At 47.2% G+C, this 57,671-nt stretch carries 49 protein-coding genes (2 of these 49 running past the window's edge); 31 read left to right on the forward strand and 18 right to left on the reverse strand.

Annotation, left to right across the window (positions count from 1 at the left end):
* Positions 1-397: the 5' portion of a hypothetical protein gene (locus AC5JBY_RS02270; RefSeq protein WP_495902919.1), read on the reverse strand. The gene continues 332 nt to the left of window position 1, outside the view; 397 of the gene's 729 nt are visible here — the first part of the coding sequence; the start codon lies at positions 395-397; the stop codon falls past the left edge of the window.
* A 185-nt stretch (positions 398-582) separates the two neighbouring features.
* On the opposite strand from AC5JBY_RS02270, the gene AC5JBY_RS02275 reads away from it, so the two are divergent.
* A complete protein-coding gene (locus AC5JBY_RS02275; protein WP_495902920.1) occupies positions 583-3,060 on the forward strand; it encodes a glycoside hydrolase family 31 protein in 2,478 nt (825 codons plus the stop codon).
* A gap of 21 nt (positions 3,061-3,081) precedes the next feature.
* Here AC5JBY_RS02275 and AC5JBY_RS02280 read toward each other — a convergent pair whose 3' ends face one another.
* Both AC5JBY_RS02280 and AC5JBY_RS02285 read right to left on the reverse strand, forming a co-directional pair.
* Positions 3,082-3,396 carry a hypothetical protein gene (locus tag AC5JBY_RS02280; protein WP_495902921.1) on the reverse strand — a complete coding sequence of 105 codons (315 nt, stop codon included), beginning with the start codon at positions 3,394-3,396 and terminating at the stop codon, positions 3,082-3,084.
* 28 nt (positions 3,397-3,424) lie between these two features.
* Positions 3,425-3,832, reverse strand: coding sequence for a sigma-70 family RNA polymerase sigma factor (locus tag AC5JBY_RS02285; RefSeq protein WP_495902922.1), 408 nt, complete (start codon positions 3,830-3,832; stop codon positions 3,425-3,427).
* A gap of 419 nt (positions 3,833-4,251) precedes the next feature.
* Here AC5JBY_RS02285 and AC5JBY_RS02290 point away from each other — a divergent pair, with 419 nt between their 5' ends.
* Positions 4,252-4,497 (forward strand): helix-turn-helix domain-containing protein, encoded by a 246-nt coding sequence (locus tag AC5JBY_RS02290; RefSeq protein WP_495902923.1) that lies wholly within the window; start codon positions 4,252-4,254, stop codon positions 4,495-4,497.
* A gap of 11 nt (positions 4,498-4,508) precedes the next feature.
* Here AC5JBY_RS02290 and AC5JBY_RS02295 read toward each other — a convergent pair whose 3' ends face one another.
* Both AC5JBY_RS02295 and rpiA read right to left on the reverse strand, forming a co-directional pair.
* Positions 4,509-5,948: an aminotransferase-like domain-containing protein gene (locus tag AC5JBY_RS02295; RefSeq protein ID WP_495902924.1), complete on the reverse strand. Its 1,440-nt coding sequence runs from the start codon at positions 5,946-5,948 to the stop codon at positions 4,509-4,511.
* A gap of 35 nt (positions 5,949-5,983) precedes the next feature.
* Positions 5,984-6,667, reverse strand: a complete 684-nt coding sequence (gene rpiA, locus AC5JBY_RS02300; protein WP_495902925.1) for a ribose-5-phosphate isomerase RpiA — start codon at positions 6,665-6,667, stop codon at positions 5,984-5,986.
* A gap of 189 nt (positions 6,668-6,856) precedes the next feature.
* On the opposite strand from rpiA, the gene AC5JBY_RS02305 reads away from it, so the two are divergent.
* From AC5JBY_RS02305 to AC5JBY_RS02315, 3 genes are all read left to right on the forward strand, one after another.
* Entirely contained in the window at positions 6,857-7,138 is a 282-nt protein-coding gene (locus tag AC5JBY_RS02305; protein WP_495902926.1) for a zinc ribbon domain-containing protein, read from the forward strand.
* Positions 7,139-7,343: 205 nt separating this feature from the next.
* The gene (locus AC5JBY_RS02310) at positions 7,344-7,514 is read left to right on the forward strand and encodes a DUF6728 family protein (RefSeq protein ID WP_495902927.1); all 171 of its coding nucleotides are present in this window, start codon (positions 7,344-7,346) and stop codon (positions 7,512-7,514) included.
* Between the two features lie 255 nt (positions 7,515-7,769).
* Complete coding sequence (locus AC5JBY_RS02315; RefSeq protein ID WP_495902928.1) at positions 7,770-10,730, forward strand: PQQ-dependent sugar dehydrogenase; 2,961 nt, start codon at positions 7,770-7,772, stop codon at positions 10,728-10,730.
* A gap of 106 nt (positions 10,731-10,836) precedes the next feature.
* On the opposite strand, the gene lpxB is transcribed toward AC5JBY_RS02315, so the two are convergent.
* The 4 genes from lpxB to AC5JBY_RS02335 all read right to left on the reverse strand — a co-directional run bounded on the left by lpxB (position 10,837) and on the right by AC5JBY_RS02335 (position 13,605).
* Positions 10,837-11,967 carry a lipid-A-disaccharide synthase gene (gene lpxB, locus AC5JBY_RS02320; RefSeq protein ID WP_495902929.1) on the reverse strand — a complete coding sequence of 377 codons (1,131 nt, stop codon included), beginning with the start codon at positions 11,965-11,967 and terminating at the stop codon, positions 10,837-10,839.
* Positions 11,968-12,246: 279 nt separating this feature from the next.
* Positions 12,247-12,543: a hypothetical protein gene (locus tag AC5JBY_RS02325; protein ID WP_495902930.1), complete on the reverse strand. Its 297-nt coding sequence runs from the start codon at positions 12,541-12,543 to the stop codon at positions 12,247-12,249.
* Complete coding sequence (surE, locus tag AC5JBY_RS02330) at positions 12,543-13,331, reverse strand: 5'/3'-nucleotidase SurE (protein WP_495902931.1); 789 nt, start codon at positions 13,329-13,331, stop codon at positions 12,543-12,545. Before surE ends, AC5JBY_RS02325 begins: the two co-directional genes overlap by 1 nt.
* A gap of 142 nt (positions 13,332-13,473) precedes the next feature.
* Positions 13,474-13,605, reverse strand: coding sequence for a hypothetical protein (locus AC5JBY_RS02335; protein ID WP_495902932.1), 132 nt, complete (start codon positions 13,603-13,605; stop codon positions 13,474-13,476).
* Between the two features lie 59 nt (positions 13,606-13,664).
* Between AC5JBY_RS02335 and AC5JBY_RS02340 the strand changes: the two genes are divergently transcribed.
* The 4 genes from AC5JBY_RS02340 to lysA all read left to right on the forward strand — a co-directional run bounded on the left by AC5JBY_RS02340 (position 13,665) and on the right by lysA (position 17,167).
* The gene (locus AC5JBY_RS02340) at positions 13,665-13,814 is read left to right on the forward strand and encodes a hypothetical protein (RefSeq protein WP_495902933.1); all 150 of its coding nucleotides are present in this window, start codon (positions 13,665-13,667) and stop codon (positions 13,812-13,814) included.
* A gap of 76 nt (positions 13,815-13,890) precedes the next feature.
* Positions 13,891-14,772: an ATP synthase F1 subunit gamma gene (gene atpG, locus AC5JBY_RS02345; RefSeq protein ID WP_495902934.1), complete on the forward strand. Its 882-nt coding sequence runs from the start codon at positions 13,891-13,893 to the stop codon at positions 14,770-14,772.
* Between the two features lie 26 nt (positions 14,773-14,798).
* A complete protein-coding gene (scpB, locus tag AC5JBY_RS02350) occupies positions 14,799-15,866 on the forward strand; it encodes an SMC-Scp complex subunit ScpB (protein WP_495902935.1) in 1,068 nt (355 codons plus the stop codon).
* Between the two features lie 86 nt (positions 15,867-15,952).
* Entirely contained in the window at positions 15,953-17,167 is a 1,215-nt protein-coding gene (gene lysA / locus AC5JBY_RS02355; protein WP_495902936.1) for a diaminopimelate decarboxylase, read from the forward strand.
* 185 nt (positions 17,168-17,352) lie between these two features.
* Here the strand turns inward: lysA and AC5JBY_RS02360 are convergent, their stop codons facing one another.
* Positions 17,353-17,934, reverse strand: a complete 582-nt coding sequence (locus AC5JBY_RS02360; RefSeq protein WP_495902937.1) for a hypothetical protein — start codon at positions 17,932-17,934, stop codon at positions 17,353-17,355.
* A gap of 360 nt (positions 17,935-18,294) precedes the next feature.
* On the opposite strand from AC5JBY_RS02360, the gene AC5JBY_RS02365 reads away from it, so the two are divergent.
* The 4 genes from AC5JBY_RS02365 to AC5JBY_RS02380 are packed head-to-tail and all read left to right on the forward strand — an operon-like array spanning position 18,295 to position 22,336.
* Positions 18,295-19,899 (forward strand): C1 family peptidase, encoded by a 1,605-nt coding sequence (locus tag AC5JBY_RS02365; protein WP_495902938.1) that lies wholly within the window; start codon positions 18,295-18,297, stop codon positions 19,897-19,899.
* 52 nt (positions 19,900-19,951) lie between these two features.
* The gene (locus AC5JBY_RS02370; RefSeq protein ID WP_495902939.1) at positions 19,952-20,449 is read left to right on the forward strand and encodes a thioredoxin family protein; all 498 of its coding nucleotides are present in this window, start codon (positions 19,952-19,954) and stop codon (positions 20,447-20,449) included.
* A 34-nt stretch (positions 20,450-20,483) separates the two neighbouring features.
* A complete protein-coding gene (locus AC5JBY_RS02375) occupies positions 20,484-20,936 on the forward strand; it encodes a DUF4442 domain-containing protein (protein ID WP_495902940.1) in 453 nt (150 codons plus the stop codon).
* The gene (locus AC5JBY_RS02380; protein WP_495902941.1) at positions 20,933-22,336 is read left to right on the forward strand and encodes an MBL fold metallo-hydrolase RNA specificity domain-containing protein; all 1,404 of its coding nucleotides are present in this window, start codon (positions 20,933-20,935) and stop codon (positions 22,334-22,336) included. Before AC5JBY_RS02375 ends, AC5JBY_RS02380 begins: the two co-directional genes overlap by 4 nt.
* Before the next feature lie 854 nt (positions 22,337-23,190).
* Here AC5JBY_RS02380 and AC5JBY_RS02385 read toward each other — a convergent pair.
* Positions 23,191-23,883: a LytR/AlgR family response regulator transcription factor gene (locus AC5JBY_RS02385; RefSeq protein ID WP_495902942.1), complete on the reverse strand. Its 693-nt coding sequence runs from the start codon at positions 23,881-23,883 to the stop codon at positions 23,191-23,193.
* Entirely contained in the window at positions 23,880-24,284 is a 405-nt protein-coding gene (locus AC5JBY_RS02390; protein ID WP_495902943.1) for an Hpt domain-containing protein, read from the reverse strand. Before AC5JBY_RS02390 ends, AC5JBY_RS02385 begins: the two co-directional genes overlap by 4 nt.
* A gap of 81 nt (positions 24,285-24,365) precedes the next feature.
* Between AC5JBY_RS02390 and AC5JBY_RS02395 the strand changes: the two genes are divergently transcribed.
* The 6 genes from AC5JBY_RS02395 (at position 24,366) to AC5JBY_RS02420 (ending at position 33,971) form a co-directional block, all read left to right on the forward strand.
* Positions 24,366-26,501: a hybrid sensor histidine kinase/response regulator gene (locus AC5JBY_RS02395; protein WP_495902944.1), complete on the forward strand. Its 2,136-nt coding sequence runs from the start codon at positions 24,366-24,368 to the stop codon at positions 26,499-26,501.
* 427 nt (positions 26,502-26,928) lie between these two features.
* Positions 26,929-27,573, forward strand: coding sequence for a DUF4136 domain-containing protein (locus AC5JBY_RS02400; protein ID WP_495902945.1), 645 nt, complete (start codon positions 26,929-26,931; stop codon positions 27,571-27,573).
* 262 nt (positions 27,574-27,835) lie between these two features.
* Positions 27,836-29,791, forward strand: a complete 1,956-nt coding sequence (locus tag AC5JBY_RS02405; RefSeq protein WP_495902946.1) for a sialate O-acetylesterase — start codon at positions 27,836-27,838, stop codon at positions 29,789-29,791.
* Positions 29,792-29,914: 123 nt separating this feature from the next.
* A complete protein-coding gene (locus AC5JBY_RS02410; protein WP_495902947.1) occupies positions 29,915-31,483 on the forward strand; it encodes a S10 family peptidase in 1,569 nt (522 codons plus the stop codon).
* Positions 31,484-31,877: 394 nt separating this feature from the next.
* On the forward strand, positions 31,878-32,840 hold the full coding sequence (locus tag AC5JBY_RS02415) for an AraC family transcriptional regulator (RefSeq protein WP_495902948.1): 963 nt from the start codon (positions 31,878-31,880) through the stop codon (positions 32,838-32,840).
* Positions 32,841-32,987: 147 nt separating this feature from the next.
* Positions 32,988-33,971: an aldo/keto reductase gene (locus AC5JBY_RS02420; protein ID WP_495902949.1), complete on the forward strand. Its 984-nt coding sequence runs from the start codon at positions 32,988-32,990 to the stop codon at positions 33,969-33,971.
* Positions 33,972-34,024: 53 nt separating this feature from the next.
* Here the strand turns inward: AC5JBY_RS02420 and AC5JBY_RS02425 are convergent, their stop codons facing one another.
* Positions 34,025-35,215, reverse strand: coding sequence for a TIGR03435 family protein (locus tag AC5JBY_RS02425; protein WP_495902950.1), 1,191 nt, complete (start codon positions 35,213-35,215; stop codon positions 34,025-34,027).
* Positions 35,216-35,343: 128 nt separating this feature from the next.
* Here AC5JBY_RS02425 and AC5JBY_RS02430 point away from each other — a divergent pair, with 128 nt between their 5' ends.
* The 4 genes from AC5JBY_RS02430 to AC5JBY_RS02445 all read left to right on the forward strand — a co-directional run bounded on the left by AC5JBY_RS02430 (position 35,344) and on the right by AC5JBY_RS02445 (position 40,351).
* Positions 35,344-36,843, forward strand: a complete 1,500-nt coding sequence (locus AC5JBY_RS02430; RefSeq protein WP_495902951.1) for a sensor histidine kinase — start codon at positions 35,344-35,346, stop codon at positions 36,841-36,843.
* Complete coding sequence (locus AC5JBY_RS02435) at positions 36,840-37,541, forward strand: response regulator transcription factor (RefSeq protein ID WP_495902952.1); 702 nt, start codon at positions 36,840-36,842, stop codon at positions 37,539-37,541. Before AC5JBY_RS02430 ends, AC5JBY_RS02435 begins: the two co-directional genes overlap by 4 nt.
* A gap of 236 nt (positions 37,542-37,777) precedes the next feature.
* Positions 37,778-39,733 carry a tetratricopeptide repeat-containing sensor histidine kinase gene (locus AC5JBY_RS02440; protein WP_495902953.1) on the forward strand — a complete coding sequence of 652 codons (1,956 nt, stop codon included), beginning with the start codon at positions 37,778-37,780 and terminating at the stop codon, positions 39,731-39,733.
* Positions 39,734-40,351 (forward strand): response regulator, encoded by a 618-nt coding sequence (locus AC5JBY_RS02445; protein ID WP_495902954.1) that lies wholly within the window; start codon positions 39,734-39,736, stop codon positions 40,349-40,351. It abuts the gene before it with no gap.
* A gap of 862 nt (positions 40,352-41,213) precedes the next feature.
* On the opposite strand, the gene AC5JBY_RS02450 is transcribed toward AC5JBY_RS02445, so the two are convergent.
* From AC5JBY_RS02450 to AC5JBY_RS02460, 3 genes are all read right to left on the reverse strand, one after another.
* Complete coding sequence (locus AC5JBY_RS02450; RefSeq protein ID WP_495902955.1) at positions 41,214-41,867, reverse strand: fibrobacter succinogenes major paralogous domain-containing protein; 654 nt, start codon at positions 41,865-41,867, stop codon at positions 41,214-41,216.
* Between the two features lie 11 nt (positions 41,868-41,878).
* Positions 41,879-42,325 (reverse strand): hypothetical protein, encoded by a 447-nt coding sequence (locus AC5JBY_RS02455; RefSeq protein WP_495902956.1) that lies wholly within the window; start codon positions 42,323-42,325, stop codon positions 41,879-41,881.
* Positions 42,326-42,606: 281 nt separating this feature from the next.
* Positions 42,607-43,707 carry a right-handed parallel beta-helix repeat-containing protein gene (locus AC5JBY_RS02460; protein WP_495902957.1) on the reverse strand — a complete coding sequence of 367 codons (1,101 nt, stop codon included), beginning with the start codon at positions 43,705-43,707 and terminating at the stop codon, positions 42,607-42,609.
* 352 nt (positions 43,708-44,059) lie between these two features.
* Here AC5JBY_RS02460 and AC5JBY_RS02465 point away from each other — a divergent pair, with 352 nt between their 5' ends.
* Both AC5JBY_RS02465 and AC5JBY_RS02470 read left to right on the forward strand, forming a co-directional pair.
* Entirely contained in the window at positions 44,060-45,850 is a 1,791-nt protein-coding gene (locus AC5JBY_RS02465) for an ABC transporter ATP-binding protein (protein WP_495902958.1), read from the forward strand.
* Between the two features lie 114 nt (positions 45,851-45,964).
* On the forward strand, positions 45,965-47,395 hold the full coding sequence (locus AC5JBY_RS02470) for a Gfo/Idh/MocA family protein (RefSeq protein WP_495902959.1): 1,431 nt from the start codon (positions 45,965-45,967) through the stop codon (positions 47,393-47,395).
* Positions 47,396-47,535: 140 nt separating this feature from the next.
* Here the strand turns inward: AC5JBY_RS02470 and AC5JBY_RS02475 are convergent, their stop codons facing one another.
* Positions 47,536-48,816, reverse strand: a complete 1,281-nt coding sequence (locus AC5JBY_RS02475; RefSeq protein ID WP_495902960.1) for a PQQ-dependent sugar dehydrogenase — start codon at positions 48,814-48,816, stop codon at positions 47,536-47,538.
* A 212-nt stretch (positions 48,817-49,028) separates the two neighbouring features.
* Between AC5JBY_RS02475 and AC5JBY_RS02480 the strand changes: the two genes are divergently transcribed.
* Positions 49,029-49,418 (forward strand): winged helix-turn-helix transcriptional regulator, encoded by a 390-nt coding sequence (locus tag AC5JBY_RS02480; protein ID WP_495902961.1) that lies wholly within the window; start codon positions 49,029-49,031, stop codon positions 49,416-49,418.
* A 78-nt stretch (positions 49,419-49,496) separates the two neighbouring features.
* On the opposite strand, the gene AC5JBY_RS02485 is transcribed toward AC5JBY_RS02480, so the two are convergent.
* Entirely contained in the window at positions 49,497-50,006 is a 510-nt protein-coding gene (locus AC5JBY_RS02485; RefSeq protein ID WP_495902962.1) for a hypothetical protein, read from the reverse strand.
* Positions 50,007-50,303: 297 nt separating this feature from the next.
* Between AC5JBY_RS02485 and AC5JBY_RS02490 the strand changes: the two genes are divergently transcribed.
* The 5 genes from AC5JBY_RS02490 to AC5JBY_RS02510 all read left to right on the forward strand — a co-directional run.
* Positions 50,304-50,855: an RNA polymerase sigma factor gene (locus AC5JBY_RS02490; protein WP_495902963.1), complete on the forward strand. Its 552-nt coding sequence runs from the start codon at positions 50,304-50,306 to the stop codon at positions 50,853-50,855.
* A 99-nt stretch (positions 50,856-50,954) separates the two neighbouring features.
* Positions 50,955-52,079 carry a FecR family protein gene (locus tag AC5JBY_RS02495; protein ID WP_495902964.1) on the forward strand — a complete coding sequence of 375 codons (1,125 nt, stop codon included), beginning with the start codon at positions 50,955-50,957 and terminating at the stop codon, positions 52,077-52,079.
* 24 nt (positions 52,080-52,103) lie between these two features.
* A complete protein-coding gene (locus tag AC5JBY_RS02500; protein ID WP_495902965.1) occupies positions 52,104-55,544 on the forward strand; it encodes a TonB-dependent receptor in 3,441 nt (1,146 codons plus the stop codon).
* Between the two features lie 20 nt (positions 55,545-55,564).
* On the forward strand, positions 55,565-57,487 hold the full coding sequence (locus AC5JBY_RS02505; protein WP_495902966.1) for a RagB/SusD family nutrient uptake outer membrane protein: 1,923 nt from the start codon (positions 55,565-55,567) through the stop codon (positions 57,485-57,487).
* A 67-nt stretch (positions 57,488-57,554) separates the two neighbouring features.
* Positions 57,555-57,671 carry the 5' portion of a DUF5000 domain-containing lipoprotein gene (locus AC5JBY_RS02510; protein ID WP_495902967.1) on the forward strand. It continues 1,062 nt past the right edge of the window, so the window shows 117 of its 1,179 coding nt (coding positions 1-117); its start codon is at positions 57,555-57,557; the stop codon falls past the right edge of the window.

A 57,671-nucleotide genomic window follows, 5' to 3' on the forward strand; every position in this document is an offset into this window, starting at 1 on the left:
GACGCTTTATCCATCCATTACCCGAAGTAGCGCCAGGTCCCGCTATCTTAATATCTGTTATCTCATCTGAAATAAGGATGGGTTTTATGATTACATACTGATTGCTTTGCCGGTTCACCGCTTTTGTATACACTTCAATGTCGGCATTCCAGGTACCGGGCGTAAGTATGTATAAAGGAGCTCTGAGGCCTTCCGTCGTTCTTATTAAACGCTGTCTCACTTTGGTATCTGTGCCTACTTTGCGAAACACTACATCGGCAGAATCGATCTGGTTGATATTTATAGCCGAGTGTTCCAGGTCTACCACCAGTTTCGAAGCTTTATCATATACAGGCTTGCTGCATGAGATCAAACCAGTAAGCACGATCATACCAATAAATACAACTACCCGGCTCATACTATTTCTTTTGCCTGCAAATCTATTGCTGACCATACCCCCGGCAAATGTGATGGTGTATGAATTGTCGATGCCGGTACTTGAAATGCGTATTTCCGTCCTGTAGCTACAGGATGGTTGTACCCCCGGCTTCTTTTACATTGCAGTTCTTCAAATAAGCCTTACTCAATTAAAGTAACGATTGCATGCATAACAGAATTTGGCTATTACTGACGTTGCAGTGCTTTGCCCTCGCTTTGACAGCCAATACCGGCATTGGCGATATCAACGGCAGCTATACCAGGAAAGGCAATGCCTTCCTTTTCTCTGCTACCCGGGCCAGCGTCCAGCTGGAGTTTTGTACGCCCGGCATGGTGCGTGTCAGGAGCAGCTGGTCGAAGACCTTTGCCGCCGATGAACCCTGGATGGTGGTTCAATACCAATGGCCGACAGTAAACGTACAGGTAAAACCAACACCCGAATATTTCTTATTCACTACCGCCCAACTGCAGGTGAGGCTGTATAAAAAAGCAGCACGCATAGATATTTACTCTGCCGCAGGCAAGCTACTGTCCTCAGAGAAAGTGAGCAACGAGCAGGGAGGCATGTATACGCAGGGCGACACTGTCAGTTGTATCAAACAATGTCAGCCCGATGAACAGTTCTTTGGCTTTGGTGAGCGGATGGACTTCATCAACCAGCGTAGCAAAAAAGTTTCCCTCAACGTTGGGCGAGGCAAGGGCATGCCCCATGCGGTAGGCGCTTACAATGTCCTGGAAGCTAATTACTCGCCCATTCCTTTTTTCATGAGTACGCAAGGATATGCCATCTTCTTTCACAACTCCTTTGCTACCTCATGGGATATGGGTGCTACTAATCCAGACACATACCGGTTTGCTGCCAATGGTGGAGAACTGGATTACTACTTCATATACGGCCCTAAGTTTCCGGCCATGCTGGAGCAGTATACTGCACTCACGGGGCGCTCACCGTTGCTGCCGCGCTTTGCTTTGGGGCTGCATGTGGGCACTTATTCCGGCGGCACCTGGGGCTACGAGCAAAATACTTCCGACAGTTATGTGATTGCGCTGGCCAGGAAGCTGAGAGAGATGGGCATACCGGTAGACTTGCTGTGGCTGGATTCTACCTGGCGCATCTTTGGAAAAAATGGAGGCAAGGGGGCTACTTCATTCGAGTGGCGAGAAACCTTCACCAATCCCAAAGGCATGTTCGATAGCCTCTATGCCATGGGTTTTCAAATGGCGGGTTTACACCTGCGTCCTCGCTTCGACAATGGCAACCGCATACGATTGTTGGACACTGCACAACAACTCGGGTACACTTATAAAGAAGGCAACTATGCCGGTGAGTTTGTAAACTTCTTCGATTCCAATGCAGTCAATTGGTGGTGGGAGCATGGAGTTAAGCGCGTAGCTTCCCTTGGCGCCAAGTTTTTGAAAACAGATGAAGGCAGTGCCTTCGGTCACCTTGCCAATGAAAGCGATAAAGTAGGTCCTACCGGAAAAGCAGTACAGGCGTTACACAACGTATTCCCCATCGCTTATGCCAAAGCACCTTACGAAAAGTTCCAGCAGTACAATGGAGTGCGTGGCCTCAACCAGACCCGGGAAGGCTATGCAGGTATACAACGGTATCCTTACATCTTTGCGGGAGATTGGCCCAGTGAGTGGCAATACTTCCCGGCGGTGATCAAAGCAGGTATCAATATCGGCATCTCTGGTGTTGGCTATTGGGCCCATTGCATGGGAGGGTTTGAACACAATGCCGATCCTGAATTATATGTACGCTGGTGCCAGTTTGGAATGTTGAGTCCGGTAGCCACCGTGTTTGGGATGGACCATCCCGGGTACAAAGAGCCATGGAACTATGGTGCCGACGGATTGCGCAATTTCAGGAAATACGATTCACTGCGTTATAGCCTGCTGCCTTATTTGTACAGCTATGCCTGGCAGCAATACAAAACAGGGCTGCCACTCATGCGGGCGCTGGTGTTGCATTACCAGGACGACAGGAATGTACACGATATCGGCGATCAGTATTTGTTAGGAGAAAATATTATGGTATGTCCGGTGACTACCAAAGGTGCGCAAACAAGAACCGTATACCTGCCTGAAGGCAACTGGTTCGATTACTGGACGGGTAAAAGTTATACAGGCAAACAATACATACATGTAGTGACGCCGTTGGATACGATGCCGCTATTTGTAAAAGCAGGCAGTATCATTCCTTATCAGCCGGTGATGAACTATGTGGGCGAAAAGGAAGTGAAACAACTTACGCTCGAAGTATATCCTGGCAACGGTCGCTTTGACCTGTATGAAGATGATGGAAAAAGCCTCGCATACCAGCAAGGTAAAAACGCCATCACGCCCATGGCCATTGCTACCACCGGCAGTGAAATAATGCTGACTATTGAAACAACGTCAGGAGCATACACAACGACTGTAAACAATTATGCCATCGCCTGCTACCTGGATAAGCAGCCGGCAACGATAACCGTGAACGGTACAGCGCTGCAAAGCCGTGCCAGTAAAGAAGCGGTAGATGCCACTGGCTATTATTATGATGCTGCTAAAAAGAAATTATGGCTGCAGGTAGATCGTGCAACAACCGTTGCCCGCCAACCTTCTGGTAAAGGAACGGTGGTAAAAGTTGGGTTGTAATGCACCCTCAATGTGTATCGGCTATTTGCTTTTTCGGCTGGCCTGTTTCACGGGGACTGCCTTTGCCTGTTGTGCATTATCTATGGTATACACTGCTTCCAAAAGCGCTTTCATCTTCTCGTAAAAGAACAGCAGGTTACTACGTTCTCTGCCGGTGTCATAAATACTGGGGCTTTTGCTGAGCGCTGTGGCTATCCAATCCCACATGATCTCGTTGGCTTCATGCAGGCGGTAGGTGTCACAAAAATCAGATAATACCTCCTGTGGTGTTGATTGTTCTGCTGTGTCTAATCCGTCTTGGGTAGATTGAGCAATACGCTTGTTACTTTTTGGCATGGCGAAAGGTTTACGAACTGGATGCTGTTTAACAAGGTTGTATCGAATAGATAGTATCAGGCGTTGTGAAGGATATATGGGATTTCTTATGACGAATCTGTCTTAATACTTCTGCACGAATGATCTCCTGGTGTATTTGATCATTGTCAATAACCCTTTGTTCTTTTTGCAAATGCAGGCGACAGCCATCATAAGTACTGGTATATAGAAAGTTGCTGATGGCGGTAAGGCTATAGAATCGCTTGCGCATTTCCCATAATTGTAATACGGCTTCCTCTGCAATCACTGTCGCTGCTGCTGCGTTGCCGGTAAGCCGGGATGCAAAGAAGCAGAGCGCCGGGCCATACTCATCCAGTATATATTGAAATGCATCGGTATTACCTGCCCTTAACTTCAGGGCAACAGCACTCCTGTCATGAAACTTCGGATAGCTCATGAAGTTGGTGATTTAGATTTAAAAAAAGGGCCCACTCCACCCCTTAAAATGAGAGATGGGCCCCCAGAGCCTAACCATGTTAGTGATAAAAGAAAAGCACGATTGTTTGACCCCAGGGACTTATACCTTACTCCAATAAACACCCCGCTGCAGGCAATTGTCTACAGTAGAATGATACAGGAAGTAATCTGATTAGTGCGTTGGTTGGCTGAGATATATAACAGACTCAAATATACGGCAAATCTAATAGTGCGGTTTCAATCAACCGCACTATTTTATAAAAAATATCTCTTTTCAGTAGTATTACGCATCTTAACAGTGAGGCATACCGTATATATGGTAGAGGGCAACGATAGGACCCCGGTGTCCTTGTCTTTTTGAAGAAAATGTACCTTATCTTTAGTACGATAATATAATGTATGGCTACACAAGTACAGAAGAAATCAACCAGTAAAATGAATGCCCGCTTCGGTGCGCACCTGAAGTCGGTACGCGAAGGCAAGGGGCTTAGTTTACGCCGTCTGGCCGACTTGTGTGACCTTGATAATAGCAATATCTCCAAGATCGAGCACGGCAAGTTCGATATACAATTGTCAACAATTATTGAGCTGGCCAAAGGGCTCGGCGTACATCCCCGTGAGTTACTGGATTACGATTTTGAGTAACAGGCAATCCTTTACACCATCTTCCTGATCAGGTTACCCAATGTTTTCAATCCTTTCTCCACTTTATCATTCCAGGGGCTTCCGTAACCAATACGCAAGTAGTTGGAGTAATTGGAACTGTTGGAAAAAATACGCCCCGGCGCAATAGATATCTGGTGTTTCAGTGCTTCTGTGCTGAGCTTATAGGTATTTACTTTCTTATTCAGTTCTACCCACAATACAAAACCGCCTTGCGGGCGCGATATCTTGGTGTCTTCAGGAAAATATTGCACAATCCCCTGTATGTAGCGCAGACATTGCGTGTGCAGCGCCTTGCGTAAATTCTTCAGGTGATATTCATACCGGCCGATGCTGAGGAAGTGGGCAATGGCCACCTGCGTAAGCGTAGGGCTGCTGATGGTATGCATCATCTTCAAAGCACTTACCTGTTCCATGTACCTGCCCGGTATCACCCAACCTATGCGATAGCCGGGCGCCAGTGATTTGGACAGGGAAGAGCAATGCATCACGAGTCCTTTGGTATCGTAATACTTACACGTCTTGGGACGGTGCCTGCCAAAATACATCTCGCCATATATATCATCTTCGATAAGCGGGATGTTATGGCGGGTGATCAGTTCTACCAGCTTTTTCTTATGCTCATCGGGCATACAACCACCGGAAGGGTTGTTGAAATTGGGTACCAACAAGCAGGCTTTGATGGACATTTCTTTAATTGACTTTTCAAGACAGTCGAGATCGGCACCAGTAGTAGGATCAGAAGGTATTTCCATCATACGCAGGCCGAGGCTTTCAATCACCTGGTAAATGCCAAAATAGGCAGGCGATTCCACTGCGATCGAATCACCCGGTTTAGTGACGGCCCGCAGGCAAAGCAGGAGCGCTTCCATACAACCCGAGGTCACTACCACTTCTTCAGGTTTCACCTTGCCTCCCCAATTGAAAGCCAGCCGGGCGATCTGCTTGCGCAGCTCAACATTGCCCTGGATGTTTTCGTAGCCGATACAATGGTCTTTACCATTGCGTAGGGCATATACTACCGACTTGTTCAGTTTGGCAGCCGGCAACAGCTCTACAGCAGGCGCAGCCAATGCAAAATTCACGATGTCATGCGCATTGAAGTTTGTCAATAGCCCCATGATCATTTCCTGAACGGTCACCTCGCTTTTTACCGGTTCGGGAGGCAATACGTTGGGCACGGCGGGAAAGCGGCGATGATTGAAGCGCACATAATACCCGGATTTAGGTCTTGCTTCAATCAATCCCTTTCCTTCGAGGTGATAATAAGCCTGGAAAGCAGTGCCCATGCTAATGCCGTATTCTTCGCTCAGCACCCGCACGGAAGGAAGTTTATCGCCAATGCGCAACACTTCGCCGGCAATCATCTTTTCGATGCCGTCAGCCACCTGGAGGTAAATATGATCCTCTGAAGTAAATTTTGCTTTGCCCATACCTGAATGATCTGATATAGTCAAAAATAACAAAATTAAATTTGATCTACCCGCACAGTTCCGTCCGGATACCCAATGATCGTGGCGGTAGCCATCCCGATAAACAGGCCATTATCCACTACGCCGGGAATGGAATTGAGGGCAATATGAAGAGCAGGAGCGTCGGTGATCTGGTTAAAATGACAGTCGAGGATATAATGACCGTGGTCCGTTACCAGGGTTTGATTGTCCTTTGATCGCAGGCTGGTTTTTATCTGGTAAGCTTGTTCGATATGCCGTTGCACTTGTTTCCAGCCAAAGGGTATTACTTCCACAGGCAGGGGAAAAGCCCCCAGCTGCTTGACCAGTTTGGTATGATCGGCAATGATTACGAACTGTTTGGAAGCTGCAGCCACCATCTTTTCCTGTAGCAGAGCGCCGCCCCCGCCTTTGATCAGCTGCCCTTGCGGGTCTATTTCATCGGCGCCGTCGATGGTAATATCGAGCGCAGGCGCTTCATTGAGTTCGATAAGCGGAATTTTTTGTTCGGTGGCCAGCCGTGCTGTTTCACGCGAAGTAGGCACACAGCGGATGTCCAGACCTTCCTGCACGCGTTTGCCCAATGACATCAACAACCAGTAAGCAGTAGAACCTGTACCGATCCCTGCTGTCATACCTGGTTTCAACAATTCAGCTGCCTGTTCACCCACTTTTCTTTTAATATCATTGGCCGAAAGCATGTGCGTAAGATTTAAATCTTATTAAAGGTAGTCGATTGCAGTAATTATTAGGCAATGGGTTTCAATGCAGTAAGATTTTTAGCGCATACATGTACAAAAAAATAAGACTGTGTATAAAAACAAAACCCGCGTCTGGTCTGATTTAGGAGGGAATTTGGTATCTTGTAGATAGTCAAAAAATCAACTGCTATGGAACGAGTGTACAAAAACTGTCAGTCCTGCGGAATGCCGATGAAGCGGGACGAACGCGGTGGAGGCACCAACGCCGATGGTAGCACCAATGCCATGTACTGCAGCCATTGCTACGAAGCAGGTCGCTTCACCGTACGCAACATTACAGTTGAGGATATGAAAGTGCAGGTAAGAGGAAAACTCAAAGCTGTCGGGTTCCCCGGCTTTGTGGCCAGCTTCTTTACCCGTAACCTGCACAAGCTGGAACGCTGGAAGATCCGCCACATGGCCGTGGAGTAACTGTATGAAATTATCCTCTACAAGCTGAATATTCATTTTCTGCAGCCAGCTTCCGGCAGCACAAGTCCCTTTTTGCCTTTGTCGCCCTCTTTTTTTAATCTCCTCATGGAGTAGTAGTTCTATTGCCTATCCTTTCACCAGGAAGACTCATTACTTATTACTCACAACTAATGTCGTAACTTTGTACCTTTAACAATTTTTCAATATGGGAGTTTGGCGACAATTGGCCGAATATTTTTATATAAAGAAGCGAGACCCCAAAGCTCCGCATACACGTTGGATGCAATACATGCATGGCATCAACCGCATTTCCCTCTTCATGTTCCTCTTGGCCCTCATTATTATTATCCTGAAGCTATTTGTATTAAAGAAATAGTAGAATTTACGGTTATAGTATGGCGTTTTAATTGAATTTTAATGCTGGAGCCTTCCAGTTTTAATCTAACATTTCTATATATCCGAAAGTATAACATTAGCTTTGCCTCCCCTCTATATCCTCACCGCGTTTCCACATATCCGTTGTATTACGTTTTCTAACAATCTAAGTCCTACTGATAACCTCACACAGGGAATCACATTTTCCTATCCATCCATCTATGCGCCATTAAGCGCTTAATTAAAAGTATTCTACATGAAAACTTTGTACAAATTGCTATTTGTTGCCTCTGTATTATTATGTATCTCCAGCCAACTAATTGCTCAATCATTTCCTGCCGGTTTCCAGGCTACCAAAGTGGCCGAAGGATTAAACCCGACAGACATGAAATTCTCTCCTGACGGGCAATACTTGTTCATCACCAACAAAACGGGACAGGTTTATCTTTTCGAGAACGATGAGCTATACGCCACACCGTTACTGGATATTTCCGCCAGCATTATTACAAACGGCGAAAGAGGATTGACACATTTAGCTGTCGATCCGGAATTTAATACCAATCATTATATATACCTCTACTATACGCTTCCCAGTGAGCGCAACAGGATTAGCCGGTTTACATTTAATCCGGCAGCCAAAACCCTGGGATCCGAGCAGCCGCTACTCACACTACAAAAGATGACAGGCGACATCCACACGGGTGGCGCTATGAATTTTGGTAAGGATGGAAAATTGTACATCGCTACCGGCGAATCGAGCCATCCGGAAAGGGCGCAGGATATCTATAGCCAATTGGGAAAGGTGTTGCGCATGAACAAGGACGGCTCTGTTCCTATCGATAATCCTTATTATGGTGTTATTGCCGATACCTTACAATATATCTGGGCCATCGGTTTGCGCAATCCTTATGCGGCAGATATTCATCCGGTTACCGGCCAGTACCTGGTGTGTGATGTAGGACAGAATGAGTGGGAAGAGATCAACGATATAAAGAAAGGAAAGAACTACGGCTGGGCTACGGTGGAAGGGCCTATTCAGGCGGGCACCACGCCACCAGATAATTATGTAGATCCTGCACTCTATTATTCACACAGCGAAGGTTGTGCTATTGTGGGAGGCGTGTTCTATGCGCCTGCGCAGCCGGCTTTTCCCGCACAATACTTCAACAAATATTTCTATACCGATTATTGTAACCAATCCATCAAGGTGATGAACCCGGAAACCTACCAGGCGGAAGGCGTATTTGGTACTAACCTGAAGCGGCCGGTAGCCTGCGCCGTGAAGCCTTCCGGCGAATTCTTCTACCTCGACAGGGGTGGTTTGCCCCAGCAGGGTGAGGAGAATGTAGATGGCATCCTGTGGAAAGTGGAATATACAGGTTCATTAGCCCCTGCAATAGGAGCCGACCCGCAAACTGTTCTTATCTCTGCAGGTGACAGTGCCACATTTACCGTATTGGCCAATGGTCTTGGCCTTTCTTACCAGTGGTTGCGCAACGGTGTTGATATCCCCAATGCCGATAGCTCTTCCCTTGTGCTGAGAAATGTGCCCTTCTCAGATAGCGGCGCGCTGATCACTTGCCGCGTGACCAACAGCTTTGGAACAGTTACGAGCAATGCGGCTGTACTGCGCGTTACTTCAAGGCCCAACCCTGTACCGGTCATCGATCTGCCGGCAGATGGCGCTACGTATGTAGCCTATTCTACCATGAACTTTAGCGGCCACGCTACTGATGAAGTGGATGGAGCGATTACACCAGATAAGCTGACATGGAAAATAGATTTCCACCACGATACCCATTATCATCCCGGCCTCGACCCTACGCCGGGCGATCAGGTCACGGGCTCTTACTTCCTGCCGGGTAATATAGAAGTGTCAGACACCGTATGGTACCGTATTTATCTCACGGCTACCAACAGTATGGGATTGAAATCTACCGTCTACCGCGAGGTGTATCCTGAAAAAGTGACCCTGCATGTCAAATCGCTTACAGAAGGCAGGCCTGTTGCTATACCCTTGAATATGGATGGCTCCATCGCGCCTCCACAGGTTGATAAGCCAAGCGTGAAAGGCGTAACCAGGAATATCACAGCGCAGGCTACTTACCTGATTGCCGACACCTTGTTTACTTTTGCCAGTTGGGGTAATGGTAATACAAACCGGACGCTTACATTCAACACACCTGACAGCGATACGACCATCACAGCCCTGTACACCAAATCGGCCACCTTTGCTGGCGAGGGATTAAAGGCGGAATATCGAACCAATACCAATCAGTTTACAGGACCGGTAACTTACACGCGTACTGATGCTGCTATCGATTTTGTATGGACAGGAGCGCCTGCACCAGGCGTAAGTGATCAGAATTTCACGGTTGTTTGGGAAGGGTACCTCCAGCCTCGTACCACCGGACTGTATACGCTTTACCTCGATAATGCGTTGAGTCAGTCAGTATTGTATATCAACGATCAGGAGTTCATAGACAGAGGTGATGGAGGAGCGGTAGGCGGTACTGCGAAGACAATCAACTTTACTGCAGGCACCAAATACAAGATCCGCATTGAATACTGGGCCAACTATGGTAGCACATCTACAATCTCTTTGGAATGGAGCGGTCCACAAGTGTTCAGGCAAACGATACCTGCATCGTCTATGTACACAGCTGAGGCTGCATTGCCGGTGATCTTTACTGAGTTTACCGTAAGGCCACGCAATGAACAATTGCAGCTCACCTGGAAAGTGGAAGACCTTGGCAATGTGAAAGGATATGCGGTAGAAAAACGAAAGAGCGGTACTGCAACATTTGAGGCGATTGCTTACATCAATGCCATTGGTAGCAACCAATACGTATATACGGATGGAGCAGTGAACCCGGGTACGTTATACGAGTACCGCATCAGGCAGGAAGACCACGATGGACGGCCCACCTTCTCACCCACAAGATTGGGTAGATTGAGCGGACAGGTAACCTTCGACTATGTGATCGTGCCCAACCCCGCTGATGTCAACAGGCAGGTACAATTGCTGTTTTCCCAGGCCATTGGAGATGCAGAAGTATTCCTGCTGTCGCCAGATGGAAAAATCGTTTCCCGCCGCAGGGTAACCACCACCGGGCAAACAGTAGAAATGCCGCTTAACGGCCTTGCAGCCGGTACTTATTACCTGAAAGTAATTCAGGGCCACAACGTACTGGTGAAAAAGCTGGTAATACACTAAAGCACTGAAAGCCTCCACATAAACAAACAGAGCGGGCCATCTATAGATGACCCGCTTTTATTTTTATTGCATGGTATAAGTAGTCATGAAATAGCAATCTCACGCCTCACTGCGCACGTTTCACATCCATGAATCGTACAATACTCGCCGCTGCTTTGGCAGAAGCATGGCCGCCTTCGCTTAGCAATTGCTTCAGTGCCGCATAATCCTTTTGCAGTTGCTCCCGGCGTGCAGGATCATGCAAGAGCTCATGCAGCTCGCGCTTAAGGTTAGCGGGCGTAAGATCATCCTGGATCAGTTCTTTTACTACCAGCTTGTCCATGATGAGGTTGACAAGTGAGATATATTTTACCTTGATCAGGCGTTTAGCGATCTGGTACGAGATATTACTGCCTTTATAACACACCACTTCAGGAACGGCAAACAAGGCAGTTTCCAGGGTTGCTGTGCCGGAGGTCACCAACGCTGCCTGCGATTGCAATAACAAGGTGTATGTTTTGCCACTTACCGAAGAAACATTCGGAAAACCTTGTAGCAGGGAGGCATAAAAACTATCCTCCTGCCCCGGCGCTTTGGCCACTACAAACTGCAGGTCGGGAAATTCCTTGCTTACTTCCAGCATGATGGGCAGCTTCTTCAATATCTCCTGTTTCCTGCTGCCCGGCAACAATGCCACAATGGGCTTGCCAGATGAAGCCTGTTCGTTATTTACCAGTGTGCCCGACTGCCGTTCCTCCACTACCTCCACCAGCGGATGCCCCACATATTCCACTTCCCAGTTCCATTTGTTGCGGTAATAATCTTTTTCAAAAGGCAGGATCACCAGCATCTTGTCGATGCATTCCTTCATCTTCTTGACGCGGTTCTCCTTCCAGGCCCACACCTGCGGAGAGATGTAGTAGATCACGGTGATGCCCTGCTGTTTAGCCCATTCAGCAATGCGCAGGTTGAAGCCAGGATAATCGATCAGGATCAGGGTATCGGGTTTGAACGCTAAAATATCTTCCTTGCAAAAACGGAGGTTGCGCAGGATGGTGCCCAGGTTCCTGACTACTTCGATGAAACCCATAAACGCCAGGTCGCGGTAATGCTTCACCAGTTCTCCGCCGGCAGCTTGCATAAGGTCGCCGCCCCAGCAACGGATAGTAGCCGTTTGGTCCAGCTTTTTCAACTCTTTGATCAGGTTACTGCCATGCAGATCACCCGAGGCCTCGCCGGCTATGATGTAATAACGCATATCGATCTTTACATTTCGGCTGCAAAGTAACTAAAAGAAAACCAGCAACCCGATGCTTCCCCTGTTCCTCCTCATTGCTTACCCGGAATCCGAGGCCGCACAGAGAAGAACCCGAGGAGGCAAAGAGGAAGCAAAGAGGAGAATCCGGGAAGAATGTTCCAACCATCACAGATTTTGTCTCCGCCCGTCCCAGGTTTTTGGGAAGACCGTGGCAGGTTTCCGGGGAGACCATCACATTGTTGAAAAAGCAGGGCTGGAGAACTATACCTTTGCTTGTCTTTACAGGATAAACTTCAGCAGCAGGGCCGCAATAGCATAGATCAGGGTAATGGCGAAAACACCTTTGGCGGTTTTGTCGCGGTGAGTATTGATATAAAAAGTGAAGAGCGCAATGTTCAGGATCAGGCAGGGTACCGAAATGGCAGTTACCTGGTTCTTGTTCTGCGCTACGAAACGGAAGAAATCATTAACAGTGTAGAGTGGGTAAAACTTCACAAAATAGTAGATCACCAGGCTAAGCAGGGGAGCTATAAAGCCAAGAAGCATACCGAAGCGGAGGTCGTCTTTCTTGAACATTAGAATTTCCACGTTTTTTGAAGTTTGTCCTTAAGAACGTAATTCGTCAGATCAAATTGTACAGGCACCAGGCTTACGTAGTTATTTTCCAGGGCCCATACATCGGTATCTCTTCCCTTGTCGAAATTCACGAATTCGCCCGTTAACCAGTAATACTTCCGTCCATTCGGGTCATTGCGTTCCACAAAATCCTCCTCGTACTTGGCATAAGCCTGCCGGCAAATGCGTATTCCTTTGATGAGCGACTCTTCTATGGCGGGTATATTAACGTTCAGAACAGTATGCTTTTCTACCTTTTTCTTCAGTATCTGCTGCACGATGATGCGGGCGTACTTGCGCGCGCCGGTAAAGTCGGCCTCGATGCTATGGTCCAGCAGGGAGAAACCAATAGAAGGAATACTTTCGATAGCAGCTTCCACGGCGGCCGACATGGTGCCGGAATAAATGACATTGATAGAGTGATTGGCGCCATGGTTAATGCCGCTGATACACAGATCGGGCTTGCGGTGCAGCACCTTGTCTACAGCCAACTTCACACAATCCACAGGCGTGCCGGTGCATTGGTAGGCTTCTACACCTTCAAAATATTGAACGGGGGTGAGGCGTAAAGGCTGACCGATGGTGATGGCATGCCCCATGCCACTTTGAGGTTTGTCGGGAGCTACCACTACAATCTTACCCAGGTCTTTTACCGCTTCTACGAGGTTGCGTATACCCGGTGCAGTAACTCCGTCATCGTTGGTCACCAGGATTACAGGTTCTTCTTTTTTTTGCTTCGCTTTGGCCATAGACTTCATTGAACAGGCAACAAAAGTGCTAAATATTTCACTCAACACAAAAAGAAAGAACAGCCTTCAAACAGGCATTGATCAATTAATGGGAAAGGAGGCATTACGGACAGGTATAAACTGTAGGAAGATCGCTTATTAGTTAAGCCGGTTGAAGCACCAAAGGAACTGTACCGATCTGCCGGATATCAGGCACGGTGTAAACGGTGGGAGACACCGGTGCATTCCGGACAGCATACACCAGCGTGGCGATCATTTGGCCGATGGTCACCATCTTTTGATACTATTCTTTAAAGGATTTAGGGGCTGATTGGTTGAAAAACAGCATATTATGTGCTTAATTATCCCTCTTCAATGGAGGCTTTGCGTTTTATTTATGATTTTATCCCGGCCCTCGCCGGAATTTTCCACAACGGGATGGAAATCCCGACGCTATACGCTACCTTTGCCGCCGATTTTAAGGGGCTGATTGCCGGTAATTAATCAGTTACGTCGGTCAGTTTTAGGGAGCTAATCCCTATTCACCTTTCAACTTAATCAACTCATCAACCTTTCTGCAATGGCAGGTCAATTAAAAGAAGTTCGTAACAGGATCAAGTCGGTACAGAATACTCAGCAGATCACTAAAGCCATGAAAATGGTGAGTGCTGCCAAACTGCGTAAAGCACAGGATGCCATCATCCAGATGCGTCCCTATGCACGCAAATTGCAGGAAGTGTTGAGCAATATCGTGAGCAGTGCAGATGGAGAAGTAGGTATCAGCCTCGCAGTAGAAAGACCGGTTGAGAAAGTGTTGCTGATCGTGATCACCAGCGACCGTGGTTTGAGCGGCGCTTACAATGCCAACGTAATCAAGCTGGCAAAAGCTACCATCGCAGAAAAATATGCTGCACAGGCCGCCAAAGGCAATGTACAGATCTGGAACATCGGTAAAAAAGGCTATGAGCATTTCTCCAAGAACAAGTTCAATGCCGATGATACCTATAAAGATATATTCCTCCGCCTCACTTTCGAAAACGTACAGGCTTGCGCACAGGCTGCTGTAAAAGCCTTCGAAAGCGGACAATTCGACGTGGTGGAGTTGGTATACAGTGAATTTAAGAATGCTGCTACCCAGGTGTTTACCCTGGAGCGCTTCCTCCCCATCCCCAAAGTACAGCAGAAAGAAGGCGCCAAGAAAAGCGACTTCATCTTCGAACCCTCCCAGCAGGAGCTCATTGCCGAGTTGATGCCCAAGATCCTGAACACCCAGCTGTTCAAGGCAGTCCTGGATGCCCATGCTTCTGAACATGGCGCCCGCATGACAGCCATGGATAAGGCTACAGAAAACGCCAATGAGTTGTTGAAGAACCTCAAGATATCTTACAACCGCGCCCGTCAGGCTGCCATCACCACCGAGCTTACGGAGATCGTGAGCGGTGCAGCAGCATTGCAAGGGTAATAGCGTATTGTATTTAAACTGCCAGAATGGAAATAGGACATCTTATACCACATATAGAGGCCCTCATATTTGCCAGCGATAAACCATTGACAGCGCTGGAGTTGACTGAGCTTATCAATAATGCCTTTGGCTTTATGGAAGATAAGATCGTGCTGGACCAGGTAGAGTCTGCTTTGGAAGGTATCGTGGAAAAATACAAATCGGAGTTTTATCCTTTTGAAGTACGGGAAAGCGGCGGTGGCTGGCAGTTCCTGACCAAAAGAGATTACCATAAAACAGTGGCCCAGCTCAACGGCGATAAGTTCCTCAAACGCCTGTCTACAGCTGCCCTGGAAGCCCTTTCCATCATTGCTTACAAACAACCCGTTACCAAAGCGGAGATCGAAGCCATCCGTGGCGTGAGCAGTGACTATGCCATCCAGAAATTGCTGGAAAAAGAATTGATCGTTATCACCGGCCGCAATGAAAAAATGCCCGGCCATCCCCTCGTATACGGTACTTCCAAGAACTTCATGGACTACTTTGGCATCAACTCGGCCGAAGACCTGCCCAAGCTCAAAGAAGTATTTGATGATGCTATGGTCAACGCTACCAATGTAAGCGATGCCATTGCAGAACAGGAAACCCGCGAAGCAGCAGGCAATGCCGCTGGTGAAAATGAAGAAGAGGCTGCGCTGGCAGTAGGAGAGAACGGTGAACTGATAGAGGGCATAACCACAGGACATATCAACGGTGAAGCCGTTGCATTTGCCAGTGAGGAAGAAACAGACGAAGAGGCCGGAGAAGAAACGGCTGAAACAGAAGCAGATACCGAAGAAGGTACAGATATAGAAGACAGTGCAGAATACGCTGATACCGAAGATGCTGAAGAAGAAGTAGAAGAAGGTGGTGACGATGAGGAAGAAGATGAAGATGGTGACGAGCAGGATGACGAAGACCTCGATGACGAGGAAGAAGCGGATGACGAAGAAGAGGGCGATGATGCCGATGACGAATCTGATGAAGAGGAGGGCGATGCAGAAGAGGAAGAGGGTGTTGACGACGAAGAAGGTGACGATGACGAGGAGGACGAAGAGGAAGACAAACGCAAGTAACAACGTCTGATTAGAGCAATGCTTTTTGAGATACAAATGTCACAGCACCTGCTGTGACATTTTTTTTACCAGTATATTCGCAAACTATGTCACAGCATCTCTCAAAAGAATATTTAGCCCAACTGGCCGGCGAGTTCGGCACACCCCTGTACGTATACCATGCAGAAAAAATAAAAGAGCAATACCAGAAGCTCACCACTGCTTTCAGTAAAAGCAATACCGTATTCTTTTACGCCAGCAAGGCATTGACCAATGTAAACATTCTTAAATACATATGTTCCCTTGGGGCCAGTGTAGACTGTAGCTCCATCAACGAAGCAAAGCTGGCCCTCCATGCAGGGTTCCCGCCGGAGCGTATCCTGTATACCTCCAATGGCATTTCCTTCAGTGAGATTGCAGAAGCCAAAGAGCTGGGCATCATCATCAACATCGATAGCCTGTCCAATCTCGATAAATTTGGAGCGGCTTATGGCCACAGCTACCCGGTAGGCTTACGCTTACGCCCCAATATCATGGCAGGTGGCAACATCAAAATATCTACCGGCCACGATAAAAGTAAATTCGGTATACCCGTAGACCAGATCGATCAGATACTGGCCATCGTAAAGAAACACAACCTTCGCATCAGCGACCTGCACATCCATACCGGCAGTGAGATAAAAGACGTAGATGTATTCGTGAAAGGTATAGAAGTACTCTTCGACATTGTGCCCCAGTTCAAAGAGCTGGAATTCATCGACCTGGGCGGTGGTTTCAAAGTACCCTACAAAGAAGGCGATGTGGAAACAGATATCAACCTGCTGGCACAGAAAGTAGGAGAGGCATTTGCAGCCCATCCCAATCCTGGTGGAAGGCCCTTGCAGGTTTGGTTTGAACCCGGTAAATTCCTGGTAAGTGAATGTGGCTATTTCGTTACGCAGGTCAATGTAATGAAAGAAACTTCCGCCGCTACCTTTGTAAGCGTAGACAGTGGGTTCAACCACCTCATACGCCCCATGTTCTATGATGCCTACCATCATATCGAGAACATCAGCAATCCCGATGGCGAGCCAAAGAAATATTCAGTTGTAGGCAACATCTGTGAAACAGACACCTTCGCGTGGGACCGTACCCTCAATGAAGTAAGAGAAGGAGACTACCTCGTGTTTCGCAATGCCGGTGCGTACGGGTTTGAAATGTCATCCAACTTCAATTCTCGCTACAAACCGGCCGAAGTGTTGGTGATAGATGGAAAGGCGCACCTTATTCGCAAGCGCGATGAGTTTAAAGACCTGCTGCGTAACCAGATTGAAGTGTTATAACTAAAAGCTGAATGTCACCCTGCCTGTCCCGCTCTGCGGGAAGCTTGTCGAAGGGTACTTGAAGAAAGTAATAGTAAAACGGGCCTTTCCCCTACGGAAGGCCCGTTTTTGTTTTCATGCTATACTTTACTTTCTGCGGATCAGAATGTTTTAAACTCGTTGCCTCGATGGCTTGATGCCTTTTATTATCCTAAATACGTATAGTCGATCCTGATACCTCTGAAAAGTCGTACATCTTTCTCACTAAGTTTACCGGTACCATACACTTCCATAAAATACAGGTACTTGTCTTTAATTAAACCACCCGCATCGAAATGGTCGATATACTTGGCTACAAAGTTATCCGGAGCTAATGTGGCAGGAGGTAAAAAGTCGATCGTTACTTCTACTTCACCACTGGGGCAATGATGATCGATACTCTTCTTCAGAATGAAGAACTGCATATCTTCTGTACCTGTATTCTTATAATAGACAGTTACAGATTTGATCACAGCATTCACTGGTAAAGGAAGCGCTGCTACGAGGCCGGTACCTGCAACTACCGTCTGGCGGCCTTCCTGGAAGTGATCTATATAACCCAGGCTGCTATCGGCAGGGAAGAAGAAACGCGAATCAACATACAATACATGTTGACCTTTGCTTCTGATTACAGGATCTGATTTGAGCGCTTTGGTAGAAGTTGCTTTTAAAGCTTTCTTGGTTGTAGCGGCTTTAGGAGGTGGAGCTTTCTTAGCTGCTTTTTTGGAGGTTTTCTTTTTTAGAGCCATGTTACTTTATTTAAGGTTATGATGGTGACGAACGATGCGGCAAGTTACTCGCTTTGCCAGGTGCATAAAATACCACGATGTGGTAAAAATTCTTTTGAAGGCTAAATCTGATTGCTCTTCAACTTCGTACATAACTATAGTTAGCATTGCTGGAATAATGATCTTTACTGCTGGGTTTTCTAAAAGAGCTGCACTGGGTGTGTAGCTCTTTTTTGTTGTACGTTATCTATGCAAATGCATTGCCAATGTCGCACTACCCATTTACCATTGACTACTCACCACACTCTTATTTATTATTTTCTTCATGTAGCATTTCTGAAATCTTGGTACATTTAGTTACAGAACCAAAACTCTTTCCAGATGCCTATACGTATGACCGATGATCCACAGGATCAACAAGATAATAGTAACGACAATGGTGGTGGTGGCCGTTCCAATTTTCCCGGTGGGGGCGGTGGTGGAGGCGGATTGTTCAACCTCTTGCCTTTGCTGCTTGGGCTTTTCCGGGGCAAAGGCATCATATTCTTGTTGGTCATCGGAGTAGGAGCCTACTTCCTGTTGGGTCGGGGCGGCGGCGGTTGCAACCTCGGTCAGATAGCGCAGCTGGCTACCGGTGGGTTCCTCGACCCGCGCCAGTTTGAGAAAGCCAGCATCTATGAGCCGCTGGCAGATGATGATAACAAGAACCCCCTGCCTGAAAGTGCCAACCTGCAGCGGTTTGCACCCGCAGTAGGCAACCAGGGACAGCAAGGAAGCTGTGTGGCCTGGAGTAGTGCCTACGGCGCCCGCACGATCCTTGAAGCAGCGCGTACCGATGGAGCGCCCAATAGTCTGCGCTTCAGCCCATCCTTCCTGTATAACCAGATTGGCTTGCAGGGATGCCAAGGCTCCTACATTATAAGGGCCATGGAATACATGACACAGCAAGGTTCCGTTGCCTACGATAAATTCCCTTATACCGACCAGGATTGTACACGCCCGCCCAGCCAGGATCTGATACAGGACGCAGGCCAATACAAGATGCGCGGCTTCAACCGTCTTTCAAAAGGCGATCGCACCGACCAGATCGATATGCGGGCCATCCGCGAAAACCTCTCACAAGGTGCTCCTGTGGTGATTGGTATGATGGTAGGCTCCAGCTTTATGCAGTCTATGGCAGGCCAGGACCTCTGGCAGCCCGAGCCCGGCGATCAGCAAATGATGGGCTTTGGCGGCCATGCTATGTGTGTGGTAGGATACGACGACCGCAAATACGGAGGAGCATTCCTCATAATGAATAGCTGGGGACCAGAGTGGGGCAACAATGGATTTGCCTGGGTGCGATATGGCGACTTCAGAACATTCGTGCGCGAAGCCTATGGCCTGGAGCCAATGGCAAAAACAGGTGCCGCTGCCAACCAGCCATTTGAATGTGAAGTAGGGCTGGTGCCGGTAGAAGAAGAAAACGGCAGAATGGTACCTAAAGGATATATACCACTCCGGCTTACCGGTAACAACGTGTTTGAAACAACTTCACCCGTACGGCCCGGCAACCGCTTCAAAGTAGAAGTAAAGAACAGCACAGAGTGCTACATCTATGTGTTTGGCAAGGAAACAGATGGAACCAGCTACACCCTGTTCCCCTATCCCAGCAAAGATGATCCGAAGAAAACAAAATACGCCCCCTTCTGCGGCATCACGGGATACCGGTTATTCCCGAAAGACAAGAGCATGACGCCCGACAGCATCGGCAACCGTGATGTAATGGCAGTGGTGGTGAGCAAAGAACCACTCGACTGGTATGCACTCAATGAGCAGATCAGCCGTAACCCGCAGACAGATTACGCAACCCGTTTAAACAATGCCTTATCTGGCCGCCTTATCAGGAATGTACGTTTCGACAATACTGGCAAAGGCACCATGCACTTTAATGCAGGAGGCGACGAGAACAAAGTAGTAGCCACTATTGTTGAGGTCATTAAATAATGTACTATACATGATCGGTTCGTTCACGAGTTTCTTTAACTACTCAAAACAGATGAAACAATTACTACTTAGCGCCCTTATCCTTTGTGGTGCCATAGCACTGCAGGCGCAGGACATGAAAACCTTTAAACTCTATAATCCGGCCGAAGACGCGGAAAAAGCCCTCAACGAAAAGATCAGACAGGCAAAAGCGTCGGGTAAAAACGTATTTGTTCAGATAGGCGGAAACTGGTGCATATGGTGTGCCCGCTTTCATGAATTTATCACCAAAGACGCCTCAATAGATTCGCTCATCAATGCCAACTACGTGGTTTATCACATGAACTGGAGCAAGGAAAATGAGAACGATAAACTCATGGCACGTTTTGGATACCCACAGCGCTTTGGCTTTCCTGTATTTATTGTATTGGATGGGAAAGGTAATAGGCTGCATACGCAAAACTCAGCTTACCTCGAAGAAGGTAAAGGATATAGCAAAGGAAGGGTGATGGAGTTCTTTAACAATTGGTCACCCCAGGCGATTGACCCCGCAACCTACAAGAAAAAATAGCATGTCGGATACTGCACAAACCTTCATACAACTCATGAAGCATCCTGTTAAAAGCAGGATCTTCCTCTTTACCAAATTACCTGCTGCCTTCTTTTCAGGCGTGCGCCTGATGGATGTAGACGAGAAACAGTGTACCGTAACAGTACCGTACAAGTGGTTTTCACAAAACCCGTTCCGTTCTACCTACTTTGCCTGCCTGGCGATGGCGGCCGAGCTTACCACCGGCTCGTTGGCCATGGTGCATATCTACAAGCGCAAGCCTGCTGTGTCCATGCTCATTGTAAAAATGGAAGCTACCTATCTGAAGAAAGCCACCGGTATAACAACCTTTACCTGTGTGGAAGGAGCTGCACTAAGAGAAGCGGTAGAAAGAGCAATTGCCACAGGCGATTCACAGACCCTGGTAACCCGTTCTTCAGGCGTTAATGAACAGGGAGAATCAGTAGCCGAATTCTTATTTACATGGTCCTTTAAAATAAAAAAATGAAAATTGCTTTCCACGGAGCTGCCCGTACTGTTACCGGCTCCAAACACTTGCTGTCATTGACAAATGGAAAAAAGTACCTGCTCGATTGCGGAATGTTCCAGGGAATGGGAGTCGAAACAGATGGCCTCAACAACAACTGGGGCTTCGATCCCCGGGAAGTGAACTACCTCATCTTATCTCATGCCCACATCGACCACAGCGGCCTGATACCTAAACTGGTGAAAGATGGGTTCCACGGAAAAATATTCAGTACCCCGGCCACCAAAGAACTTTCAGCCATATTGCTCGAAGACTCTGCAGGTATCCAGGAAAATGAAGTAAAATACGTCAACAAAAAACGCGCTGCCGAAGGAAGGCCCTACATAGAGCCTTTATACACCACGGAACATGCATGGGAGGCGATGGGCCTTTTTGAAACGGTAGAATATGGGGACTGGCATGCCATCGACGAAAATGTAGAATTGATGTATACGGACGCGGGCCACATCATAGGAAGTGCGGCAGTGCACCTTCGTGTTAAAGAAAATGGCAAGACCACGCGCATTACGTTCAGTGGCGACGTAGGTCGCTACCGCGATGTGATCCTGAAGTCTCCCGCTAACTTCCCACAGGCAGATTACATCCTGCTCGAATCAACCTATGGTAATAGCCTGCATGATGTACATCTTACAACACCGGATCAGCTATTACAGTGGATCGAAAAAACATGCCTGCAAAAGAAAGGAAAGCTGATCATGCCTGCCTTCAGTGTAGGCCGCACACAGGAATTGTTATACGCACTGAACCAGCTCGAACTGGAAAACCGTCTGCCAAAGCTGGACTACTTTGTTGATAGCCCCCTAAGCATAGAAGCCACTGAACTATTAAAACGTTTCCCCCAATACTTCAACAAGCACATACAAGAAGTATTGAAAACAGACAATGATCCATTTGGATTTACAGGATTGAAGTATGTAAAAACAGTAGATCAATCTAAACTGCTCAACTTCCGCAACGAACCTTGTGTCATCATCTCAGCCAGCGGTATGGCAGAGGCTGGCAGGGTGAAGCACCACATCAGCAACAGCATCGAAAACAGCCGTAATACAATACTCCTTACTGGTTACTGCGAGCCAGGATCACTGGGTGGCCGTCTCATGGCAGGCGCTAAAGAAGTAGGCATCTTTGGTGTGCGGCATGAAGTAAATGCTGAGATCGGATCGATCCGCAGCATGAGTGCCCATGGAGATTATGAAGACCTGAGCCAGTTCCTCGCTGGTCAGGACCCTCGTCAGGTTAAGAAGCTATTCCTGGTGCATGGAGAATACGAAGTGCAGGAGCAATTTAAACAACGCCTGATGCGAAAAGGATTCACGGATATCGTTATCCCGGAACGCCATGATGAGATCGGATTGGGATAAAATAAAAAAAGCTGCTTCACGGAGCAGCTTTTAATTCTTTACTGTGGGTCGTCAAACGTCTTACTAAAAAATTGATATGGTATCAGACATGGGTCAAGATAGAATACCGGATGCACGTGGCCATCATAGACATTGGCAGAGGTTTTCCTTCGAGGAGATTACTTTCTATCCGTATAAATCTTTCAAGGGATAGTTGGATGAAGCGCGGCCCCGTGAAGCCGTCTTGAAGAGTAGTCCGGGACAGGTGCCGGACCTTCGATAAAACAAAGATGCAGATTCTTTTAACTATAACCTATTTTTTTCGCCAAACAGTGGCCGAACGTCGTTTTTTGGAAGCAGGCTCATGTTGGTCAACCACTTCTAAAAAGAAACAACCGAACCAGGTGGTTCGGCTGTTCCCAATGAAGCCCCGGGTTGGGCGATGGGTAAAGGCTGGAGCATTTTACCCATTAGTTTTCATTCGTGTACGGACTTCATTTGCGTAACTAAGAGTATCGAGATAACCGTCGCGATCAATGAGTTTATAAGGAGTTTGCTTTGGTAGCTTTAGCGTCTCGTTGCTTGCTGATACAAAGGTGTAAAAAGGAGCGCAGGGGGGGAAGTTTTTTAGATTTTTGGCCGTAAAAAGGCGCCGAAATGACCTGATTCTTCGATAAACCAAAAGGGATAAAACTGGTGAAAAAGGGGCTAAAATGACCTAATAAACTGATAGCTAAATTGTTGAATATGTTGGGAGGAAGTCATTTCGAACGAAGCACTCTCTACCTTGTCATTTCGAACGAAGCGATAGCGGAGTGAGAAATCTGCCTGCGCCTCAAGCGGGTATCAAAGCAAAAGTGTATTTGGCTCGCAGCTTAAATGATGTTGAGCCGCTTCATTACTTCGCTCCGGTGAGCCTTACTGATGGGGATCTCATTACCCTTGATAAAGAGATCGTTTTCGCGGATATCGTCGATCTTGGTAATGTTAATGATATAGGAGCGGTGCACTTTAATAAAACAACTCTTATTGACCTTCTCTTCGAGGTTCTTGATGGTGTTGTGCGTTACATACTTCTTATCGCCCGTTACAAACTTCACATAATCCCCCATACTTTCAATGTACAGGATATCGTCATTATTCAGGCGGACCAGCTTGCCATCACTCTTGATGAAAATGTGATCAGTAGCTGTACTGGAGATATTGTTCTCTGCGGAAGGAGCCGTAAGCTTTTGCAGCGATTCCAGGAAGCGTTGATAAGTGAAAGGCTTCTTCAGAAAGTCAGTTACATTATATTCAAAGGCATCGTAAGCATATTCACTCTTGGAGGTCGTAAGCACTACCTTGGGAAAGTAGGCCAGTTGATCCAATAGCTCAAAACCGGTAGCGCCGGGCATCTCCACATCCAGGAACAATAAGTCTACCGAATGCTGGTTCAGGTACACAAGCGCTTCCTGTACATTCGGAAAATGAGCCTCCACATCTATCTGGCCACTCTTTTCGCAACACTTGGCCAGGTAGTCAGCAGCTACTTGCAGGTCCTCTACGATGACGCATTTTAAATTCATACCGGATTGGAATTAAAGTCTTTCAACTTACGAAATTCAGCGGCTATGATCATCTTACCCTCCTCAAGAGAGGCCATTAAATTTTTATAGTCCGATTTTAATTCTTCTGTTTCAGATGCTGTAAGACAAGCGTCTTCGAAATCCCCGCATTGTTGTTGGATGTCCGTTAGACCTACAAAGCCAAAGGCCGGCTTTACTTTATGGACCCCTTTCTTCAGGTCAGCCACACTGCCACCTGCATAGGCAGCTTCGATAAACGCAATATCCTGGTCGAAGTGCTGTAGCGTCACCGAAAACACTTCCTCTATATAAGAATAGTCGTCAGCGTACAAGCTGAAGAGATAGTCGCCGTTGATTTTTTCATTGAAAATGAAATGCTTAGGTAGGGTCGGCTGATTCATAAGAAATAGATTTTCGGTTTTTTCGTTACATAACAGGTTAATAAACCTGTTTTTGTGAAAAATGCCTAATTCAATAACTCTATGAAGGAGAAATTATTATATCTGGGGTGGTCAATTTACCGGGATATTGTGTTTTCCGGCCTGCAGGATGGTATCACAAAAGACCAGCGAAAAAAGATCATCGGCTTTAACCAGTTCATACTCCTTGCATTACTGGTTAACTTCTTCTCCGTTATATCCTACTTCTACCATAAACTCTATATCAGCGCCCTTATTAATATTACGTCAGCATACTTCTTTTTGCTGGCCTTCTATTTTGGCTCGCGCCGTAAGCTCGAAGTGGGGCGTATCATAGCAGTGGTAAACCTCAACCTGTACCTCATTGTTATCAGTTATATAGAAGGGCTTAAAGCAGGGGAATACCTTTTCTACTTCCCTTACTTCCTGGTTCTCACCTTTGTAGTTAGTATCCGGCGAAACTCACGGGAGCTCTTCATAGTATATGCCATTACCGTTATAGCATCACTCATTTGTTTGAAGCTGTCACCATATACCAATACAGTACAGGTCATCAACGATGCATTGTATACACGATTGTATAGCAGTAACCTGGTCATATCTCTTTGCATGACCATCATCTTCTCCTATTCGATCCTCCGGGTCAATAAGGACAATGAAGTGGCGATCCTGCAGGAGAAAAAATTCGGAGATACGATCTTCAATACTTCACTCGATGGAGTATTCATCATCTATACCCAGTCGGGCATCATTGCCAGTTGTAACTTGCGGGCATTGGAACTCTTTGATGTAAAAGAAAAGAGAGAGATAGAAGGATCGCACATAGAGAATTGGTTCGATGAAGACCATATACGCCGGTTCAATGCGATAGAGAAAAACGTGACAGATGGAACACAAAGCTGGCAGGGCGAGCTGGCCTTTACTACCCAAAAAGGCCGCACCTTTCATGGCTATGTGAGCCTGGCGCCATTCTCCTATAAAGATATAGGATACACCAAGATCAGTATTCTCGACGTGTCCCACGTGAAGATGACAGAGTTTGAATTGATGAAAGCCAAAGAAAAAGCTGAAGTAGCGGCCAAGGCCAAATCACGCTTCCTCTCCAACATGAGCCATGAACTCCGGACACCATTGAATGGTATCATTGGTGCTTCCAACCTGCTGGTACAGGAAGAACACCTGTCTTCCCAGAAAGCGCACCTCGATATTTTGAAATTCTCTTCCGAGCACATGATGATGCTCATCAATGATATCCTCGACTACAACAAAATAGAAGCAGGCAAGCTGGAACTGGCTGAAGCACCGGTGAACATCAAAGAGTTCATCAACCAGGTGTCTACCCAGTTCGCTTCACAGGTAAGAGCAAAAGGATTGGAGTTTAAGACAGATATAGACGATAGATTGGATGCAGAATTCATTACCGATGAAACTCGCCTCAACCAGGTGTTGAGCAACCTGTTGTCCAACTCCATCAAGTTCACCCATTCGGGTAAGATCACGCTGGCTGTGCGCAAACTGTTTGCCTCCAGTACCAAAGCCACCATACAGTTTATTGTGATGGATACTGGTATTGGCATACCCCGCAATAAGCACCGGGAAATATTCGAGACCTTTACACAGGCCGACGTCAACACTACCCGCAAATATGGAGGTACGGGATTGGGCCTCGCCATCACCAAGAAGATCGTTAATAAATTCAATAGCGACCTGTTGCTGGAAAGTGAAGAAGGCAAAGGAAGCGCCTTCCATTTCACGGTAGAGTTGAAGATCAACGAAAGCAGGCCACGCTATATCCATGAAGAAAATGCAAGCCAGCTGAAGCAGTTGCCAGGCACCCGGATACTCATTGCCGAGGACAACCCGGTAAACATGGCCATTGCCAAGCGTTTCTTATCTAAATGGGGTATACAGGTAACCGAAGCGGTCAACGGAAGAGATGCGGTAGAGAAATTTAGAAAGGAAGAGTTTGACCTGTTACTCATTGACCTTGAAATGCCCGAAATGGATGGCGCCACGGCGCTCCGGGAAATACGCAAACTCAACAACAACATACCGGTAGTAGCCTTTACAGCCGCAGTATACGACAACATGCAGGAAGACCTCTTGCAGAAAGGGTTCACCGACTTCATCCACAAACCCTTCCGTCCCGGCGAGCTACATTCCAAAATAGCATACCTCGTCTCCGCACTAAGAGCTTAAGTAAAGCCGCTCGATATAATTTGTCAAACAGATTATTTGCCAAAGATGAGACACCTTTGGTCTGCGCAGCAAACATTGCTTAGTCCCTCCTTTAACTTAACGGAGTAAACGAATTGCCCGGTCCCTTTAGGGCCGGGATTCTGTGACTATATCTCGTTTTTTTGGGCTTTAGCCCAATTGCAAAAAGCCTTCTTTTCAACCTATCAACCTGTTAACGTCTCAACCAACATATAACAATTCAACCCACACTACAGTTCACTGTCCTTCTGTTGTCTTCCCTTATCAACCTATCAACCCCGTCAACCTTTCAACTTCCCCTCAATTAACTTTTCCCTAACCAATCTTTCACAAAACTTTATTGACGCTCCACTGCCATCTTACGTTAATAAGAGTGATAACAACTTTCGCAACATAAAAGCAATGTGACATGAAGAAGTGGAAGCAAAGTACAATGGCCTTGATGATCCCCGTGTTGCTGGCAGTAGGATGTGCGGCGCCGGCCCACGTGGAAAAAGACGACACAGCAGATTTGTCCCTGTACAAAACCTTTGCCTGGGTAACCAGTGAAAGCAATGACCAAAAGGACCAGAAGAACAACAAAAAAGAAGACAGGAAAGACGACAAGAAAGAAAACAAAGACAACAAGGTCAGGCAAAATGACCTTACCGACAGACAGGTACAGTTGGCAGTAGGCAAAGAACTCGCAAAGCAGGGTTGGAAAGAAGATAAGAACCGTCCCGATGTGCTCATTAGTTATGATGTGTTGGTCGAGAGGGCTACCCGCGAGTCATCCAATCCGGTTTACTCACGTCCCTACAGCAGACTTTTCTACAATCCTTACCTGCGTCGCTACGGCACCATCTACTACCCGTCCATGTTCCTCGGATACGATGACAACGCAGTATCTGTTCGGGAAGGAACACTTACAGTGACGATGGTAGATGCTAAAACAGATCAAACAGTATGGCAGGGGTGGACGACCGACGAAGTGAGCAGCCGTCATCTTACACAAAAAGAAATTCAAAATAGTGTACGGTCAATCTTCAGGAAATTTGAAGTGGTTTCACGGTAATTGGAACAAACGGATCGAAGGTTATTGAATGAAAAACTTGGATGCCGGTACGGCAGGAAAAAACATCCTGATTTCGTACCGGCATCCCTCTTTTTTACAGGTAGTTAGGGCTTTTTAGGCTTGTTCCCTGATCCTGTACTGTATTTCGTACGCTGCAACCCGGCGTCTGTATGCAGGATTCTTGCGGCTGTATTCTGAATTCTGTATTCTTTTCCTTTACTTTAGCTGCTCAAACGATTTTTCAAAACAGCCAAATTTCAATATGAAAAGACTTGTCCTTTGCATGGCGGTACTCCTCGTAGCCCGGTTCGCACATGCCAACGTTACCCTTCCCCGCATTTTCGGCGATAATATGGTACTTCAGCGTAATAAGCCAATCCCGGTTTGGGGTTGGGCAGGCGCCAATGAAAAGATCACCGTACAATTCAACAAACAGGTCAAAACAGTAAAGGCCGATAAAGCAGGACAATGGAAGATCGCCCTTGATCCTGAGCAGGCCGGTGGCCCCTTCACATTGACCGTGAAAGGAAAGAATAGTCTTACCATCAACAACATTTTGGTAGGAGAGGTGTGGATCTGCTCAGGTCAGTCCAATATGGAATGGCCGGTAAACAGCAGCAACAACAGAGAAGAAGAGATCAGGAATGCCAACTACCCACAGATACGGCATATCAAAATACCTAATATCACTGCTACTTCACCTTTGAAAGATATTCCCAGCGGCGACTGGAAAGTATGCACCCCCGAAAATGTGCCCGCATTCACCGCTGTAGGTTACTTCTTTGCCCGTGAATTGAACAAACAACTCAATGTACCCATTGGGCTTATTAATACATCATGGGGTGGCACAATGGTAGAGACCTGGACCAGCAAAGAAGCCTTTGAGAACAGCGAAGAGTTTAAAACACTTTTTGCCAACGCACCGGTGGCCAACCTGGAAGAAAATGCAAAAAAACAGGCGCAACAACTGATACAAAAAATAGAAGCCCAGCAAGGGCCGCTCAAGGCTGGCATGGAAACAACTGGTTGGAATAGCCTCACCTTGAATGATGACAACTGGGCACACATGCAGCTTCCTGGCGTTTGGGAAACGCGCGGCCTCACAGATATGGATGGCATCGTATGGTTTCGCAAAACAGTCAATATCACCGATGCACAAGCTGGTAAAACAGCTACCCTTGAATTGGCCAAAGTAGATGACATCGATGAAACCTGGGTCAACGGCGTAAAAGTGGGTGGCACGGCTCAGTACGATGCAGACCGCAAGTATACAATACCTGCAGGCGTGTTGAAAGCTGGTAAAAACGTGATCACCGTTCGTGCAACTGATGGTGGAGGTGGAGGCGGTATCTATGGAGATGCGGCAGCCATGAAACTGACGGTCGACAACCAGGCACAATCATTGGCAGGAGATTGGCGCTACAAAGTAGAGGCCCTGCAGGTAAACAGCAAGCTGGGGCCAAACAGTTATCCCACATTGCTGTTCAATAGCATGATCAATCCCCTCATTCCTTACGCTGTCGGGGGAGCCATCTGGTACCAGGGCGAAACCAATGCAGGCCGTGCTTACCAATACCGCAAAGCATTCCCCCTCATGATCACCGACTGGCGCACCCGTTGGGACCAGGGCGATTTCCCTTTCTACTTCGTACAATTGGCCAGCTTCAATGCTGGTAATGGCGATACTAAAAAAGGAAGTACCTGGGCCGAGTTGAGAGAAGCACAGACCAACACCCTCGCATTGCCCAACACAGGCATGGCAGTCACGATCGATATTGGCGAATCAAAAGACATCCATCCCCGCAACAAACAGGATGTAGGCAAACGCCTCGCAGCGATCGCGCTCAACAACATTTATCAGAAGAACGGAGAATACAGCGGCCCCACATATCAGTCAATGAAAACAATGGGCAACAAAATCGAGCTCACCTTCACCCATGCTGCAAGCGGCTTTATGGCAAAAGACAAGTACAGCTACATCAAAGGATTTGAAATAGCCGGAGCCGACCAGCAATTCTATTTTGCACAGGCCCAAGTGGTGGGCGATAAAATAATAGTGTACAGCGATAAGGTGGCAGCCCCGGTATCAGTGCGCTATGCCTGGGCCGATGACATGCCGGAGGCCAACCTCTACAACAAAGAAGGATTCCCGGCCCTGCCTTTCCGCACGGATAGCTGGAAGGGCATCACTGAACAGGTACGTTACGAAATAAAGTAATATTGCTTTGTTCTTAACGAATATGAACCAACAATCATTGATCGGCAAGTAATAACCGTCCAATTCATCATATTCGCTTAATTCCTAAAATTTCGTGTAATTAGTAAAACCAATTCGTGTATTATGAGAAAGTCTCTATTGCTACTGGCTGCTATTTCTACTACCGCCCTCACCTTTGCACAGCAAAGGCAGGGAGGAGGAGGACAAGGACAAAGGCCAACAACTCCGCCCCCGGCTACACCTGCTGCCGTAAAAGAAGAAAGGCAGGCCCCTTCAAAGCCCCTGCTCGATCCCGATGCATCCGTGACCACCAATCATGAAGTCACTATCAAAGGGCAACGTATTCCTTACAAAGCAGTGGCTGGCACACTGCCGGTGTGGGATGAAGAAGGAAAAGCCATCGCAGGTCTCTTTTATACTTACTATGAAAGAACAGATATTAAGGACAAAGCACCCCGTCCGTTGGTGATCTCCTTCAATGGAGGACCCGGTTCAGCTTCCGTGTGGATGCACATTGCCTACACCGGCCCCGTATTACTCAACATCGATGATGAGGGATATCCCATTCAGCCCTATGGCATCAAAGAAAATCCCCACTCTATACTTGATGTTGCTGACATCGTATATGTGGACCCCGTGAATACTGGCTTCTCAAGGCCCACAAGCAAAGATGTACCCGGTAGCAGATTCTTTGGCGTAAGAGCCGACATCAAATACCTCGCAGAGTGGATCGGCACCTTCGTTACCCGTCAGAATCGCTGGGCTTCACCCAAGTACCTGATTGGTGAAAGCTATGGTACTACACGTGTATCAGGACTGGCGCTCGAGCTGCAAAACTCTCAGTGGATGTATCTCAATGGTGTAGTGCTGGTATCGCCTACAGATCTGGGAATCGAAAGAAGCGGGCCGGTAGAAGCTGCCCTGCGTTTACCCTATTTTGCAGCCACTGCCTGGTATCATAAAATGCTGCCAACTGATCTGCAGCAAAAAGACCTTACGGCCATGCTGCCAGAGGTGGAGGAGTTTACAGTCAATGAGCTGATCCCTGCTATCGCCAGGGGTGGTTTCCTGCCAGAAGCAAAAAAGAAAGAAGTGGCAGCTAAGATGGCCCGCTATTCAGGCCTGTCAGAAAAGATCATCCTGCAATACAACCTCGATGTATCGACCAACTTCTTCTGGAAAGAGTTGCTGCGCGATAAAGGATGGACTGTAGGCCGTCTCGATTCACGCTACAAAGGCATCGACAGACAAGATGGAGGTGAGCGTCCCGATTTCAATGCAGAGCTTACTTCCTGGTTACATTCCTTTACACCGCCCATCAATATGTACCTGCGCAATGACCTGAACTATAAGACCGATTTGAAGTACAATATGTTTGGTCCGGTAAATCCATGGGATCGCAGTGGTGATCAAACGGGAGAGAACCTTCGCCAGGCGATGGCGCAGAATCCCTACCTCCATGTATTTGTGCAGTCAGGATACTATGATGGCGCTTGCGATTACTTCAATGCGAAATATGACATGTGGCAGATGGATCCAAGCGGCAGGCTGAAAGGCCGTCTTAGCTGGGAAGGCTATCGCAGCGGACACATGATGTACCTGCGCAAAGAAGACCTTGCTACCAGCAACGAGCACATCCGTGAGTTCATCAAAAAGTCCTTACCCAAACCCGGCGTACCCGCCAAGTACTAAGACAGTTGATGTCAGGTTGAGCCTGTCGAAACCTATATACAAAATCATAAAGCCTCCGCAAGGAGGCTTTATGATTTAAAAAGAGCGGCCATGCAGGGCCGCTCAAAATTCGCCTCGAAACCTGCCTGAAAAATTTTGCTCCTGCCAGCTTTGGGCCGTCCTTATAATACCTTGATTTATCTCGTTACTACAGCGCTCTGCAACCTGCCAAACCAACCCTTCGCTGAAGTATACAATTGATAGAGGCGCGCTTACACTTAAACAATTATGCTAATTTTCTAAATATTTAAGCCAAACGGGTGCATTTTTGTACTTATTTATAGCACAATTGTACCCTTTATGGACAGAGTGTGAGAGAAGAAAACTAACTTCAGAAAGCCAAAATCCTCAGTCAATGCCTGTAAACAACTCACTGCAACCAATTGAGCTTACCTCTCCTGAACAATTGGACAAGTTGGTAGAGAACCGGCGGGTCTACAACCTCCAGAACTGTGAGTTTAATATTTATGAAAGTTACCAACAGGCCTACAGCATACCCCTTCAGTTCAACGACCTCCTCATCAGCAGTATGGTGCGCGGAAAAAAGATCGTTCACCTTTATGATAATCCTGCTTTCGAGTATTTACCAGGTGAAACGGCCATCGTCCCTGCCAATGAGCCTATAGTAGTTGATTTCCCGGAAGCACAGTTCTCCGATCCTACCCAATGCATTGCACTGACAGTAGACACCGCTTATGTTGAGCAGATCATGCAATACCTCAATGAGTACTACAACTGCGATAAACAAGAGACGACAGAATGGACATTACAATTCAAACAATTCCATTTTACCAACGATAACCAGATCAGTACCATCATCAACAAGTTGATCCGCATTTGCAGCAGTGGCGATAAGTCGAAGAACATCTTTGCCGATCTCGGCCTGAAGGAATTATTCATAAGGCTGATGCAAAGCCAGCGCCTGATGCAGGCAGGCCCGGATGGTGCCGATAATACCAATAGCAACCGGATGCAATACGTGTTGCATTACATACAGGAACACCTCCTCGAAAAAATAGCGATTGATGAGCTGAGCCGGAAAGCCTACCTCAGCCGTAATATGTTCTTTAAATGGTTCAAACAACAGTTCGGTATTACACCCCTTGAATACATTACCCGCGAACGGATCAGGCTGGCCCGGCAACTGCTGGTCGACAGGAAGAATACCGTTACCAGCGTAAGCCAGCAATGCGGCTTTAGCGATGTCAACTACTTCATCAGGGCCTTCAAAAAATCAGAAGGCATCACTCCAAAAAACTGGCAGGAAGCCAGCTATACAGAGCCCCTCATGGGAATGCCCGTAAAAACCTACGTATAAGCAGTAAGGATATGCGATAATCCCGGTTATATTCAGGTTAACAATGGTTAAGTACTATAGTGCTGCAGGCTGTATTATTTGATAAACAGCAGGATGCACTATATTTGAGACCGAACAAAACAAGCAAACAACAACCATAGATTGGATATGCAATACAGAAAATTTCAGGCAGCACAGGTGGCCGAAGTAGGATTGGGCACCTGGCAACTGGGCAGCGCCGACTGGGGCACAATAGATAAAGAAGAAGCATTTAAAATACTCCAGACCTATGTAGACGAAGGCGGCAACTTTATCGATACCGCCGATGTATACGGAATGGGCGTGAGCGAAAAACTCATAGGAGAATTCCTCAAAACCCAAACCAAGGAATTATTTGTAGCTACCAAGCTCGGCCGCAGGCACGATGGAGCCAATGGATGGCCGCAGAACTTTACCTACGATGCCATACGCCGTCACGTGGAAGATTCACTCACCCACCTGCAGCAATCGCAACTTTTCCTGGAACAACTACATTGTATCCCCACAGAAACCATGCGGCAGGGAGATGTATTCAAACACCTCGCACGCCTGCAACAGGAAGGATTGATCCGCTACTGGGGCGCCAGCGTAGAAACTTCAGAAGAAGCCCTGCTGTGCATGGAGCACGAAGGATTGGCCTCCCTGCAGATCATCTTCAACCTGTTTCGTCAGCATGTGGCAGAAGAAGTATTTGCCAAAGCTGCAGCCAAAGGAGTAGCCCTCATTATACGGGTGCCCCTGGCCAGCGGATTACTCTCCGGAAAATTTACGGCCACTACCACATTTGCCGAAAAAGACCACCGCAACTACAATGCCGATGGAGCAGCATTCAATGCAGGAGAAACATTCTCCGGCGTTGAGTTCAGCAGAGGAGTAGCAGTGGCCGGTAAAATGAAAGAACTATTGCCTGCCGGAAATATGGCTACAGCAGCCATCCGCTGGATACTCGATCATCCCGAAGTAACTACCGTAATACCCGGCGCTTCCAAAGTGTCGCAGGTTACAGGCAACAATGCAGCCTCAGCCATGGCTTCTTTAACTGCAGACACACACAAGCAGCTAAGGGCTTTATACAACACAGAAGTATTACCATTTATACGTGGACATTATTGATGAAAGGGTGGGTCGCCCTTGAAGGGCGGCTCACCCTTTGAAAGTTGAGAACACTATTGATAAATGATCACAGCATCCATAGGCCGGGTTGTCTTCTCTACAGACAACCCGAGCTTTTTTAAGGCATCCAGTAATTCATCCCTCGTACGCATTACATAAGAAGTTTTGATATCGTACTTGCCGGTTAGTCCGGTTTCATCCACCACGGGCAATCCCAGATCATTCGCCAGGTATCCGGCAAATGCGCCTATTCCAATCCGCTTACCGTCAAAACCATTTCCAGTGAAGCTATATATTTCCTCAGCAGCAGTTGATTCCTGCAAGGCAGCGGCGCCAGGCAACCGCCGTAACACATACACAGGCATCTCCCTTTTATCCAGGCGAAACTTTATAGGCAAAAGCTTGTGCAACAACTCGCGCATGATGATCCGCAAACTATCCTTCTGTGTAGGCTTCACCAGAAGATCAAAACAATAACGCGTATCCTTATTATCGAAGTTGCAAACACTTTTTTCCGGTACCTCATAAATGAGCTGCTTAGCAGTGACCTTGTAAATGTCCATGAGCATACTGGTGACGCAGGAATTGAAATACGTACACCTTCTTCCTTCGAAACTTGTTTTTAAATAACCTTTGGACATACCGGGAATGCCCGGCCGGTAACCACTCCAGGTAAATTGGTAGCTCAAAGAACTATCCACAGCAAAAAGATCGTTTTCAATAACATCAATTTTTTTGCTGGTTTCTCCTGACGAAGGGATGACCTCCTTCCTGAGCAGCTTGTCGATCATAGATTGATTGATGGAGTGTGTTTGAACCAATGCCACAATACGGTGCTGTTGATCCACAATTGCCGCCTGCCCTACATAATCGAAAGAAAACTGTCGATACAGCCAACTGGCAGTATCGGAAACTAACCATAATGTCGAAGGCTTACGTGCCACGTATTTCTTCAGATTGTCAACTGGATCATTGGAAACACCGATTACCTGGATGTGTGAGTTGTTCTTGACTTGAAGTTTGGCAAGGCTGTCCATATCTGGCAGACAAGGCGAACACCAGGTGCCCCAGAAATTCACGATAGTGAACTTAGTGGTATACATACGCGCTTCCAGATCCCGGGTAGGCGCATTGACAACATTCCGGAAAAAAATATCAGGAAATAGATCGCCTACCTTTAAGGCAGGTTGAGCCTGAGCCGTCGCGCTACAGGCAATGATTAATAGGAAAAGTAAACTACGCATGGGGCAAATATTTTCAACAAAGCTGCCAAACCTTGCCCGGTAATTAGGTTAGGCACACTGTTAGACTTTGTTAATTTATGTTAATAGAAATGGGAGCGTTCGCCATAGCGACCTACATTTGAGTAAGCATGAACCGAAGCACCCGCCTTATAGTCATTATCTGTATCGTCGCAGTATGCGGGGTTATCCTGTCACAATCCTTATGGATCAGGGACTATTACCAGGTCAACAAAGAGCGGTTTGATAAAGAAGTAAACTATGCTTTTGAAGATGCGATCAAAATAGAGCATAAACTGCGTTGCGATACAATAGAATCCCTCATCTACAAAACACTAAAAGATACTACTGAAACCAGCATCACCAGCAAGTGGAATGAGAAAGTAGGAGCCCATGTTTACTTCATAGCCAGTAAAAAAGACACGACAGACAAATACAGCTTTTCTTCCATACACCTCAATAAACCCATACAGTCGGCAACCGATACTATGCGGGATAAAGTGGCGAGCTACTTTGCCGCAATGTACCGCAAGGAGGATCTGGAAAGAAACATCGTTTTCTTTCGGACACAGAATCTGGGCAAGCACATTACCCAATACGTAAACGACTTTACTTTTGATACCCTGCGTTTGCGGCCTGTTTTCCAAAGACTGTTGGAAGAAAAAAATATATACGAGCCATTTGCCTTCTACCTCCGGGTCGATGATAGCACCTTAAACCGGAGCCAGTTTCCCGATAGTCTGCAAAATAGATATCCTGTTATCACAAAATCATATCCTACCTATTCCTATAAAAAAGAGGCATCATACGTGCGCGCCATGTTCCATAAGCCGGTGCGCTATATGAGGAGTAAAATGACAGGAATAGTGATCGCGTCTTTCGTTCTATTGGCCATAGTGGTATTTGCGATCATCTACCTAATACAAGTCATCAGGCGCGAGAAAAAACTATCGGCCATCAAAAACGACTTCATCAGTAACATCTCCCATGAGTTGAAAACCCCGATTGCTACCGTGACCGCTGCTGTAGAAGCACTGGAAGATTTTGATGCCCTCCGAAGCCCCGATAAAACAAAACGTTACCTGAAAATTTCCCGATCCGAATTACAGCGACTCGGAGACCTGGTCAATAAAATACTGAACATATCCGTCTACGAGCGACAGGACTTTGAACTGAAGCATGAGCCGGTGCAAGTCAGTACAATGATCGAAGAGATCATCAACAAATATTCGATAGGAGGAGAGAAACAGGTTATTATAAACTATGTCAACACAGCAGAAACAGATGTGGTGCTGGCAGATAGGCTGCACCTGTACAATGCCATCAACAACCTGGTCGATAATGCAGTAAAATATTCCGGCCCCAGCGTTACCATCGACATCAGCTTTTACCGGGAGAAAGAATACTACATCATCGTGGTGAAGGATGATGGTATCGGCATTGCTGCCGGCGACCTGCCCTACGTATTCGATAAGTTTTATCGCGTCCCTTCAGGCAATATCCATAAAGTAAAAGGACATGGACTGGGACTGAGCTATGTAAAATATATTATGGAGAAACACGGTGGCTGGTGCCTGGCCGAAAGTCGCCCCGGAAAAGGCAGTACCTTTAAATTAGGATTACAGGCATGATAGCAAAGCAAACCAATATCTTATTTGTGGAAGATGAGCTAAACCTGGCCGAGATCGTCCGTGAAAGCCTCGAAAGCCGGGGCTTTTCAGTTACCCATCATGCCACCGCTACCGCTGGCCTTGAAGCCTATTACAGCAGCCGGCCCGATATATTGATACTCGATGTTATGCTGCCCGATGCCGATGGTTTTGCCCTTGCCCGGCAGATCAGGACTACCGACATGGAAACCCCGGTCATTTTTCTCACCTCTAAATCGTTGCCACAGGATGTGGTCACAGGCTTTGAAAGCGGCGGCAATGACTACCTGAAAAAACCATTCAGCATGGAAGAGTTGGTAGTGCGCATCAAAGCCCTTACGAGTAAAAGTCGTACACTCTTTGGAGAAATGGCCGATCCGGATATACCGGTAATGATCGGTACCCAATATACCTTCCACTACAAACAAGCCTTCCTGAAACGAAAAGAAGATATCATATCACTAACTGCCCGGGAGGCAGAGCTGCTGAAGCTGTTCCTGCTTAATAGAAACCAGGTGATAGATCGTAAATCCATTCTGCTGCACATCTGGGGCAACGACGACTTCTTCACCGGTCGAAGCCTCGACGTATTCATCACCCGCCTGCGCAAATACCTCCGGCACGATCCTGAAGTAAGGATCATGAACATTCGCGGAATAGGCTATAAACTCATCGGATAAAAAAGGCCGCCTCCGTAGAGACAGCCCTTGGAAACCACCATTTCCTTTTCCTGTTATATTGCCTGTAAAGGAAATTCTGTTTGATGTTGACCTCGGCTGTAAAAATATTATCTTCAATAACGCTTTCCTATCCCTTAAAAGGAGGAGATTGATAAAAAATCACGGAAAAAAGGGAGATGCCAGCCTGCCCGGAATTTGTTTATTTGTTATACGACTGTTTTGAATTACTTTCCTGTATGCGTAAGATATCCCCTATAACCCTACTCATATTCATCCTTGCCCTCACCACACAGGCGCAGAGCGATAAGCGCGACAGTCTGCTGAAAAAACTCCCCCTGGCCAAAGAAGATTCGGCAAAAGTCTTGCTACTCCTCAACATTGGCGAAAGCTATGAGAACAGCGAACCCGAAATGTCGAAGAAATATTACCACCAGGCCGGAGAGCTTGGCAGGAAACTGAATTACAAGTTTGGGGTTTACAAGCAGACGGTACTATTTGGCAATATATACCTGATACAAGGCCACCTTGATTCAGCACTCCACTACCAGCAGGAAGCATTATCCCTGGCTGAAAAAATGAACGATTCCCTCAGCATAGGGATCTCTTTGTTCAACATTGGCATCAACTACCGCGAGCGGTCCAATTTTGAAAAGGCAATCGAATATTGCCTCAAGGGAAGAAAGATTATAGATAAGCTGGGCAACAAGGGCCTGGAGGTGCAGGTAGATGATGCTTTGCAGATACTCTATTTCAACCGGACGGAATATGTAAAAGCGATTGAATTTGGACAGAAGGCTGTACAGGCGTCAAGAGACCTGAATGACAGACCCTTCCTTGCCAAAACACTCATAAATCTATCCCTTAGTTATAACCTTACCGGAGCGCTGGACAAGTCGATCGTTTTGCTGGAGGAAGCGTTGAAAATTGGTAAGGAATATGGCGACCTGCGGGTGATAGCCACCACCTTGCAAAACCTGGCCGATGTAGCGCTCAATAAAAGAGATTTCCAATTGGTTAAAAAATATTCGCAAGAAAGCCTGGCGATCAGCCGGCAATTAGGGGCAGTAGATGGAGAGATCACCTCTCTCCGTGCCATTGCGGTCACACACCTGCAGGAAGGAAGGCTCGGACTTGCACGCCAATACATAGATACAGCATTGGCATTGAGCAAGGCCAACCATTACAGGCTGGAAGAAGTAAGCGCCTATCGGGTAATATCGGCTATTTCGTATGCAGAGAGGAACTATGAACAAGGACTGGTGTACAATGATAAAATGGTCGACACGTTGGAATCAATGGTTAAAGAAGTCCTGTCACAACAGTCGGCAGAGTTGGAAAAGAAATACGAAACAGAAAAGAAAGAAAGCCGGATCAAACAACTCGAAGCAGAACAAACCGTACAACAATTGAAGCTGCGGCAAAAAAACATTATTAACTATATACTCATTGGTGGAGCCATCACCCTATTGGTCATCGTATTACTTTCCTGGCGCAACTATCGGCAAAAGCAGATATTGCACGAAAAGCGGATCAATGAATTGGAAACGGAGAAACAACTGGCTGCTACCGAAGCTGTGCTCAAAGGAGAAGAGCAGGAGCGTACCCGCCTTGCAAAAGACCTTCACGATGGGTTGGGCGGCATGCTGTCAGGCATAAAATACTCATTTAATACTATGAAGGGAAATCTGATTATGACGCCGGAGAACCAGCAGGCATTCGAGCGGGGGCTCGATATGCTCGACAGCTCCATCAATGAAATGAGGCGTGTGGCCCACAACCTCATGCCCGAAGCATTGGTAAAATTTGGATTAGATACCGCATTGAAGGACTTTTGCAATGATATCAACCAGTCGGGAAGCATTAAAGTACGCTACCAGTCTGTTGGCTTGGCAGAAGTACCTGCAGAATCCAATACCGCCATTACCATCTATAGGATCGTACAGGAATTGGTAAATAATATATTGAAACATGCGGCGGCAGCCACAGCGCTCGTACAGGTTGAAAAGAACGATGCCAATATAACGATCACAGTAGAAGACGACGGAAAAGGATTCGATACAGCTACTATCAAACAGGCGAAAGGAATAGGGTGGGATAACATTTACAGCAGAGTGGCCTACCTGAAAGGAAAGATCGATGCGCAGTCCGAACCCGGAAAAGGAACTTCAGTATTAATAGAACTACCAGCATAAATGGCTATAAAAGTATTTATTGTCGACGACCATTACCTGGTCATAGAAGGTATCCGCTCACTGATGCAAAGTGAGCCGGGCATAGAATTGATTGGGCATGCTACCACGGCCGCCTCCTGCATGTCCTTCCTGCAGCAACACAGCCCTGATGTGATCTTCATGGACATCAACCTCGGAGAGAACAGCGGCATAGAGCTTTGTAAGGAAGTCAAAACAAAATACCCGGGCATCTTCATCCTTGGATTGAGCACCTTCAACCAGCAGAGTTTTATACAGAAAATGATGGACTATGGCGCCAGCGGGTACGCATTAAAAAGCGCCAGCCGCGAAGAACTCATAGAAGCCGTCAACACGGTCGTAAAAGGAAAACTATACTTCAGCCACGAAGCAAGCCGTACCATGCGTAAAACGGAGGATACCGACACGCCCGTACTCACCCGCCGTGAAAAAGAAGTATTGAATCTCATAGCAGAAGGGCTCACCAACAACGAGATTGCAGAAAAACTCTTCATTAGCACCACCACGGTAGATACCCACCGTAAAAGCCTCCTCAGTAAACTAAACGCAAAAAACACCGCCGCCCTGATCCGCATCGCCACCCAGTTGCAGCTTATTTAAAAGACAATGTACTCCAGTCTCCGGTATAAAGAATACCAACGGTATACATGAAGCATGGTAAAGGCGCACTTTTCTAAAACGTAAGCCTTCAGCCATTTGACGAAGATCAACCAATCCTGATTGGTCAGGCCGCTTCAAGCGGCCAGACTGATCAACTGGTCCATATAAAGACCATATCCTGCAAATTCTTTTTACCCCCATTCAGACATTTCGTAAATTCAGGATACATAAAAATCCCAATCCAATGAAACAAATTGGCGGCCTCTGCTATCCGCTCGTTAAGACTATTGACGACCTCGTTTTCTACAAATTGTGCGACGAATACTACGCTCGTAAAAAAAGTACGCTAAGCGGTAAGCGTGTTAAAAGCAGCCCGGAATTTAAACGAACCATGCTCTGTGCCAGCCTGCTGGTGCGTGCGTCCAGAATTGGGGCCGTAATATATAATGCGTTACCTCCAGGCTGGCGACAGTTCTGGATGTATCGCAGCTTTACAGGTGAAGCACTTATCTTATTGCAAGACAATTCTTTCAGCGATGAAGAAGTGAAAGCATTGCTGCAGAAATGTTACGTTGAATACTGGGAACAGCGTAAAGCAGTTGATCCGGATAATCCCATCTTTCAACCCAGGCCAAAAAAGATCAGGACGCCAAGAAAATACAGTGAGGAATCCATACAGCGCATGCTGAAACGGAAAGGTAAAGATGGCAAACCTAAATGGAGAGATCCGGAAGAAGAAGAAAGAAAACGTCTCAGGAAAGCCATGAACGATGCGTGTTATGAACGCACGATGGAGAAGCAGGAAAAGATGCTGCAGCAAGCTAAGCAGTCAGGCCGCTTCAAGCGGCCAGACTATTCCCATTCAATCCCTGATACACCTCACCGACAACCCATACGTAAGATACTGTGTGTCCCTTCTTACATCCGCAAAGGCATTAAAAAACCGTGGGCTCCACGCAAACAGTTCGAAACTGCCCGCCTTGCTCCACCAATAGCCATTACTGCCGAGCGTATGAAAACCACCATTCCCGCCAGAACGGTAACCACCCGGCAACGCCGAAAAGCCGCTCGCATTCGTGGCCCCGGCATTGGGATACAACCAACGGATAACACCGGTTGATTTCATGTGGCCACCGGCCAGTGTGTCACCCTGCAAATGGTGCAGCAGCTTTTCTATGTCTGCTGCTGTAGGAATATGCCAGCCTGCCGGCGCAATATTCCGGCTGTCCTGTACAGCATACCAGTTATACAACCTTCCATAATTAAGGGTGCTCGAATCAATATTCCCATAACTGCAATAAGCGCCATCTTTTACAGAGCTCCAATGCTGATTGTCGGTGACAAGCCGGATGCTGTCACCATTACGATATCTTGTTACCCGTAAATTCTCAGCCATCCATACCTGATCGCCAATTCGAACAGTATTATAAACATTGCCATCGATATCAGTGACAGTATGAGCGTTATTGCAGCTGCACAGCAAAAAGACTACTATGACAAACAGCATGAATTTCATAAAACGTTATTTTATATCGTTTCGAAAATGGCAACTTGCTTCCCATCCCAGTAAAAAACACAAACCCGGTTCTCGAGATGCAGGAGATTAATACCATTAGATGGAAGAACGAGCGATTTGATCGCCGGGTATGCCACATCGATCTGTCCCGGCGGTTCCGGCAACAGACAATGCTGAAGCCCATCAACCTGATCAGCCGTAGTCCTTTTTAGATTATTGAACACCACGTGCGTGAAGGAGTCTGCCGTACCCAACAGGATCACAAGTTGCACCGAATCCCGTTGCTTTAACAGTACACCATAATCAACAAGCTGATCATCGTTGAGGTCTACGGCAGTGAAATAAGGAACGACAGAGAGATTATAAAACGACCAGAAGCTGGTGTTGTAATCAGCTGTAACGGGAATCTTCCACCCCGGAAAATGGGACGCCATATAAAGCTGTACTTCGTCAGGCATATCTGAGGTTGTTATCACAAATTGATCATGCGCTTTTACCAAAGACTTTCTTTTCTTCGGCGGGGGCCAGGTACTTTGATCAGAACAACCTGCTGAAATTGCCAACAGGAAAAACAAAAAGACACGCATCATATAATGTTAGAATGAAGAAGAGGAGAATAAAGATCGTATGTCTGCCTGATATGATCAGCAGGCACACGACCTTTAATCAATGCAGTCAATAGTTGCCAATTATTTTAAACGTATTATATAGCAAAAAGCAAGCATGCAGAACCACACAACTACCAGGAGCCGTTGGCTGCTGTATAAGTTTGACCATTCACCTTAGTAGTACAGCCACTGGTACGCACGTGTTGAACATTCGGGTGTCCACCACTCACCGTACCGCCATTGACCTTGGTGTTAGAAGCATCCTCGAGAAAGATGCCATGACTGGTAGAGTTGGCGATGTCCACCGTAGTAACGGTGGCGCCATTACTGCCAGATACACTGAAGAAACCCCGGCCGCTGTTGCGCGAATAAACTTTGGCGCAGGTTACACTGGGGCCATTATTATTGGCCACCCGGAAAGTGGCATAGCCACCCCCGTTACAATTGTAATTACCGGTAACAGTACCTACAGAACCGTTTTTAGATTGATTCAGTAATATACCACAACCAAAATTGTTGCTGGAAGTGACATTGCCGATAGTAAAACCATCGAGTCCATACGTCTCAACCGACATATCACCACCGGTGATGTTGATATTGCCACTGATGGTAAGATTTTTGGTAGCAGCAGTACTATGATCAACCCGGATGCCCAGTCCATATTGGCCCGAGCCATTGGTAAGATTCATCGTGATATTACTGATGATCATATTCGTACAACCCTTGAACCAGATACCATAGCGAGGGTTACCCGCCACCCTTAAGTTCTTTACTTCGATCTGCGTTTTGCGATCAGCCTGAACAGGCACGATTAGCAGATCATTACTATTACAGGTGAAAGTAGTGCTGGAAAAATCGAGCCCGGTATAACTCTGCATGTTTACAGCCTTTACCGAGCCGCCCGAGTTACCGGAACTGCCCGAATTTTTGATCGTGACCCATTCCTTGGTAGTGCGGCCGGGTGTGAGACCGGCAATGGCAGCATTGATAGCCGCGATGTAATCATTGCCAAGGTACTTTTGTGCACCGCTGACCATAGCGCGCCATTGGCCACTGCTCAGTTTCACAACTTCGCCACTGGCTACAGCCATTACAGTACGTTCATTGTCAGAAGATGGATCGGGAGAGTCGGAGATCGTTAGTTGGTCTTTGTTACAGCCTGCAGCAAGAAGGATGACTGCTGTTACGATGCAGGCGATCAGCATGCGCTGAGGCATCATAAGCCTTTTCATAAGAAAAAATTTGATGGTAAGAAATCGTTAAAACAATTGGCATCTTAAATATTCAGAATATTCCCCAAAACCGCATCCTGTCCCGTTCTGCATTCGTGTCAAACTGACAATTTAGTACGTGTAATCTCTTATCCGGTAAATACTATCAAAATAAGCATACTGTGGAGACCGAATTGCCCGGCCCTTTAGGGCCGGGGTTACAGTAACAGGTTTTTACTGGGCTTTAGCCCAATTGTTTATCGAAGCAAAAGCACTGCCGATTGCCGACCCATTCCGTAACTTTAGGCCCGTTAAAATATTTCCCCGCCCCATTCGTCTACGGAGACAGGAGAAATACCAAACACAATAGATTATGGCGCGACGCAACCACGATATACCGAAAGCTAAATTCACAAGGGACAACCTGAAAGAATCCCTGCTCATCTTTACATACATCAAACCCTACATGGGTAAATTCATTACAGGACTGGTTTTCATTGCACTGTCCTCCGGAACTACCATGGCCTTTCCTTACCTGTTGAAACAGCTCATCAACAGCGCCAATGGAAAAGCAGACCCGCCATTCACCACACCAGGTATTATTGTGAGTTGGATGTTTGCGGTGCTTGTCGTTCAGATGCTCTTCTCCTTCCTGCGTGTATACCTTTTTACTTCTGTAGGAGAACATGCCGTAGCAGATATGCGCCGCGATATCTACAAAAAAATGATCACCATGCCCATGGACTTCTTCGCACAGCGGCGGGTAGGCGAGCTATCAAGCCGTATCAGCAGCGACCTGTCGCAGATACAGGACGCGGTCACCACCCTGCTGGCTGAAGTATTACGTGGTGTACTGGTGCTGGCAATAGGTATAGGGCTAATCCTGTACATATCAAAGGAGTTGACAGGCGTGATGCTGTCTGTATTACCCGTCATCATTATCATAGCCATCATCTTTGGCCGCTTCATACGTCGCTTCTCCCGGCAAACACAGGACCAGTTGGCCGATTCCAACATCATCGTTCAGGAAACGCTGCAGGGCATCAGCAACGTAAAATCATTTGCCAACGAATGGTTCGAGATCGACCGGTACACCGGCAGTCTGCAAAAAGTAATTAAGATGGCTGTTAAGAGCGGTTTATACCGCGGTATGTTCGTATCCTTCATGCTTTTCAGCGTGTTTGGTACCATCGCATTGGTGATATGGTATGGCATCAGTCATCTTGACTTTGGCAACCTCACAGCCTTCGTCGTGTACACAGCCTTTGTAGGCGGCAGCATGGCTGGCTTTGCCGATCTCTATGGACAACTGCAAAAAACGATGGGAGCCACACAGCGCGTGCGTGAACTATTGAAAGATATACCCGAACAGGTATCTGAAAAAGAAGAACCTTTACAACCCGAACATACCCTGCATGGACAAGTAACTTTAGAACAGGTCGCATTCAATTATCCGTCACGGGCCGATGTAACAGTATTGAAAAGCGTATCCATCACAGCCATGCCCGGTGAACAAATAGCGATCGTAGGCCCAAGCGGAGCAGGTAAATCAACCATTGCAGGACTGTTGCTGCGCTTCTATGAACCCACAGGCGGAAAATTACTGTTCGACGGAAAACCTGCAACCAGTATACCGTTGACACAATTGCGCAAACAGATCGCCCTTGTACCGCAGGATATCCTGCTCTTTGGAGGCACTATTCGCGAAAATATACTCTACGGAAAGCCAAACGCAACGCAGGAAGAAATAGAAGAAGCGGCAAAGCAGGCACATGCACACGAATTCATTAAAAGCTTTCCCGAAGGATATGAAACAGTAGTAGGAGAGCGCGGCGTCAAACTTTCCGGAGGCCAGCGTCAGCGCATTGCTATAGCACGCGCCATCCTCAAAGATCCTGTTATACTCATACTCGATGAAGCCACGAGCTCACTCGATGCAGCATCAGAATCCCTCGTACAGGAAGCATTAGACAACCTCATGAAAAATCGTACCTCCTTCATCATAGCACACCGCCTGTCTACCGTGCGCAGTGCCGATAAAATAGTAGTCCTCGAAAAAGGAGAGGTCAGAGAATTTGGTACACACCAGGAGTTGATCAACCTGCCCGATGGATTATACAGAGAACTTAATCGTTTACAATTGGAGATAACAGGAGTGGAGTAAGCTATATTGGCGCGAAAATAAGCCTGGTTGGCACGCATAGATACTTTAATGGTACATTAATCTGATATTTATGTATTTTGAAAGCCAATCTAAAATAGCATAACCAACCAGACAATGTTTAATAACGATTACTCTCGTAGGAAATTCTTAAAACAGGCCATGCTGGCTTCGGCAGCAACAGCCATACCCGGCTTTCTGTTGGCCAATGAGCAACGTCATCCCCGTAAAATAGGACCCAATGAAAAAGTAAACCTCGCCTGTATTGGAATAGGAAACCGTGGACGAGAGATCATTGAAGCCTTTCACAAAACAGGATTGGCAAACATCGTGGCCCTTTGCGATGTAGACATGGGCGCACCACACACACAGGCCGTCATGAAAATGTTCCCTGATGTGCCACGCTTCCAGGATTTCAGGCAGATGTTTGATAAGATGGGCAACCAGATCGATGCCATAACAGCAGGCGTACCCGATTTCTCGCACTTCCCCATTACCATGATGGCCATTGGCCTCGGTAAACACGTATATGTTGAGAAACCCATGGCCCGTACTTTCCAGGAAGTAGAACTGATGATGAAGGCCGCAGCGAAAAATCCCAAAGTAGTTACACAGATGGGAAACCAGGGGCATTCAGAAGGCAACTACTTCCAGTTCAAATCATGGGTAGAAGCAGGCATCATCAAAGATGTAACAAATATCACAGCCCACATGAACTCACCACGCCGCTGGCATGGTTGGGATCCAAAGATCACTTCATTCCCGGCAACAGAACCCCTGCCGTCAACACTGGATTGGGATATCTGGCAAATGGCCACACATGGACATACCTATAACAAAGACTTCGTAAACGGACAATGGCGTTGTTGGTTCGATTTCGGTATGGGCGCACTGGGCGACTGGGGTGCACACCTTCTCGACACAGCCCACCAGTTCCTCGATCTTGGACTTCCTTATGAAGTAGCGCCGCTGAAGCTGGATGGACACAACAAATTCTTCTATCCAATGTCTACCACCTTATCATTCAAGTTCCCCAAGCGTGGCAACATGCCACCGTTGGAAGTTAAATGGTACGATGGCCTCGACAACTTACCGCCCATACCAAACGGGTACGGTGTTTCAGGTTTGGACCCCAACATTCCGCCACCCAGCACAGGCGAATTGAAACCAGTAAAGCTCAACCCAGGAAAGATCATTTATAGCAAAGACCTCACCTTCAAAGGAGGTTCGCATGGTAGCACCCTGTCCATCATCCCGGAAGAAAAAGCAAAAGAAATGCAATCAAAGCTGCCGGTAGTACCCGCCAGCCCATCCAATCACTTTGCCAACTTCCTGCTGGCTTGTAAAGGACAGGAACAAACACGCTCACCCTTCTCCATCGCCGGACCGTTGAGCCAGGTATTCTGCCTCGGTGTACTGGCCCAGTGGACAGGCGAGACCATTAAGTTCGACAGAGAAAAGAAGATCATCACCAACAGTAAAAAACTCAATGAGATGCTTGTAGGACCGGCACCCCGCAAAGGCTGGGAGCAATACTATAAAGTATAATAAAAGAAATAATAAGACCCTCTAATACAAAAGCCATCCGCAAAGGATGGCTTTTTGTTTATGCCCGTCTTAACCCCCATTGAATTAATTTGTCACCCTGCCTGTCCCGCTCTGCGGGAAGCCTGTCGAAGGGTTTTCACTTACTTATTATACACAATCCTATAGATCGTTCCCTTCACATCATCCGATACATACAAAGAACCATCAGGCCCTTGCGCCAATCCACAGGGACGATGCGTAGCACGGCCGGGAGAAGTTACTTCCGGGCCGGCAAATTGATCGGCAAAGATTTCCCAATCACCGGAAGGCTTGCCATTTTTGAAAGGAACAAAAGCCACGAAATAACCCTTTTGCTTTTCAGGCGCACGATTCCAGGAACCATGAAAAGCTATGAAAGCACCCTGGCGGTAACGCTCAGGAAACATCTTCCCTGTATAAAACAACAAACCATTAGGAGCCATGTGCGCAGGGAAAGCCATAGTAGGATCGATAGCCTTTTCACCAGCAGTCTTCTTACCATCACCACCATATTCAGGAGCCAGCATTTTCTTCTTCTGAGCTGGATCATAATAAATATAAGGCCAGCCACAATCATCGCCCTTGTGCAGCGCATATAAACATTCGGCAGGCAGTTCAGCACCCTGAACAGAGTTATACATATCAGGATACAACTGGAAAAGCTGGTCCCTGCCATGCTGCATCACATACAATTGCTGATTAGCGGTATTCCAGTCGAGCCCTACCACATTGCGCAAACCCGTGGCATAGCGTACGCCATCACCGTAAGTCTGATTTTTCTTGCTGATGCTGAATTGCCAGATGCCACCCGCCGAATCAAGAATAGGGCAGGGACTCATACCGGGAGAATTCTTGCCCCTGTCCTGTACCTGGCAGGCATTGGAGTAAGCACCAACATTAACATACAGATTATCCTGGTTATCGATTACGATAGATTTTGATTCATGCTGATTACGGTTGATAAGACCCGTTACGATAGTTTCAACACTTGTTGTATCAACAATGCCCTGATCGTTTAGCTTGTAGCGAAAAACAGCTTCGTTCGAAGAAGCATAGAGATAATTGCCTTTTACGTACATGCCGGTACCGCCATAATTGCCGAAAGCTATCTGCTCATCGGCCCTTCCATCACCATTGATATCGCGCAACAGCACAATACCCTTACCATTTCTACGGGAATTGAGTTTTACGTAAATATTACCCTGAGGAGTAACAGCCAGGTGGCGGGATCTTCCAATGTCATCAGCCACTACCAGCGCGCTGAAGCCTGTTGGCAATTGAAGACCGGCATTGGCCGAATCAGGTACGACAGTTGTAGGTAACGAACCGTTGTTAGCTTTGAAAAAGGCAGTGGTTCCCAATACAATAGCAATCGCCCCTGCCGCAGTGAGTATTCGTTTCATTGATGTTTGATTTAGACAATCGTAGATCAGGCGCCGTAATTATGTTAACAAACCGGTAATAGCATTGAGAATAAGCACATTTGCCTATTTTAGCAATACGATTGATCGTAGACGACGCCTGAATTGCTTTTCATTGATACAAAGGAAAACGATCCGGATTAGCAACCCAATAACTCATCATTTTATTAGTAGCCTGCAAAAAAGATTTTGACATGATTGAAAGAAAAACGAGTTCGACTAATTACCAGAACCAATCATTCCTGGAAAACAAATGCCCATTGAATGAACTCCTGTTCCTGATGAGCAAACGTTGGATGACAGACGTTCTTTTCTGTATAGAAGAAGGTAATAACCGTTTCTCAGTGATACGCGAAGAGTTGGAGCATATCAGCGATCATATCCTGGCCGACCGGCTTAAGCTGTTGGAAAAAGAAGGATTGATCAGCAAACAACACTACGACGATGTGCCACCCCGTGTAGAATATAGCCTCACCGAACGTGGCGAAGAATTAAGCCTTCTGCTTGATCAGCTGTGCAAATTCGCTTCTTCCTATAAGGAACAACAATGTAAAACAGAAGACACTACAACACTCGAAGCGTAGCTCGTAGCTCTGCGAGGCTTGCAGCCTCGCAGCCCTATTCCAGGGCCTCTGGCCCTATCGAAGCAAACGCCTCGCAGCTCAATTCACTTGCTCATAATGGTGCGTGTTATCCGCCAGTAGCGACAACTTGCATTTGATCTCCGTATCGTTGAATTGCGGATCATAGAGGTACACGTGGATCGACCAGTTATTACTGATCATGCCATGGCGTGTTCTGTCATTATCGATGATCAGCATCCCTGAGCAGGAGCCAGTACTAAGTCCATCTTTAATAACCCCTTCAATTGGCAACATAAGTCCGTCACTTCCTACATCCTTCAGATTTATAGGCTGCGAAGAGTAGATATAGGATTCGATCTGCACGCGGCCGCGACCCTTATAATGGTTTTTTGCATCATTGTTTCTGTTCGATAAGACCAGGTACGACCAATCCCCCTCCATGAATAGCGTACCCTGCTCAAAATCAACGTTCAGCTTCATCAGCGGAAGATGCCAGGCATATGTCTGGTTGGTGGGCAGCAAGCTCAACGCCATAGACGATACCGGGATGGTATAGTCCAGTTGCTTCAGAATAGTTTGGGTAGTCATAACATCGGTATTTGTTGGTAGAGTAAATGTACTCCCTCCAAAGCCTCACCCGGGTTGCCATTCGGCCAATGGGCAAAAGCCGTCGACAACACCCCCGGAATCCAGAGACGGCAGACACCTTTCCAAAATAACACACCCTTAATATTAGGATAACATCCAGTAAGTTTCTTTGCGGCCGGAAATCCAAATATCCTGGAACACCACCTACTTCATCATTTTCCTTATCCCGGGCAGCAGGTTAGTCGATAACACCGGAAACACGTAGCCCCGTTTCCTCTGATTAAAAACTTGATTAGTATGCAATTATCCGAAGGGAGTAAAATGCTGTGGCAACAGCTGCGGGAAGGAGATAAAAACGCACTGTTCGAGCTCTATGACGACATGTACTTTCACCTTGTTCGTTATGGCCTTTCTGTGCATAGCGACAGCGACCTCGTAAAAGATTGCATCAGCCAGTTGTTCCTGAAACTGTGGGATAGGCATGAAAGATTAAATGAAGTAGAGAACGTACAATCTTACCTGTTCACGGCCCTCCAACGATTGATCATCGATCACATCAATGCTGAGAACAAAGCCAGCGCGTCCATACGTAGCCTGCCGCTGCAGCCGGAAGAAGAAATATCCTACGAAGAAAAGATCATAGCACGCGAAAAAGAAGAACAGGTGAGCAAAGATTTACGCGAAGCATTAAAAGCATTATCCCCTAAACAGATCGAACTTATACGCTTGAAATTCTTTGAAGACCGTTCCTACCAGGAGATCGCCCAACTTAGCTCCCAGAGCGTAAAGACATCCTACAATACCATCTACGACGCCATCAAAATACTCCGCCTCAAACTCAAGATATAGTATTACCAAATTGTTACCACAGGAAAATTCTTCCATTTACACCAGGAAAAAAATCAGCTTCTACAGTCTATAGGGTGACACATCAGTAGAACCACCAGCATGGACCCAATAAACGTAGAGGCGGAAGACCTGTTATGCGATGAAACTTTTCAGCGCTACTGTAGCGGCGAAAATGAAGCCGATGTAGCCACCTGGGAAGCTTGGATCAGGAACCATCCTGAAAAACAGCCCGTAGTGGCTGCTGCCAAACGGCTGCATGATATGCTCTCCCTCGGTCAGGGCAACAGGCTTGAACAACTCGCCGCATTGAAAGATGCAGTTGCCCGTCGCTCACGTTTCAAAGAAACACTACTCAACAGGCAGGAAGATTCTAACAATATACCGGGTCGTGTCGTAGCAATGCGCAGGCATACATGGCTCAAATACGCCGCCAGCATATTGATATTAGTCACCGTAGGAATATTGGCATACCTGATAGTAGGGCCAAAGAAGCTTGCACAGCCCCACAACTATGAATACTATACCGGCTTGCACGATCACAAGACCATCCTGCTGCCTGATAGCACCGTGGTGATGTTGAATGCCAACAGCCACCTGTCTATCAGCAAAGACTTCGATGCACACCACCGGCAGGTTTCCATCACAGGAGAAGCGTACTTCGACGTGAAGCACGATGCAGCACACCCTTTCATGGTCAATACGTCGCAATACACAATCAGGGTATTAGGTACAACATTCAATGTAAAAGTATATCCCGGAAAAGATACGACCGAGACCACATTGCTCACCGGTAAGATCGAGATCATACAGGGAGCAGGCGATAGCACAAAACCGAAAGTGGTACTACGGCCCAACGAAAAGTTCCTGCTTACTGCCGCAACAATGGCAGAGGCGCAACAGCAATCCGATAAACAGGCTACATTGGCTAAAGAAACAGTTGTAAAACTGGAGATGGATACCACGACTACGATCCATCACTTTACAGAAACTGCCTGGGCGCGCAACAAAATGGAAATTAAAGACAGGACCCTCGAAGAGATCGCCACACAATTGCAGGCCTGGTATGGCATCACCATACGCTTTACTGATGAAACTGTAAAGAACTACCGGTATACGGGAACCTTTGACGACGAAACGATCATTAACATACTCCGATATCTACAGAAATCTTATCCATTCGATTATTCGATCGAAGACGACTGCATTGTCATTGCCCGAAGCTGATTAATATTTAAAAAATCGTAAGGAATGAAGGAATATTACAATGTTCCTGAACAACGTCTATGTTCAGGGATCAGGACCTTTTTGCTCTTAATGGCCGTTTGGTTGATCCAGGTATTTGCTCCTGTGGCTGCACAAGACAAGAGCAAGACCGACAAGGTGAACGTCGATGCCGATAACAAATCAATTGCTGCTGTACTCCAACAAGTACAGCAAAACAGTCGCTACCGTTTTGTATACAGCAACGGTTTATTGAACGACAAACAACTCGTAACAGTGCACCTGAAAAACGCTACCCTGCGCGAGTTGATGGACATGGTATTGAGGAACACCCGCCTCACCTACGAAGACCAGGGCAATGGAGTAGTAGTGCTCAAAACAATTGCCGGAACACCGGAAAGATTAGGTGTCTCCCTTGAAAGAAGAAATATAAGCGGCATCGTTCGAGACAGTATTGGTGTTCCCCTGCCAGGTGTATCCGTTACCGTAAAAGGGAAAGACAACATAGGTACCACGACCGATCTCAACGGAGGTTATTTCCTTGAAATACCCGATCATGCCACACTGATATTTAGTATGGTAGGATACAATCCCCGCGAAATAACACCTTCACTTGGACAAGCGAATATTGAAGTACGATTGCTGGCGGCTACCAATCAAATGGAAGAAGCAGTAGTAGTAGCCTTCGGTAAACAAAAAAAGCAGGATGTGGTAGGCTCCGTTACTTCTATCAACCCGCAGGAGCTGAAAGTGCCCTCCAGCAACCTCACCACGGCACTGGCAGGTCGTGTAGCAGGTTTGATCGCTTACCAACGCTCAGGAGAACCCGGTAATAACAATGCCAGTTTTTTTATCCGTGGGGTCACCACATTCGGATATAAGGTCGACCCCTTGATATTGATCGATGGAGTAGAAGCCAACACGCGCGACCTTGCCAACCTGCAGGTCGATGACATCGCCAACTTCTCCATCCTGAAAGATGCAACAGCCACAGCACTCTATGGCGCACGCGGCGCAAATGGTGTGATCCTCATTGCCACCAAACAAGGTAAAGAAGGAAAACCCACCTATTCGATCCGGGCAGAGAACTCCATTTCTGCGCCCACAAAAAATATTGAATTAGCCGATCCGGTTACCTATATGAAACTGGCCAACGAGGCCGTACTCACGAGAAACCCGCTGGGCCTTACACCCTATAGCCAGGAAAAAATTGACAACACAGGTAAGCCCGGTTCAAACCCCTACGCCTATCCTGCAACAGATTGGCACGATATACTATTCAAAGATTATGCAATGAACCAACGCGTGGATGCCAACGTGAGTGGTGGTGCTTCCGTGGCGAGGTATTACGTGTCCGGTACTTTCAACCGCGATAATGGTGTGCTCAAGGTTCCAAAGCTCAACAACTTCAACAACAATATCGACCTGAAAACCTATTCCATCCGTTCCAACGTGGATGTGAACCTCACCAAAACAACAGTGCTTGTTACGAGGGTGTCTGGAACTTTCCAGGATTATGTAGGCCCTGTCAACGGCGGTGCAGATGTGTACAGCCAGGTAATGCACAGCAACCCCGTATTGTTCCCGGCTTTTTATGCACCAGATGCAGCCAATTCCTACGCACGGCACATTCTCTTTGGCAACTACGGGTCGGGCAACTACATCAATCCCTACGCCAACATGGTGAAAGGATATAAGACCTACAACACTTCGCAGCTCAATGCACAGGCAGAGATACAGCAGAAGCTGGGCTTCATCACGCCAGGCCTTTCCTTTAATGCAATGGCTAATACAAGCCGTTATGCCTACTCCGATATCACCCGCAGCTACAATCCATTCTATTATAGCCTGGGCTATTATGACAAAAGAACAGATATCTATACCCTCAATGCCCTCAACCCTAATGGTGGCACCGAATACCTGAACTATCCGGCCAATGGCGGCACGAGGCGCATCACTACCTCCGTATACTTCCAGGGTATCCTGAACTACAGCCGCACCTTCAATGCCAAACATGGTGTAAGCGGTAGCTTGGTGTACCAGGCACAAAATACCAGCTCAGGCGATTTCACCACCCTGCAAACTTCACTGCCCGCACGCAACCTCGGTGTTTCCGGGCGTATGACCTACAACTACGACTGGCGCTACTTCGGCGAGTTCAACTTTGGTTACAACGGCTCCGAGCGCTTCGATGAGCGCAACCGCTGGGGCTTCTTCCCTTCCTTTGGTATCGGCTGGAATATATCGAAAGAAGAATTCTGGAAAGGTAAGCTCAGCGACATTGTTACCAACCTGAAATTTCGCGCTACCTATGGCCTCGTAGGTAACGACGCCATCGGTAGCCCGCAAGACAGGTTCTTTTACCTTTCTGAGGTCAACATGAATGATCCCAACAAAGGCGCTTCTTTTGGTAGCAATCCTACTGGTATGTATACACGCCCGGGTATCAGTGTCACACGTTATGCCAACCCCAACATTACCTGGGAAGTGGCCCACCAGACCAACCTTGGAATAGACATGACCCTGTGGAACAAACTGAATGTAGTATTGGACATCTACAGCACCCGCCGCACGAATATCCTCATGCCCCGCGTATCGATCCCCACAACAGTGGGCCTGGCCGATACGCCCAGTGCAAACATAGGTGCTGCCACTTCAAGAGGTATAGACCTGTCGCTGGATTACAGCCACACCATCAACAAAGCCTGGTGGATACAGGCACGTGGCAACTTCACACTGGCCATGAGCAAATACAAAAAATATGAAGAACCAGAATATGTAAATGAACCATGGCTGTCAAGACTGGGTTATTCCCTCAGCCAGCCCTTTGGCTACATTGCCGAGCGACTCTTCGTCGATGACAAGGACGTGCTCAATAGCCCCCGCCAAACATTTGGAGATTATGGAGCCGGTGATATCAAGTACCGTGATATCAACGGAGATGGACAGATCACCTCACTCGACCGGGTGCCCATTGGTTATCCCACCAACCCCGAGATCGTGTACGGCTTCGGCGTGTCCATTGGGTACAAAACATTCGACCTCTCCATGTTCTGGCAGGGACAGGCACGATCATCCTTCTTTATCGATGTGGCAGAAACAACACCCTTTGCCAACAATGGCGCGCTGCTCAAAGCGTATGCCGACAGCTACTGGTCCGAAGACAACAGGAACATCTATGCCCTTTGGCCCCACCTCAGTCCGGGTGTGAGCGCCAACAACAACCGCACCAGCACCTGGTGGATGCGCAATGGCGATTTCCTGCGCCTCAAACAACTGGAAGTAGGCTATTCCCTGCCCGGCGGATTACTTAAAAGCTGGGGGCTTAAAACCTTCCGCATATACCTTAATGGCAGTAACCTGTTTGCCCTTTCCTCCTTCAAGTTGTGGGATATAGAAATGGCAGGCAATGGCCTGGGATATCCCGTACAGCGCGTTGTGAACATTGGCCTCCAAACTACTTTTTAAATCGTGATAAAGACAGAATAATGAACTTACGCCTAACCATCCTTTTAATATTCCTCCTGGCCATCACAGCAGGAGGCTGCAAAAAGTTCCTCGACGTAGTGCCCGATAATGTGGCCACGATAGATTATGCATTCCGGAACAGGTCAAATGCAGAGCAGTATTTATTTACCTGTTATTCTTACATGCCGAAACACGGCAATCCCTTTACCAACCCTGCCTTTGCAGGAGCCAATGAGTTCTGGTATTTCTTCCCATATGCAGCCCTGTCAGGATATCCCCTCAACCAGGCAGCCTGGGAAATTACCCGCGGCACCCAAAGCGTTACGGCCCCACTCACAAGCTATTGGACTGGCACCAACGGAGCGACCAACCTGTTTAAAGGCATCCGTGATTGCAACATCTTCCTCGAAAACATTCGTAAAGTGCCCGACATGGATGACTACGAAAAAGACATCTGGGCATCAGAAGCCATCTTTCTCAAAGCCTACTACCATTTTTGGCTCATGCGTATGTATGGGCCCATTCCCATCATCGATAAAAACCTCCCCATCGATGCAGACCAGGCAGCAGTACAGGTAGAAAGAATGACGATGGATTCCTGCTTCAATTATGTAGCCAACACCCTCGACAGCGCTATGGTATACCTGCCCGAGCTGATCCAGGACCAGAACACACAGATGGGCCGCATCACCAAAGCCATTGCCCTCGCGGTAAAAGCACAGGCATTGGTAACAGCAGCCAGCCCGCTGTTCAATGGCAACATTACCTATGCAAGCTTCCGCAACAAAGCAGGCCAGCCCTTCTTCAACCAAACGAGCGATCCGCAGAAATGGGTGAAAGCGGCAGAAGCTTGCAAAGCAGCCATCGATCAGGCCCACATCAATGGACATACACTTAATAAATTCCTGCCTTCCGTAGGCAGCAACCTGCCGGCTGAATTGCAGGTGCACATGGACATCAGGACCGCCGTTACCGACAACTTCAATGAAGAAGTGATCTGGGGCAACACGAACAGCAATGCTACTGATATCCAGAGCCTTAGTCAGCCACGTCCCAATGCTGCCAACGGTCTTAACATCAGTTTCTACGGCATGGCCAGTGTACCCCTCAACATGGTAAACAGGTTTTATACAAAAAATGGTGTACCCATCAACGAAGACAAGACCCTCGATGTGGCTACACGAGGAGCCACCACCCGCACAGCTACCGATGCCGACAAGTACCGCATCTTCCCGACCTATACTACAGCAGCCATCAACTTCGATCGAGAGCCCCGCTTCTATGCCGATCTTGGATTCGACGGTTCTATCCTCTTTGGCAATGGCAACCAGAACGTGGCTTCCCTCAACCACCTCGAAGCGAAACAAGGCCAGTATTCAGGCTGGCAGGGCACGCCCAACAACTACAACATCACAGGCTATTGGTCGGTGAAGCTCGTCAACTACCTCAACACGATGCCTTCTACCACTACCTATATTATTTCGCCTTATGCATGGCCCACGATACGCCTTGCTGATTTGTACCTGTTATATGCAGAAGCATTGAACGAAGTAAATGGCCCCACAGGCGAAGCATTGAACTATATCAACCTGGTGCGTGCCCGCGCAGGCATCCCAACAGTAGAAAACGCATGGACTAATTTTTCCAACAATCCTTCTAAATACAACAATAAAGAAGGATTACGTGAGATCATCCACCGCGAGCGTACGATCGAACTGGCTTTTGAAGGACAACGTTTCTGGGATCTGAAAAGATGGAAAGAAGCAGAAAGAGAATTGCAGGAACCTATCCAGGCATGGAACATCGGCCAAAAAGACCTGCTGCCCTATTACCAGATCACCACCCTGTTCAACCGCCCTTTCCAGGTAAGAGATTACTTCTGGCCCATCGCCGAGAACGATCTCCTCATCAACAAGAACCTGGTACAGAACCCGGGCTGGTAAACAAAATTAGATGTCACCCTGAGCTTGTCGAAGGGTCATATTCAAACAAACTCATAAACCTCATAATATGTTACGCAAAAACATTTCCCTCCCCGGCATCTTTATTATGATGATCATCCTGTTCGCAGGTTGCCGCGAAGAACTGGTAGGGCCATTGCCCAATTCAGGAGGCACACCATCACCC

The sequence above is a fragment of the Paraflavitalea sp. genome (assembly GCF_059502485.1).

Excerpts from the sequence above, each read along its gene's own strand:
- AC5JBY_RS02440 (WP_495902953.1), top strand. The coding sequence starts at position 37,778 with ATGCGTAAGATATCCCCTATAACCCTACTCATATTCATCCTTGCCCTC.
- AC5JBY_RS02460 (WP_495902957.1), bottom strand. The coding sequence starts at position 43,707 with ATGAAAAGGCTTATGATGCCTCAGCGCATGCTGATCGCCTGCATCGTA.
- AC5JBY_RS02480 (WP_495902961.1), top strand. The coding sequence starts at position 49,029 with ATGATTGAAAGAAAAACGAGTTCGACTAATTACCAGAACCAATCATTC.
- surE (WP_495902931.1), bottom strand. The coding sequence starts at position 13,331 with ATGGCCAAAGCGAAGCAAAAAAAAGAAGAACCTGTAATCCTGGTGACC.
- AC5JBY_RS02285 (WP_495902922.1), bottom strand. The coding sequence starts at position 3,832 with ATGAGCTATCCGAAGTTTCATGACAGGAGTGCTGTTGCCCTGAAGTTA.
- rpiA (WP_495902925.1), bottom strand. The coding sequence starts at position 6,667 with ATGCTTTCGGCCAATGATATTAAAAGAAAAGTGGGTGAACAGGCAGCT.
- AC5JBY_RS02380 (WP_495902941.1), top strand. The coding sequence starts at position 20,933 with ATGAAAATTGCTTTCCACGGAGCTGCCCGTACTGTTACCGGCTCCAAA.
- AC5JBY_RS02335 (WP_495902932.1), bottom strand. The coding sequence starts at position 13,605 with ATGGTGACCATCGGCCAAATGATCGCCACGCTGGTGTATGCTGTCCGG.
- AC5JBY_RS02410 (WP_495902947.1), top strand. The coding sequence starts at position 29,915 with ATGAGAAAGTCTCTATTGCTACTGGCTGCTATTTCTACTACCGCCCTC.
- AC5JBY_RS02445 (WP_495902954.1), top strand. The coding sequence starts at position 39,734 with ATGGCTATAAAAGTATTTATTGTCGACGACCATTACCTGGTCATAGAA.
- AC5JBY_RS02455 (WP_495902956.1), bottom strand. The coding sequence starts at position 42,325 with ATGCCTGACGAAGTACAGCTTTATATGGCGTCCCATTTTCCGGGGTGG.
- AC5JBY_RS02375 (WP_495902940.1), top strand. The coding sequence starts at position 20,484 with ATGAAGCATCCTGTTAAAAGCAGGATCTTCCTCTTTACCAAATTACCT.
- AC5JBY_RS02435 (WP_495902952.1), top strand. The coding sequence starts at position 36,840 with ATGATAGCAAAGCAAACCAATATCTTATTTGTGGAAGATGAGCTAAAC.
- AC5JBY_RS02325 (WP_495902930.1), bottom strand. The coding sequence starts at position 12,543 with ATGTTCAAGAAAGACGACCTCCGCTTCGGTATGCTTCTTGGCTTTATA.
- AC5JBY_RS02275 (WP_495902920.1), top strand. The coding sequence starts at position 583 with ATGCATAACAGAATTTGGCTATTACTGACGTTGCAGTGCTTTGCCCTC.
- AC5JBY_RS02290 (WP_495902923.1), top strand. The coding sequence starts at position 4,252 with ATGGCTACACAAGTACAGAAGAAATCAACCAGTAAAATGAATGCCCGC.
- AC5JBY_RS02390 (WP_495902943.1), bottom strand. The coding sequence starts at position 24,284 with ATGAATCAGCCGACCCTACCTAAGCATTTCATTTTCAATGAAAAAATC.
- AC5JBY_RS02280 (WP_495902921.1), bottom strand. The coding sequence starts at position 3,396 with ATGCCAAAAAGTAACAAGCGTATTGCTCAATCTACCCAAGACGGATTA.
- AC5JBY_RS02450 (WP_495902955.1), bottom strand. The coding sequence starts at position 41,867 with ATGAAATTCATGCTGTTTGTCATAGTAGTCTTTTTGCTGTGCAGCTGC.
- AC5JBY_RS02490 (WP_495902963.1), top strand. The coding sequence starts at position 50,304 with ATGCAATTATCCGAAGGGAGTAAAATGCTGTGGCAACAGCTGCGGGAA.
- AC5JBY_RS02405 (WP_495902946.1), top strand. The coding sequence starts at position 27,836 with ATGAAAAGACTTGTCCTTTGCATGGCGGTACTCCTCGTAGCCCGGTTC.
- AC5JBY_RS02305 (WP_495902926.1), top strand. The coding sequence starts at position 6,857 with ATGGAACGAGTGTACAAAAACTGTCAGTCCTGCGGAATGCCGATGAAG.
- AC5JBY_RS02420 (WP_495902949.1), top strand. The coding sequence starts at position 32,988 with ATGCAATACAGAAAATTTCAGGCAGCACAGGTGGCCGAAGTAGGATTG.
- AC5JBY_RS02310 (WP_495902927.1), top strand. The coding sequence starts at position 7,344 with ATGGGAGTTTGGCGACAATTGGCCGAATATTTTTATATAAAGAAGCGA.
- AC5JBY_RS02425 (WP_495902950.1), bottom strand. The coding sequence starts at position 35,215 with ATGCGTAGTTTACTTTTCCTATTAATCATTGCCTGTAGCGCGACGGCT.
- AC5JBY_RS02395 (WP_495902944.1), top strand. The coding sequence starts at position 24,366 with ATGAAGGAGAAATTATTATATCTGGGGTGGTCAATTTACCGGGATATT.
- AC5JBY_RS02415 (WP_495902948.1), top strand. The coding sequence starts at position 31,878 with ATGCCTGTAAACAACTCACTGCAACCAATTGAGCTTACCTCTCCTGAA.
- scpB (WP_495902935.1), top strand. The coding sequence starts at position 14,799 with ATGGAAATAGGACATCTTATACCACATATAGAGGCCCTCATATTTGCC.
- AC5JBY_RS02475 (WP_495902960.1), bottom strand. The coding sequence starts at position 48,816 with ATGAAACGAATACTCACTGCGGCAGGGGCGATTGCTATTGTATTGGGA.
- AC5JBY_RS02470 (WP_495902959.1), top strand. The coding sequence starts at position 45,965 with ATGTTTAATAACGATTACTCTCGTAGGAAATTCTTAAAACAGGCCATG.
- AC5JBY_RS02505 (WP_495902966.1), top strand. The coding sequence starts at position 55,565 with ATGAACTTACGCCTAACCATCCTTTTAATATTCCTCCTGGCCATCACA.
- AC5JBY_RS02315 (WP_495902928.1), top strand. The coding sequence starts at position 7,770 with ATGAAAACTTTGTACAAATTGCTATTTGTTGCCTCTGTATTATTATGT.
- AC5JBY_RS02360 (WP_495902937.1), bottom strand. The coding sequence starts at position 17,934 with ATGGCTCTAAAAAAGAAAACCTCCAAAAAAGCAGCTAAGAAAGCTCCA.
- AC5JBY_RS02495 (WP_495902964.1), top strand. The coding sequence starts at position 50,955 with ATGGACCCAATAAACGTAGAGGCGGAAGACCTGTTATGCGATGAAACT.
- AC5JBY_RS02500 (WP_495902965.1), top strand. The coding sequence starts at position 52,104 with ATGAAGGAATATTACAATGTTCCTGAACAACGTCTATGTTCAGGGATC.
- AC5JBY_RS02365 (WP_495902938.1), top strand. The coding sequence starts at position 18,295 with ATGCCTATACGTATGACCGATGATCCACAGGATCAACAAGATAATAGT.
- AC5JBY_RS02370 (WP_495902939.1), top strand. The coding sequence starts at position 19,952 with ATGAAACAATTACTACTTAGCGCCCTTATCCTTTGTGGTGCCATAGCA.
- lpxB (WP_495902929.1), bottom strand. The coding sequence starts at position 11,967 with ATGCGTTATTACATCATAGCCGGCGAGGCCTCGGGTGATCTGCATGGC.
- atpG (WP_495902934.1), top strand. The coding sequence starts at position 13,891 with ATGGCAGGTCAATTAAAAGAAGTTCGTAACAGGATCAAGTCGGTACAG.
- AC5JBY_RS02430 (WP_495902951.1), top strand. The coding sequence starts at position 35,344 with ATGAACCGAAGCACCCGCCTTATAGTCATTATCTGTATCGTCGCAGTA.
- lysA (WP_495902936.1), top strand. The coding sequence starts at position 15,953 with ATGTCACAGCATCTCTCAAAAGAATATTTAGCCCAACTGGCCGGCGAG.
- AC5JBY_RS02400 (WP_495902945.1), top strand. The coding sequence starts at position 26,929 with ATGAAGAAGTGGAAGCAAAGTACAATGGCCTTGATGATCCCCGTGTTG.
- AC5JBY_RS02295 (WP_495902924.1), bottom strand. The coding sequence starts at position 5,948 with ATGGGCAAAGCAAAATTTACTTCAGAGGATCATATTTACCTCCAGGTG.
- AC5JBY_RS02465 (WP_495902958.1), top strand. The coding sequence starts at position 44,060 with ATGGCGCGACGCAACCACGATATACCGAAAGCTAAATTCACAAGGGAC.
- AC5JBY_RS02485 (WP_495902962.1), bottom strand. The coding sequence starts at position 50,006 with ATGACTACCCAAACTATTCTGAAGCAACTGGACTATACCATCCCGGTA.
- AC5JBY_RS02385 (WP_495902942.1), bottom strand. The coding sequence starts at position 23,883 with ATGAATTTAAAATGCGTCATCGTAGAGGACCTGCAAGTAGCTGCTGAC.